Annotated in this window: 33 protein-coding genes; 13 read left to right on the top strand and 20 right to left on the bottom strand. The window is 73.9% G+C overall.

What is annotated here, in order from left to right:
* Positions 1 to 56 precede the first annotated feature (56 nt).
* From ACFWIS_RS31195 to ACFWIS_RS31145, 11 genes are all read right to left on the bottom strand, one after another.
* Positions 57 to 1,406: an NtaA/DmoA family FMN-dependent monooxygenase gene (locus tag ACFWIS_RS31195; RefSeq protein WP_380462719.1), complete on the bottom strand. Its 1,350-nt coding sequence runs from the start codon at positions 1,404 to 1,406 to the stop codon at positions 57 to 59.
* 4 nt (positions 1,407 to 1,410) lie between these two features.
* The gene (locus ACFWIS_RS31190) at positions 1,411 to 2,439 is read right to left on the bottom strand and encodes an LLM class flavin-dependent oxidoreductase (protein ID WP_380462720.1); all 1,029 of its coding nucleotides are present in this window, start codon (positions 2,437 to 2,439) and stop codon (positions 1,411 to 1,413) included.
* On the bottom strand, positions 2,436 to 3,026 hold the full coding sequence (locus ACFWIS_RS31185; protein WP_380462722.1) for a hypothetical protein: 591 nt from the start codon (positions 3,024 to 3,026) through the stop codon (positions 2,436 to 2,438). The genes ACFWIS_RS31190 and ACFWIS_RS31185 overlap by 4 nt, the downstream gene beginning before the upstream one ends.
* A 66-nt stretch (positions 3,027 to 3,092) precedes the next feature.
* Positions 3,093 to 4,364, bottom strand: coding sequence for an adenylosuccinate synthase (locus tag ACFWIS_RS31180; protein ID WP_380462724.1), 1,272 nt, complete (start codon positions 4,362 to 4,364; stop codon positions 3,093 to 3,095).
* Positions 4,365 to 4,399: 35 nt separating this feature from the next.
* Positions 4,400 to 5,401 (bottom strand): NAD(P)-dependent oxidoreductase, encoded by a 1,002-nt coding sequence (locus ACFWIS_RS31175; protein WP_380462726.1) that lies wholly within the window; start codon positions 5,399 to 5,401, stop codon positions 4,400 to 4,402.
* A 44-nt stretch (positions 5,402 to 5,445) separates the two neighbouring features.
* Positions 5,446 to 6,078 carry a sigma-70 family RNA polymerase sigma factor gene (locus ACFWIS_RS31170; RefSeq protein ID WP_380462728.1) on the bottom strand — a complete coding sequence of 211 codons (633 nt, stop codon included), beginning with the start codon at positions 6,076 to 6,078 and terminating at the stop codon, positions 5,446 to 5,448.
* 82 nt (positions 6,079 to 6,160) lie between these two features.
* A complete protein-coding gene (locus tag ACFWIS_RS31165; protein ID WP_380462730.1) occupies positions 6,161 to 7,429 on the bottom strand; it encodes an aspartate aminotransferase family protein in 1,269 nt (422 codons plus the stop codon).
* Between the two features lie 171 nt (positions 7,430 to 7,600).
* Positions 7,601 to 9,625 (bottom strand): class I tRNA ligase family protein, encoded by a 2,025-nt coding sequence (locus ACFWIS_RS31160; RefSeq protein ID WP_380462732.1) that lies wholly within the window; start codon positions 9,623 to 9,625, stop codon positions 7,601 to 7,603.
* A 96-nt stretch (positions 9,626 to 9,721) separates the two neighbouring features.
* Positions 9,722 to 11,053 (bottom strand): lysine N(6)-hydroxylase/L-ornithine N(5)-oxygenase family protein, encoded by a 1,332-nt coding sequence (locus ACFWIS_RS31155; protein WP_380462734.1) that lies wholly within the window; start codon positions 11,051 to 11,053, stop codon positions 9,722 to 9,724.
* Between the two features lie 32 nt (positions 11,054 to 11,085).
* A complete protein-coding gene (locus tag ACFWIS_RS31150) occupies positions 11,086 to 12,240 on the bottom strand; it encodes a saccharopine dehydrogenase C-terminal domain-containing protein (protein ID WP_380462736.1) in 1,155 nt (384 codons plus the stop codon).
* A 34-nt stretch (positions 12,241 to 12,274) separates the two neighbouring features.
* Entirely contained in the window at positions 12,275 to 13,507 is a 1,233-nt protein-coding gene (locus tag ACFWIS_RS31145; protein ID WP_380524067.1) for an ATP-grasp domain-containing protein, read from the bottom strand.
* A gap of 857 nt (positions 13,508 to 14,364) precedes the next feature.
* On the opposite strand from ACFWIS_RS31145, the gene ACFWIS_RS31140 reads away from it, so the two are divergent.
* Positions 14,365 to 16,314 carry an alpha/beta hydrolase family protein gene (locus ACFWIS_RS31140; RefSeq protein WP_380462738.1) on the top strand — a complete coding sequence of 650 codons (1,950 nt, stop codon included), beginning with the start codon at positions 14,365 to 14,367 and terminating at the stop codon, positions 16,312 to 16,314.
* A gap of 68 nt (positions 16,315 to 16,382) precedes the next feature.
* On the opposite strand, the gene ACFWIS_RS31135 is transcribed toward ACFWIS_RS31140, so the two are convergent.
* The 6 genes from ACFWIS_RS31135 to ACFWIS_RS31110 all read right to left on the bottom strand — a co-directional run bounded on the left by ACFWIS_RS31135 (position 16,383) and on the right by ACFWIS_RS31110 (position 23,628).
* Entirely contained in the window at positions 16,383 to 16,946 is a 564-nt protein-coding gene (locus ACFWIS_RS31135; protein WP_380462795.1) for an NUDIX hydrolase, read from the bottom strand.
* Between the two features lie 149 nt (positions 16,947 to 17,095).
* A complete protein-coding gene (locus ACFWIS_RS31130) occupies positions 17,096 to 18,286 on the bottom strand; it encodes an amidohydrolase family protein (protein WP_380462793.1) in 1,191 nt (396 codons plus the stop codon).
* A gap of 25 nt (positions 18,287 to 18,311) precedes the next feature.
* Positions 18,312 to 19,436, bottom strand: a complete 1,125-nt coding sequence (locus ACFWIS_RS31125; protein ID WP_380462791.1) for an NAD(P)/FAD-dependent oxidoreductase — start codon at positions 19,434 to 19,436, stop codon at positions 18,312 to 18,314.
* Positions 19,433 to 21,049, bottom strand: a complete 1,617-nt coding sequence (locus ACFWIS_RS31120) for an FAD-dependent oxidoreductase (protein ID WP_380462789.1) — start codon at positions 21,047 to 21,049, stop codon at positions 19,433 to 19,435. Before ACFWIS_RS31120 ends, ACFWIS_RS31125 begins: the two co-directional genes overlap by 4 nt.
* 46 nt (positions 21,050 to 21,095) lie before the next feature.
* Positions 21,096 to 22,520 (bottom strand): adenylosuccinate lyase, encoded by a 1,425-nt coding sequence (gene purB / locus ACFWIS_RS31115; RefSeq protein ID WP_380462787.1) that lies wholly within the window; start codon positions 22,518 to 22,520, stop codon positions 21,096 to 21,098.
* 82 nt (positions 22,521 to 22,602) lie between these two features.
* Positions 22,603 to 23,628 (bottom strand): beta-ribofuranosylaminobenzene 5'-phosphate synthase family protein, encoded by a 1,026-nt coding sequence (locus ACFWIS_RS31110; protein ID WP_380462785.1) that lies wholly within the window; start codon positions 23,626 to 23,628, stop codon positions 22,603 to 22,605.
* Between the two features lie 322 nt (positions 23,629 to 23,950).
* On the opposite strand from ACFWIS_RS31110, the gene ACFWIS_RS31105 reads away from it, so the two are divergent.
* The 5 genes from ACFWIS_RS31105 (at position 23,951) to ACFWIS_RS31085 (ending at position 30,562) form a co-directional block, all read left to right on the top strand.
* Positions 23,951 to 25,177 carry a Rieske 2Fe-2S domain-containing protein gene (locus ACFWIS_RS31105; RefSeq protein WP_380462783.1) on the top strand — a complete coding sequence of 409 codons (1,227 nt, stop codon included), beginning with the start codon at positions 23,951 to 23,953 and terminating at the stop codon, positions 25,175 to 25,177.
* Between the two features lie 70 nt (positions 25,178 to 25,247).
* Positions 25,248 to 25,805, top strand: coding sequence for an NADPH-dependent FMN reductase (gene ssuE / locus ACFWIS_RS31100; protein WP_380462781.1), 558 nt, complete (start codon positions 25,248 to 25,250; stop codon positions 25,803 to 25,805).
* Between the two features lie 26 nt (positions 25,806 to 25,831).
* Positions 25,832 to 26,833, top strand: coding sequence for a phosphoribosylaminoimidazolesuccinocarboxamide synthase (locus ACFWIS_RS31095; RefSeq protein ID WP_380462779.1), 1,002 nt, complete (start codon positions 25,832 to 25,834; stop codon positions 26,831 to 26,833).
* 10 nt (positions 26,834 to 26,843) lie between these two features.
* Positions 26,844 to 29,654, top strand: a complete 2,811-nt coding sequence (locus ACFWIS_RS31090) for an FAD-binding and (Fe-S)-binding domain-containing protein (protein ID WP_380462777.1) — start codon at positions 26,844 to 26,846, stop codon at positions 29,652 to 29,654.
* Positions 29,651 to 30,562, top strand: a complete 912-nt coding sequence (locus ACFWIS_RS31085; RefSeq protein WP_380462775.1) for a PfkB family carbohydrate kinase — start codon at positions 29,651 to 29,653, stop codon at positions 30,560 to 30,562. The genes ACFWIS_RS31090 and ACFWIS_RS31085 overlap by 4 nt, the downstream gene beginning before the upstream one ends.
* 14 nt (positions 30,563 to 30,576) lie before the next feature.
* Here the strand turns inward: ACFWIS_RS31085 and ACFWIS_RS31080 are convergent, their stop codons facing one another.
* Both ACFWIS_RS31080 and ACFWIS_RS31075 read right to left on the bottom strand, forming a co-directional pair.
* Entirely contained in the window at positions 30,577 to 32,373 is a 1,797-nt protein-coding gene (locus ACFWIS_RS31080; RefSeq protein ID WP_380462773.1) for an acyl-CoA dehydrogenase, read from the bottom strand.
* 153 nt (positions 32,374 to 32,526) lie between these two features.
* Positions 32,527 to 33,873, bottom strand: coding sequence for an MFS transporter (locus ACFWIS_RS31075; RefSeq protein ID WP_380462695.1), 1,347 nt, complete (start codon positions 33,871 to 33,873; stop codon positions 32,527 to 32,529).
* A 903-nt stretch (positions 33,874 to 34,776) separates the two neighbouring features.
* On the opposite strand from ACFWIS_RS31075, the gene ACFWIS_RS31070 reads away from it, so the two are divergent.
* From ACFWIS_RS31070 to ACFWIS_RS31050, 5 genes are all read left to right on the top strand, one after another.
* A complete protein-coding gene (locus tag ACFWIS_RS31070; RefSeq protein WP_380462693.1) occupies positions 34,777 to 40,800 on the top strand; it encodes an acyltransferase domain-containing protein in 6,024 nt (2,007 codons plus the stop codon).
* The gene (locus ACFWIS_RS31065; RefSeq protein ID WP_380462691.1) at positions 40,797 to 42,629 is read left to right on the top strand and encodes an amino acid adenylation domain-containing protein; all 1,833 of its coding nucleotides are present in this window, start codon (positions 40,797 to 40,799) and stop codon (positions 42,627 to 42,629) included. The genes ACFWIS_RS31070 and ACFWIS_RS31065 overlap by 4 nt, the downstream gene beginning before the upstream one ends.
* Positions 42,630 to 42,670: 41 nt before the next feature.
* Positions 42,671 to 44,452 carry a beta-ketoacyl synthase N-terminal-like domain-containing protein gene (locus ACFWIS_RS31060; protein WP_380462689.1) on the top strand — a complete coding sequence of 594 codons (1,782 nt, stop codon included), beginning with the start codon at positions 42,671 to 42,673 and terminating at the stop codon, positions 44,450 to 44,452.
* Between the two features lie 86 nt (positions 44,453 to 44,538).
* Positions 44,539 to 45,747 carry a cytochrome P450 gene (locus tag ACFWIS_RS31055; protein ID WP_380462687.1) on the top strand — a complete coding sequence of 403 codons (1,209 nt, stop codon included), beginning with the start codon at positions 44,539 to 44,541 and terminating at the stop codon, positions 45,745 to 45,747.
* 46 nt (positions 45,748 to 45,793) lie between these two features.
* Positions 45,794 to 46,489 carry a formyltransferase family protein gene (locus ACFWIS_RS31050; protein ID WP_380462685.1) on the top strand — a complete coding sequence of 232 codons (696 nt, stop codon included), beginning with the start codon at positions 45,794 to 45,796 and terminating at the stop codon, positions 46,487 to 46,489.
* A 96-nt stretch (positions 46,490 to 46,585) separates the two neighbouring features.
* Here ACFWIS_RS31050 and ACFWIS_RS31045 read toward each other — a convergent pair whose 3' ends face one another.
* Positions 46,586 to 48,031 (bottom strand): MDR family MFS transporter, encoded by a 1,446-nt coding sequence (locus tag ACFWIS_RS31045; protein WP_380462683.1) that lies wholly within the window; start codon positions 48,029 to 48,031, stop codon positions 46,586 to 46,588.
* Positions 48,032 to 48,126: 95 nt separating this feature from the next.
* Here ACFWIS_RS31045 and ACFWIS_RS31040 point away from each other — a divergent pair, with 95 nt between their 5' ends.
* Together ACFWIS_RS31040 and ACFWIS_RS31035 are read left to right on the top strand one after the other, a co-directional pair.
* The gene (locus ACFWIS_RS31040) at positions 48,127 to 48,696 is read left to right on the top strand and encodes a TetR/AcrR family transcriptional regulator (protein ID WP_380462681.1); all 570 of its coding nucleotides are present in this window, start codon (positions 48,127 to 48,129) and stop codon (positions 48,694 to 48,696) included.
* 161 nt (positions 48,697 to 48,857) lie between these two features.
* On the top strand, positions 48,858 to 49,106 hold the full coding sequence (locus ACFWIS_RS31035; RefSeq protein WP_380462679.1) for a hypothetical protein: 249 nt from the start codon (positions 48,858 to 48,860) through the stop codon (positions 49,104 to 49,106).
* Positions 49,107 to 49,150: the final 44 nt, after the last annotated feature.

Below are 49,150 nucleotides of genomic sequence, written 5' to 3'. Positions count from 1 at the left end.
GCCTCCGGGATTCCGGAGGCCCACCGTCGTTCGTCGGCCGGACAGGGCCTGGCGCCTCAGCGCGTCGGGACGGCCATCCCGAGGTGGTCGCGCAGGGTGCGTCCGCCGTACTCCTTGCGGAACAGCCCGCGCCGCTGGAGCACCGGCACCACCAGCTCGGTGAACGCCGTGACGGCCCCCGGGACGTACGCCGGGTAGATGTTGAAGCCGTCGGCGGCGCCCTCCTCGAACCACTCCTGGATCATGTCGGCCACCTCCTCCGGGTTGCCCACCACGGTGTACGAGAGCTGGGCAGGGGTGGCGTGGACGAGGTCCCCGTAGGTGATCCGGTCCGGCCCGTCGACGGTGCGCCTGGTCAGCCGGGTGATCTCGGCGAGCCGCCGGGCGCCCTCCTCGGAGACCGCCGCCAGGGTGCTCGCCGGGACGGCCGCGGCCAGGTCGTTGCCGCGCACGTCCACCCCGAACACCTCGGAGGCGGAGGTGAGGTTGCGCCGGTGGCCCTCGCCGATGCCGCCCGCGCGCACGATGTCGCCGATCTCCTGCTCCGGGTCGAGCACCAGCAGCGCGTTGAGCCGGTCGTGCAGGGCGACCGCCTCCTCGGTGGTGGGCGCGACGATCGGGGTCAGGCCGGGCAGCACCGCGACGTGGTCGGCGCGGCCGTACCGGGCCGCCCGGGCCTTGATGTCGGCGTAGTACTCCCGGCGCTTGGCCAGCGTCGGCTGCGGGCCGGCGAACACGATGTCCGCGTCGCGGGCGCCGAGTTCGCGGGAGCGGTCCGAGGTGCCGGCGTTGAACACCACCACGTGGCCCTGCGGCGGGCGGGCGACGTCCAGCGGGCCGTCCACCGCGAAGAACTCGCCGCGGTGGTCGATCCGGCGGGCCCCGGTGCCGTCCGGCTCCGGGGCGGAGTCCCACAGCTCGCGGACCACCCGGAGGGTCTCCTCGGCCCAGTCGTAGCGCCGGGAGGTGTCCCAGTGGGCGTCCCGGCCGAAGTTGTGGGCCGCCGCCGGGTCCGCGCCGGTGACCAGGTTCCAGGCCGCGCGGCCGTCGCTGAGGTGGTCCAGTGAGGCCAGCAGCCTGGCGATGGCGTACGGGTCGGAGTAGGTCGGGTTGGCGGTGACCACCACACCGATGTGGCTGGTGGCGGCGGCGATCGCCATGGCCGTGCTGTACGGCTCCAGCCGGGAGATCTGCGCCGGGTTGCTGTGCTGCAGACCCGGGTCGCTGGCCAGCCGGTCGCCCAGGAAGACGAAGTCGAACTTGGCCCGCTCGGCTTCCCGGCTGACCTCCTGGATGAGGCCGATGTCGTACGCGGCGTCGGCGGCCGCGTCGGGGTGGCGCCACCCGGCGGCGTGGGTGCCGGTCGCCCAGAACATCAGCCCGAGGTGCAGTTCTCGCTCGGACACGTCGTCAGCTCCTCTCCGCGCCGGCGGCGGTGAGCCGGGCGACGATCCGGTTGGCGGGCCGGGCCAGCCCCAGCTGCTCGCGCAGGGTGCCCGCCCCGGACGCGCCCGAGTAGCGCCCGGCGGCCCGCAGTTCGGGCAGCACCAGGTCGGTGAACGCCGCCACGCTGCCGGACTGCGGGAGCCGCAGCAGGAAGCCGTCCAGCGGCGTGCCGTCGGCCCAGGCGGCGAGTTGCCCGGCCACCTGCGCCGGGTCGCCGACCAGCACCGCGTGCCCGTCGTCCGACAGCGGGGCGCCCGCGGCCGTGTGCAGTTCGCGGGCCCGCTGCGCCGTCTCCGCGACGAAGGGGGTGACGGTGGCCAGCTGCGGCCGGTCCGCGGCCGCCGCCCGGTCGGGCGCCCCGGCGACCAGCACGTCCGCCTCGGCGGCGAGCAGCGGCTCGCCGGCCGGGGCCAGCACCACCGGGTGGCCCTGCGGCGGGCGGACCAGGTTGAGCGGCCCGCGCACCCGCAGCACCGGGCCCACGTGGTCCAGCACGTGGACGCGGTCCGGGTCGATGAACCGCCCGGTGTCCTTCTCGTGCACGAACGCGCCGTCCTCCCAGGTGTCCCAGAGGTCGCGCAGCAGCGGCGGGAACTCCGCGGTCCGGGCCTCCCGGCCGTCCGCCGGGTCGACGCCGTCCCGGCGGTGGTTGGCGTCCGCCTCCGGGTCGGGGCCGGTCACCACCCGCCAGCCGGCCCGGCCGCCGCTGATGTGGTCCAGCGAGGCGACCATCCGGGCCAGGTTGTACGGCTCGCAGTAGGCCGGCGCGGCGTCCATCACCAGGCCGATCCGCCGGGTGCACACCGCGAGCATCGAGGCGGTGACGATCGCGGCGGGCGGGGCGGCCCGGCCGGGCCGGGCGGCCGGCCGGTCGCCGAGCAGCAGGGCGTGCACCCCGGCCTCCTCGGCCCGCCCGGCCGCCGCGACAATCCCGGCGGCGGGCCCGGCGAGCAGCTCCTCGGGCAGCTGGTAGACCAGCGCCAGTCCGGTCACGACCGGCCCCCGCTCGCCCCGAACAGCTCCGCCACCGAGGCGTCGTACGCGCTGCTGATCCGGAACGCCTTGCCGGCCAGCGCCAGCCGGCGCTCCACCGGGACGGCGGACGGGCTGCCGCCGCCCTGCTCCAGCAGCTTCAGCACCTCGTCGTAGTCGTCCGGGTCGCTGAGCGGGATGACGTGCTCGAAGTTCTTCGCCGCCCCGCGCAGCATCGCGGGCCCGCCGACGTCGACCTTCTCCCGGAAGCCGGCCGGCTCCAGGCCCGGCTGCGGCTCGGGCAGCAGGTAGTAGTTGTTGCAGACCAGGTCGATCCGGGGGATGCCGTACTCCGCCATCTCGCGCAGGTCGGACTCGGTCTCCCGGGCCAGGATGCCGCCCATCACGGAGACGGTCAGGGTCTTGACCCGGCCGCCCAGCAGGGTCGGGACGCCGGCCAGGTCGGCGATGTTCTCGACCTGGTGGCCCGCGTCGCGCAGCAGCCGGTACGTCCCCTCCGTGGCCGCGACCCTCCAGCCGAGCCGGAGCAGTCCGGCGGCCAGCGGCTCGATGTTCCGCTTGTCGCTCACCGCGAGTACGGCCAGCATGTCAGCGATCCTCCTTGAGTGGTCTTGGGTGGTCTCGGGTGGTCTCGGGTGATCCTGAGCGGTCGGCTACTTGATCTCGATCAGCGCGTCCCGGTGGGATCCCACCGACACGTGGCGCACCGGCACCCCGAGCAGTTCCTCGATCGCCTCGACGTACTGCCGGGCGCCGGCCGGGAGTTGCTCGTAGCTGCGGACGCCGGAGATGTCGTCGTCCCAGCCGGGCAGGGTCTCGTACACCGGGGTGCTGGCGTCGAGTTCGGCCGGCCGGGGGCTGAACTCCCGTACCGTGCGGCCGTCCCGCTCGTACGCCACGCACAGGTCCAGCTCGCCGGTGCCGCTGAGCTGGTCCAGGTTGGTGATCGCGACCTCGTCGGCGCCCTGGACGCGCACGCCGTAGCGGGTCGCCACCGCGTCGAAGGCGCCGAGCCGGCGCGGCCGGTTGGTGGTGGAGCCGTACTCGCCCCACTGGCGGCGCAGCCGGTCGGCGCGCTCCTCGTCGAACTCGGTGACGAACGGCCCGGCGCCGACGCACGAGGAGAAGGCCTTGGTCACGCCGACGGTGCGGTCCACCCGCGCCCACGGGACGCCGATGCCCACCGGCGCGTGGCCGGCCAGGCAGGTGGACGAGGTGGTGTACGGGTAGATGCCGTAGTACAGGTCCTTCAGGGCGCCGAGCTGGCCCTCGGCGATGACGGAGGCGCCGTCGTCCAGGGCCTTGCCGAGCAGCTCGGTGGCGTCGACGACGTGCGGCTCCAGCCGCTCGGCGACCTCCAGGGCCCAGCGGGTGACCTCCTCCAGGCGCAGCGGCGCTCCGCCGTAGATCCGCACCAGCCGCTCGTTCGCCCAGTCCAGTACGGCGGCCAGCCGGGCGGGCAGGTTCTCCCGGTCGTAGAGCTCCCGCACCAGCAGGGTCTTCTTCATCACCCGGTCGCCGTAGGCCGGGGAGATGCCGCGCCGGGTGGAGCCGTACCGGCCGTCCGAGAGCCGCTCCTCCTCGGCACCGTCGAGGTCACGGTGGAACGGGAAGCAGATCGAGGCGGCGTCCGCGACCAGCAGCCGGTCGGCCGTCACGCCCTGGTCCCGGATCGCCTCGAACTCGCCGAGGAAGCCCTCGACGTCGACGGTCATGCCGGGGCCCAGCACGCCGGTCACGGTGGGGTGCAGCACGCTACTGGGCAGGCTGTGCAGCTTGAACTTCCCCTGGTCCGTGTGGATCGTGTGACCGGCGTTGCTGCCGCCGTGGTAGCGAACCGTGTAGTCGGCCTCGGCGGAGAGGTTGTCGACCATTCTTCCCTTGCCCTCGTCACCCCAGTTGAGGCCCACGATTGCCTTCAGCACGACGAAACTCCCTCAGCTCGACGTCGGTACGGTGGTCAGGCCAGCAGGGCGCGGCGCCGCTCGGCGGCCTGGCCCCAGACGTCCGGGTTGAGGACGGCCGGCGGCTGCTTGCCCTCCAGCGCGCTCAGCAGCTGGGTGGCGGCGGAGAGGGCCAGGGCCCGCTTGGTCTCCACGGTGAAGTCGGCGATGTGCGCGCTGAGCACCAGGTTCTCGATGTCCAGCAGCTCGCTGTCGGCGGCCAGCGGCTCGTCCTCGTAGACGTCCAGGGCCGCGCCGCCGAGGTGGCCGCTGCGCAGCGCCCGGGCCAGCGCCGCGCCGTCGACGACCCGGCCGCGCGAGGTGTTCATGAAGTACGCGCCGGGCTTCATCTGCGCGAAGGTCTTGTCGTTGAACATCTGCTCGGTCTCGTCGTTGAGCTCCGGGTGGCAGGTGACGAAGTCGGCGCGGGAGAGCAGCTCCTCCAGCGTCTCGACCTTCTCGGCGCCGACCTCGGCCATCTTCTCGGCGGAGACGTAGGGGTCGTAGGCGAGCACCCGCATCAGGAAGCCGCCGTGGGCGCGGCGGGCCATCCAGCCGCCGACGTTGCCCAGGCCGACGATGCCGAGCACCTTGCCGGTCAGCTCGACCCGGTGGGCGGTCAGCCGGGCGTCCCAGGCCTTCTCGATGCCGTCCCGGCTGATCGCGGTGAGGCCGCGGGTGACCATCAGCAGCAGGCCGAGGGCGTGCTCGGAGACCGGCTTGCCGCCGAGACCGGGGTTGTTGGCGACGACGACGCCGGCCGCGGTCGCCGCGTCCAGGTCGATGTTGTCCACGCCGCGGCCGCTGGAGAGGACGGCGACCAGGTTCGGGGCGGCGGCGATCAGCTCGGCGTCGATCCGGGCAGGGTAGCGGGCCACGATGCCGTGCGCCCCGGCGACGGCGGCGAGGACCGCCGGCCGGTCCTGGTCGTCCACCCGGCGGACGTCGGCGTGCTGCTCCAGCAGCTCCTCGGCTTCGGGGGCGTACATCGAGCCGATCAGGACCACGGTGGGTCGCATGGCGGGTCTCCTCAGGCAGGGGGTGGAAGGGTGGTGGGGCCGCGTCACGCGGCCATGGCGGCGGCGAGCAGGTGCTCCAGCGGCTTGAGTTCGCCGCCGCGGCTGGCGGCCAGGAACCGCCGGGTCAGCTCGGTGCGCTCGGTGGGCGCGGGGGTGAAGCGGGAGCGGTCGGCGGCCAGCCGGTCGCAGGCCCGGCCGTACAGCTTGCGGCTGTAGGCCTCGCTGATGCCGAGTGCGGCGGCGATCTCCCGGTGGCTGTAGTCGAAGGCGCGGCGCAGCAGCAGCACGGCGCGTTCGGCCGGGCCGAGGCGTTCCAGCAGCCAGGTCATCCGGCCGCCCAACGCGTCCTCGTCGCCGACCAGTTCGTGCGGTTCGCCGCTGCTCGGCAGGGCCTCCTCTGGCACCAGGGCGCCGACGTAGGAGACCTTCCGGGCGTGCGCGGACTTCAGGTGGTCGGCGCACAGCCGGGTGACCACGGTGGCGAGGAACGCGGCGTGGTTCTCCACGTTCCGCGCGGCGGACCAGCGCAGCCACGCCTCGGAGACGATGTCCTCGGCCTCGGCGACGGATCCGAGCCGCCGGTAGGCGAGCGCCATCAGCCGGGGGCGCTGGCTCTCGAACCGCTCGTCGTGCTGCTCGTCGGGTGCTTGTTCTCGCTCTTGGACGGGGCGGGACAAAGGTGCTGCCTCCCAGGGCTGTTCCGGTGCGGGGCCGCGGTCGCGGACGTGGCCGCGGCCCCGCACCGGACGCAGGCTCGTGTCAGCGGCCCTCGGCCAGGACCTGGCCCAGGCTCTTGGCGAACGCCGCGGAGTACTCGGCGATCTCGCCCTCGCCCATCGGGGTGGAGATGCAGCCGAGGCCGCTGTCACCGAGGTGGATGCCGTTCTCCAGCAGCTTCCAGTACAGGGCCTTCATCGCGGTGGCCGCGCTGTCGTACCCGGCGGGGGCGCTGTTGGCGACCACCCGGAACAGCGAGCCGAGGCCGTTGACCTCCCAGTCCAGGCCGGCCTCGGTGAGGGCGGCGCGCATCCCGGCCCGGGCCTGCTCGCCGAGCAGGCCGATCCGCTCGTGCGCGTCCGGGGTGAGCAGGCGCAGCGCGGCGATGCCGGAGCTCATGCTGACCGGGTTGGCGTTGTACGAGCCCGAGTGCGGCAGGGCCGGCTTGCCCTTGCTCGGGTCGAAGACGCTCATGAAGCGGCGGCGGCCGGCCACCGCGCCGATCGGCATGCCGGCGGCGATGACCTTGCCCATGACGGTGATGTCGGCCTCGGCGCCGAGCAGCTGCATCGCGCCGTGGTAGCCGACCCGGTAGGAGCCGACCTCGTCGGAGATCAGCACCGCGCCGCTGGCGTCACAGAACTCGCGCAGCGCGTCCAGCCACTCCTTGCTGGCGGGCAGCAGGCCGATCCGCCACGGCACCGGGTCGATCAGCACGCAGGCCAGCTCGTCGGCGTGCTTGCGCAGCACCTCCAGCGAGCCCTCCGGGTCGTTGAACGGGATGACCACGGTGTTGCCGACCACGCCCTGGGGGTTGCCGGTGACGGCGTGGCTGATCAGGTTGCCCGAGCCGTCGTTGTTGACCGCGACGGCGTCGTAGGCGCCGTGGTACGCGCCGGCGATCTTGGCGATCTTCGGGCGCTGGGTGAAGGCGCGGGCGGCCTGGACGGCCATCATGACGGCCTCGGTGCCGGAGCTGGTGAAGCGGACGTGCTCGAAGGTCTCGTTGCGGGCCGACAGCGCCTCGGCGTACTCGACCTCCACCGGGGTGGGCATGCCGAAGCTGGTGCCGTGGCCGACCGCCGCCGCGATGGCCTCGACCATCTCGGGGTGGGCGTGGCCGTGGATCAGCGTGGTGCTGTTGTTCAGGAAGTCGATCCGCTCGACACCGTCGACGTCGGTGACCCGGGCTCCGCTGCCGGAACGGACGTAGACGGGGTAGGGCGAGCTGTAGACGGCGGTGCGGCTGTTGCCACCGGGCATGACCTCGACGGCGCGGGCGTACAGGGCGGCGGACTTCTCGGTGTTCACGGGCAACCCTTCGGGACGGGCCTGGACGGCCTTCGGAATCGGGCGGGGCAGAGGCAGGACACGGGGCGGGGCAGGGGTGCGCTCGGCGCGGGGCACGGCGGACCGCCGGCCGGCGCGCCGGGTCTGGTCTGGTCTGGTCTGGTACGGGGGGTCAGGTGCGGCGGGGCCGGGTCAGTGCGCGGGGCCGGTCGGCGCGTCCGCGGAGAAGTACGGCCCGGTCAGGGCGACGGCGCTGCCGGGCGCGACCCACCGCACGGGGGCGTCCCCGGCCGCCGGGGCGCTCTCCCCCAACTGCCGCGTGAGGCGGGCGGCCAGCTCCGGCAGCAGCGGCTCGGCCACCACCGCCAGGGCCCGGACGGCGCTCAGCTCCAGGGCCATGCAGGTCCGCGCGGTGGCCGAGACCGGCTGCACCAGCAGGACGTCCTCGCAGACCTCGGTGAACCGGCGGGCCTCGGCCACGAACTCGCGCAGCTCGCGCGCGGCGGTGCGGGCGGAGAACCGTTCCGGCTCCAGGGCGTTCGCCAGCCGGGCGGCGAAGGCGCGGATCCGGCCGTAGAACTGCTCGGCCTCGCCGTTCCAGCTGCCCGCCTCCGGTGCCACGCCGTCGAAGTGCTTGCGCAGCCGGGCGTCGACCGAGGCCAGCCAGCCCTCCCACTCGCCGAGCAGCTCGGTGCGGACGAACTCCCGGTAGTCCGCGACGACGAAGTCCCGGCGCCGGATGTCCGGGCTGGTGGCGGCCAGGTAGAGCCGCAGCTGGTCGCTGGTCTCCGGGCGGAAGGCGTCCCGGCCCCAGATCGCGTGCTTGCGCCCGGTCGAGAACTTCTGCCCGTCGAGCAGGTAGAACTCGTTGCACACCATGGTGTCGGCGAGCGCCAGCTTGTCGGTGAAGGCCCCCAGGACGGCGGGGAAGACCACCGCGCGCAGGAAGGCGTTGTCGAAGCCGAAGAACAGCACCGTGCGCGGCGCCTCGGCCTCGGCGTACTCCTCCCAGCCGGCCAGGCCCTGCCCGACCGCCAGGTCGTCCACCGCGGTGAGGAAGCGCGCGGCCAGTTCGAAGGCCGAGTACATCCGCTGGCCGTCGGTGGCGCCGGACGGGTCGGCGGGCAGCAGGATGCCGTCCGCGGCGACGGTGCTCACCGGCAGGTCGGGCAGCGGGGCGGCCAGCACCCGGTCCACGTAGGACCGCAGCCGGGCGCTCATCGAGACCGACCGCAGGTAGCCGGTCAGCCGGGCCCGCAGCGGCTCCAACGGCATGTAGTAGCGAGTGAGTTCGCGCTGCTCGGCCGGCGTCCCGCAGGCGCGGCAGCTCGGGTCCAGCAGCTCGTCGTCGGCGAACGGCAGCGCGCAGGCCTCGCACTCGATGCCCGCGGTGTCCCGCGAGCCGCAGTGCGGACAGGCCCCCGCGACGAACGCCTCGAACAGGTACGTCCCGCACGGGGCACAGTAGTTGGCCTGGACGGTCTTGGCCACCACCGTCCCGTCGGCGCGCAGCCGCTCGAACACCTCCAGGGCCACCTGGGGGTAGCGCGGGGAGGACGGTCGGACGAAGACGTCCCACTCGACCCTGGCGGCGGTCAGCGCCTCCTGGATCGCGTCGGTGTTTCGCTCGGCCAGCTGGTAGAACGTCAGCCCCTGCTCCTGGGCGGCGGCCGCGACCTGGCTCTGGTGGCCGACGGTGCCCAGCAGCAGCCGGACCGGGGTGCCCCGCGCGGCCAGGCCGCGGCGCAGCAGGTCGGCGTTGAGGAACGGGCCGGCCAGGTGCCCCAGGTGGAGTTCCCCGTTGGGCGTCGGGAAGGAGGGCAGCAGCAGGACGGGGCGCCCGGCCTGCGCGGTGCGGGCGGCGCGCCGGTCGTGCTCGGCGTCGAACGCGGCCAGGTCCTCCCACCAGAAGGTGAGGAAGGACAGCGGCCGGTCCTCGGCCGGGTTGTGCAGGGTGTGCACGCCCAGCGGCGGGATGCGCAGCGCGTCGCCCGCCGTCACCGGCACGGTCTCGCCGTCCGCGGTGACCTCGCCGCTGCCGTCGAGGATCACCCAGACCTCGATGTCGTGGTGGTTGTGCGGGGCGGTGGTCTCGCCGGGCCGCAGGGTCACCCTGCGGACGTTGACGGGGAGTTCGGGGTTCTGGGCCCAGGCCGGCTGGACGCTGCGGACGAAGTCCGGCAGCCCCATCTCGTTGACGGTGCGTGGAACGGTCACGATGTCCATCGTGTGGTGGGGGTGGACTCGCCCCCGGCTCCTCTCCCGGAGTCGTTGGTGCTCGGTCGGTGCGTGCCGGTACGGACCGGCGGCGGCTCAGTGCCTGGCGTGCAGGGCGAGTTCGACGGGCGCGTCGCCCGCCTCCTGCGGACCGGCGGAGGCCCAGTCCAGGGCCGTACTGACCGATCCGGTGTCGTAGCGCCGGCGGCCGAGCAGGCTGTTGGTGATCATCGCACTGCGCCAGGCGAGCAGGCTGAGGTTGGGGTCCGCGACCCCGTACTCCCGCCGCGCGGCGTTCTGGACGAAGATGCGGTTCTCCGCCGGGCCATCCCACTGGAGGCTGAAGTCCGGCCCCACCACCGGCAGGCCGTCGCTGATCGCGAGCCGGTCCTTGAGGCCGAGCAGCAGGTCGGGCATGGCGTGCTCGTAGCCGGTGGCGCAGATGACGATGTCCACCGCCTCCCGCACCGACTTCCCTCCGCGGGCCGGACGCCAGTCGATGACCAGCCCGTCGTCGGTCTCCTCCAGGTCCTCCAGGGTGTGGTCGAGCAGGATCCGGCAGCTGCGCCCGCGCCCCTCCAGGAGGTCCAGGTCGTAGAGCCGGCGGTAGAGGTCCTCCAGCAGCGGGATGGAGATGCCGTCGCTGGTGAGGCGCAGCCGCTGGACGATCTCCTCGCGCTCCTGCTCCGGCAGGCCGTAGAAGTGGTGGCTGTAGTCCGGCAGGTAGAGCTCGTCGACGAACGGGCTGTCGTCCAGCGGGAGCAGGTTGGTCCGCCGGGTGCCCCAGAGGATCTGCTCGGGGCGGCGGTCCTCGCCGGCCAGCAGGTAGTTGACCACCTCGGCGCCGCTCTGCCCGCCGCCGACCACGGCGACCCGCTTGCCGGCGAAGTCGCGCGGCCGGCGGAGCAGTTGGTCGGTGTGGAAGACCTTCTCCGGGTCGTGGCCGCGCAGGCTGTGCGGCAGTCGCGGCGACAGGCCGGTGCCCACCACCAGGTTGCGGGCCTGGAGCAGGCCGTCGCTGGTGTGGACGACGAAGGCGCCGCCGTCCCACTCGACGTTCTCGGCCCGCACGCCGAAGCGCAGGTTGTCCAGGCCGGCCACCGCCCACTGGCAGTACTGCTCGAACTCCCGGCGCGGCACCTTGGACCGACCGGTCACCAGCAGCCGGTAGAGCCGCTTGGTGTCCACCTGGAAGGCCAGGAAGGAGAACGGATTGGTCGGGTCGACCGGAGTGACCAGGTCCTTCAGGAAGTGGACCTGCATCTCGGCGCCCGGCAGCATCAGGCCGGGGTGCCACTCGAATCGTTCCTTGTGGTCGACGAAGAGGGTCGACAGGCCCGGTTCCCCCGACGTCAGTGCCGCGAGACTCAGATTCGAGGGACCTATGCCGACACCCACCAGATCAAAAGTCTCCGGCATCTCACTCATGCTGTCTCTCCCGTAGTCACTAGGGTGCTGGGTCAGCCGATCTCGTGCGCCGGCAGCCAGGTCACTCCCCGGGCGGTGAGCGACCGCATCAGTCCGTCGAACTGCTCGGCGGACAGGGTGCGGTGCGGTTTGTGCCAGCCCGGGCCGGTGATCGACCGGTCGGCGAGCAGGTCGGTCGCCCCGGCCAGCGCGAACCCGGTGGTGCGGGCCATCGCGGAGAGGCCGGTCGCCTCGTCCGCGGAGTCCAGGAGGGTGCTGCGCAGGCTGGCCGGCGCACCGGCCAGCCGGCCGTGCGCGGTCACTTCCAGGACCACCAGGTCCCGGTCGCCGGCCCGGGCGCGCACCTGCGGGGCCAGTACCCGTTCGACCACTCGCTTGGGCGGCACCTCGACGCCGTCGACGTCCACCGATTCCTCGGCCAGCAGCCCGAGCCGGGCCAGGTCCGAGACGGCCTGGGCGAAGCCGGGCCAGCGCAGGGTCTTCTGGGTGCAGTCGGCCCCTTGGAGCAGCGGGTGCTCGCCGAGCCAGGGGGCCATGCCGTCGTGGTAGGCCTCCAGTCGGCCGACCCCGTCGACCTCCCGCGTCTCGACCCCGGAGAACCGGGCGTGCCGCACCCGCCGGCCACCGCTCAGGGCGAGTGCCTCGCGCTGGGCGATCGGCAGGTGGTGGTCGTTCTCGCCGCCGAAGAAGGCGGTGTAGCCGAGCGGTTCGCGGGGCTGCTCGGGCACGCCGCCGCAGCAGATCTCCAGCGACTCGACCTGGTCCAGGCGCTGGGCCACGTGCACCGCGAGCAGCTCGGTCAGGCCTGGTTCGAGCCCGAGCGGCAGCAGCACGGTGGCTCCGGCCGCCCTGAACCAGGCGTCCAGACCGGGGAGTTCCTCGGTCGGCGGCCGGGTGATGCTGGCCACCGGCACCCTCGGGTCGGTGCGCACCACGGTGCGGATCACCGCCCGGGTCGCCGCCCACGGCAGTGCCGTGGCGACGGCGTCCCGCCCGGCGAGCGCGTCGGCCGGGTCGGTCTCGACCCGGACCGTACGGTCGCCGAACCCGGCCAGCCAGCGGGCCAGTTCCTCGGCCCGCTCGCGGTCCCGGTCGACCAGCGTCAGCTCGGTGGTGTCCGGGCCGGTCGCCAGCGCGTACGCGGCGGCCCGGCCCATCTGCCCGCAACCCACCAGCGCCGCCCTCACGAGCGCCGTCCCCGCGCCAGGGGGGTCACGGCGCCTACTCTCCGTCGGCCGCGGTCACCCGGGCCACCGTCTCGGCGGGCACCCGGTCCAGCAGCGCCTCCAGGCCGGCCCGGTCGACGTGCCGGGCGATCACCGCGGCGACCCGCTGCTGGCCGAAGTTCTCCGGCGGCAGGGCGACTTCGGTGCCGGCCGGGACCTCGTAGAAGACGTGGTCGAAGCCCGCCTGCTCGCAGAGCCCCTGGAGGCCGCCGACCTCCTCGAAGCGGCCGGCCCGCTCGGCGAGCACGAACCGCAGGCCCGCGTTCATCCGCCGGTCGTGCTCCAGCCGCAGCGGGTCCCCGGTGGCGACCCGGATGACGTTCTCGAAGTAGTCGACACCGGTGGCCAGCGGCACCAGGTGCGAGCCGATGTAGTCACCGGCCGGGCGGGCGGCGATCTCGATGAACCGCAGGCCCCGCTCACCCCACTTGGCCTCCAGGTGGAAGGCGCAGTGGTCGAAGCCCAGGCCGGCCACGATGTCCTTGGTGGTCGCGGTGATCTCCGCCCAGGCGTCGGCGGGCAGCGCGCTGGGGACCTGGTGCGACAGCTCCAGGTGGTAGGGGACGCTGGTCACCTTGTCGGTGATGGTGACGACGTGCACCTCGCCGTCCGAGACGAAGCCCTCGACGCTCAGCTCGTCGCCCTCCAGGTACTCCTCGACGATGAACTCCGCGCCGAACTGGCGGAACACCGGGTCGAAGTCCGGCCGGGCGATGCCGGCCAGCCGCGCCATGGCCGGTTCGAGGTCGGCCGGCTCGCGCAGCTCGAAGATGCCCTTGGAGCCGGAGGCCCCGGTGGGCTTGACGACGGCCGGCAGCCCGACCTCGTCCAGGGCGGTGCGCAGTTCGTCCAGGCCGGTGACCCGGGCGAAGCGCGGGAGCACGCCGCCGAGGTGGCGCAGCGCCTCCTTCATCGCGTACTTGTTGCGGGCCCGCAGCGCGGCGGTCTCGGACATGCCGCGCAGGCCGAGGTCGGCGGCGATCGCCGAGACCAGCTGGACGTCGACCTCGGTGAAGTTGGCGACGCCGGCCAGGTCGTAGCTCTTGGCGAGCTCCCGGGCGGCCGCCAGGGAGGCCTCCCGGTCGTAGGTGTCGACCTGGCGGAATTCATCCACGAGCGGCTTCGCGAATTCCGGGACGGAACGGCCGAGAAGCACCACACCATATCCGAGACGACGGGCCGCGAGAAGGGATTCGAGCCCCTCCCGCTGAATCCTCCGCAGGTTCACGAAAAGAACATGGCGCTTCGCCACAGGACCCTCCACTTTGCCTTGCCGGATGAGAAAGCCGAGCAGATCCAACGATGACCCGAGAGGCCTTCGATTGCCTCTCCGGCCTGACCGGTGGTCAAACCTGTGCGGTTACCCGGAATGTGCGGGGACTTCCGCACGGTAACCGATCACAGAAAGTTCCGCGCACGACTTCGCGGGCCGCGTCGGAGTGGCACGCGACCGTTTGCGGAGAAGCACACGGAGGATTGGACGGGAATCCCGAGTCGGCGGCATGGGTACCGCCGCGCTGCCCCGGCCCCGGACCGGGTTTCAGGATTCTCAGTTAACACGGGCACCGTCGACAACGCCGCCCCCGGGTTCACCACCAGCATGATTTGCCCTCAGAGACATGTCAACAGGTCTCTTCCGGTCAGCGCCGTCTCCCCGACGATCATCGGCCACTTCTCCGGCCGCACCCGTGGACACCTGCTGTTCCGCCGTCAAAGGCCATCTGTTGCACGCGAGTTAGCGACATCTCCGATCCCGGGTGGAACACCCGTCGGTTTCGGCCGCCGGACGCCTGCCGCCCTGGTCCGGCCCGCCCTGCGCACCCGCTTGGCCGAAATCCTTCCTTCCGGTAGAAACTTGTCCGGACCTCGGGCGGGACCGGTCCGCCTCTGGCAGGATGATCAGTCCGACCGGGGCGGCCCCGGGTGGACTCCCGCGCCGGCCGTCCGTCTCTTGAACGTCACCGAACCCGCCTGCGGCGCAAGCGACTTCCGCCCTGCCCGCACGCACCCGCCGGCCCCGTCCGTGCCCTCCCGCCCCCCGGTCCCCGTTCCCGACCCGGCCCCCATGACTGCCGAGGAGAACGCATGGCAGACCGCGCCCGAAGCGCGCCGTACGGCACCTGGCCCTCCCCTGTAACCCCCGCCGACGTGGTGCGCAGCGGGGTCCTCGTCGAGTGGGTCGGCTTCCTGGGAGCCGACCCCTGCTGGACGGAGGTGCTCCCGGAGGACGGCGGCCGCAACGCCTTGATGCGGCGCGGCCCGGACGGCGCCGCCGTCCAGGTGCTCCCGCCCGGCTGGGACGTGCGCAGCGGCGTCATCGAGTACGGCGGCCGGCCGTGGACGGCGGTGTCCGACCGGGCCGACGACGGGGTGGTCTTCAGCCACCGCGGCGACCAGCGGCTCTACCGGTGGTCCCCCGGCCGGGAGCCCGTCCCGCTGAGCCCCGAACCGCCGGCCGGCACCCAACTGCGCTACTGCGACTTCGCGGTGCGCGGCTCCGAGGTGTGGTCGCTGCGCGAGACGGTCCTGGACGAGGCCGGCACCGAGGTCCGACGCCACCTGGTGGCCCTGCCGCTGGACGGCGGCGCGGCCGAGGACCCGAAGGCCGTCCGCGAACTGGCCGCCACGCACGCCTTTCTGACCGGACCACGGCTCTCGCCGGACGGCGGCCGGGTCTGCTGGCTGGGCTGGGACCACCCGAACATGCCCTGGGACGGCAGTGAGCTGATGGCCGCCGGCATCCGCCCGGACGGCACGCTCGACGAGCCGGTCCGGCTGCTGGGCGGCGCCCGCGAGGCCGTGGTGCAGGCCGACTGGGCGGCCGACGGCTCGGGGCGGCTGTACGCGGTCTCCGACCCGGCGGGCTGGTGGAACGTCCACGAGCTCGGACCGGCCCTGCACCCGGACGGCGCGGTGCGCGCGCTCCACCCGGCCGAGGAGGAGTTCGGCGAGGCCCCGTGGCGGATCGGCCTGCGCTGGCTGCTGCCGCTGCGCGACGGCACCCTAGCCACCGTCCACGGCACCGGCCGGCGCCGGCTCGGCCTGCTCGCCCCCGACGGCGGGCTGACCGACCTCGACCTCCCGTACACCGAGTGGTCCTCGGTCGCCACCGACGGCCGGCGGATCGCCGCCGTGGTGGCCGGTCCGGAGCACCGCCGCACCGTGGTGCTGGTCGACCCGGCCCGGGGCACCGCCGAGGTGGTCCGGGCACCGCTGCGGGCCCACGAGGAGTACGCCTCCCGCCCGGTGGTGCGGACCTTCCAGGGCCCGGACTCCCCCGTGCACGCCTACGTCCACCCGCCGTACCACCCGGAGTACCGGGGGCCGGCCGGCGAGCTGCCGCCGTACCTGGTGTTCGTCCACGGCGGGCCCAACAGCCGCAGCCAGCCGGTGCGCAACCAGGAGTTCAGCTACTTCACCAGCCGGGGCATCGGCGTGGTGGACGTCCAGTACGGCGGCTCCAGCGGCTTCGGCCGGGCCTACCGGGAGCGGCTGCGCGGCCGCTGGGGGCAGGTGGACGTCCAGGACTGCGCGACGGCGGTGCGCGCCCTGGTCGCCGAGGGCCTGGCGGACCCGGCCCGGATCGCCATCCGCGGCGCCAGCGCCGGCGGCTGGACTGCGATCCTGTCGGCGCTCGCCGAGCCGGAGCTGTACCGGGCGGCCGGCCTCTACTTCCCGGTGCTGGACCCGGTCACCTGGCGCACCGGCGGCACCCATGACTTCGAGTCCCGGTACACGGACGCCCTGATCGGCCCGTGGCCGCAGCAGCGCGCCGCGTACGAGGAGCGCTCGCCGGTCCGGCTGGCCGAGGGCCTGGACGTCCCGGTGGTGCTGTTCCAGGGCGAGCTGGACGGCATCTGCCCGCCCGCCCAGGCGGAGCGGCTGGTGGACCGGCTGGTCCGGGCCGGTCTCCCGCACACCTACCTGCTGTTCCCCGGGGAGCGCCACGGGTTCCGCCGCCGGGACACCGTGGTGCGCTGCCTGGAGGCCGAACTCGACCTCTACGGGCGGACGCTGGGCTTCGACCCGGCGTGACCGGGGTGTGCACGCAAATGAGCCCGCGGACCCCGGACGGGGTCCGCGGGCTCATTTGCCCCAGTGGGTCAGAGGGTGTCGAGCAGCCGGCCGGCCCGGTCGAGGGTCTCGCGGAAGTTCTCCTCGGTGGTCCGCTCGCGCGCCTCGGCCACCGTGAGCCACTCCAGCGGCGACTCCGGGTTCTCCGGCCGGGCGTCCTCCGGCCTGCCGGTGGCCAGCAGGAAGCGCAGGTCCGCGTGCTCGTGCGCGGGCTCGCGGGGCGAGGCCGGCACCGGCACCACGGTGAGGTGCACCAGGGCGGCGTCCGGCCACGGCACCAGGTCGGTCAGGTGGGTCTCCTCCAGTCCCTCCCGCAGCGCGATCTCCAGCGGGAGCGTCTCGCCCGGGTCGCCGTGCCCGCCGACCTGCAGCCAGGCCTGCTGGCGCACGTGCCAGCGCAGCAGCACCCGCTTGGTCTCCGGGTGGACGATCAGGGCGGAGGCCGTGAAGTGCAGCGGGGTCGCGCGGTCCCAGGCGTCGGGCTTGCCGACCAGGCCAAGCAGCCGCTCGTGGTCCGCCGTCTCGGCCGCGCCCTGGGGCCGGTAGCCGCCCAGCAGCTCGGCCAGGCCGGGGGTCTGCGTCCCGCTCGTCATCCTTAGCACTCCTCGTTCCGTCGGGCCGTTCCATCCGGCCGTTCCGCCGGGCCGTCTCATCCGGCCGTTCCGTCGGTCTCACGTCATCGGCCGCGCACCGCAGGGCCGTTGGACCCGTTCGCGTCCCGCGTGGGGCGAACGGGCCCACCCTACCCGGTGATCGCGGCGGAACGCTCGGTGAGCACCGCGGGACGGCTCGCCCGGGGGGTGTTGCGGCTAGCCAGGAAGCGCACCTCGCCCGCCGTCACCACCGCGGAGATGCCGGGCATGTCGCCGATCGCCAGGGCCTCCAGGGCGGTCTCCGCGGCCGAGCCGCGCGGCGCGTCCAGGAGCACGAGGTCCGCCTCGTCACCCGCCCGCAGCCGTCCGGCGGGCAGGCCCCAGACGTCGGCGACGTTGCCGGTGGCGAGCGCCCAGACCCGGGCCGGCTCCACCGGTCCCAGCGCGGACAGCTCCACCACCGTCTTCAGCACCGCCAGCGGGATCACCCCGAAGCCCGAGGGGGTGTCCGAGCCCAGCACGATCCGCTCCAGCGCACCCTCCTCCACGGCCCGCCGGACGATCCGCAGGCCGGCCCGGAGGTTCCCGGCCTGGACGATCTGCAGCGCCATCCGGCTCTCGGCCAGCAGCCGGTCCACGGCGGCGTCGGGCAGCGCGGTGGGGCCGCCGTTGGCGTGTCCGCAGACGTCCGGGTCGAGCGCCAGCAGGTCGTCCGCGCCGAGCGAAGCGGAGCCGGCGGCGCTGGCGCCCCCGGCGTGGCACATCACCTTCAGGCCGTGCGCCTTCGCCCAGCGGATCTGCTCGACGCCGTCCACGGCCTTCTCGTAGGCGCCGAAGCCGAACTTCGCCAGCCACACCCCGCAGCTCGCCAGCTCCGCGAAGTCGGCCTCGTCCAGGGTGGGTTCGAGCAGCACGTTGCCGGCGTGCACCCGCATCCCGCCGGGGCGGAAGTTGTCGTAGGAGGCCCGGGCGGCGACCGCGAGCGCCTTGACCCCGGCCCGGTCGCGCGGACGGCCGGGGACGTGCACCTCCCCGGCCGAGATGGTCCGGGTGATGCCGCCGTGGACGTACCCCTCCAGGTAGTCCACGGCCTTCTGCCGGGGCGAGTAGTCGCCGAAGGCGACGTGCCCGTGCGAGTCGATCAGGCCGGGCGCCACCGTGGCCCCGGCCGCGTCCAGGACCCGGTCGGCGGCGGCCAGGCCGTCCGCCAGGTCGGCGGCCCGGCCCACCGCCGTGATGCGGCCGTCCACGCACAGGACGGTGTCCGCGCCGTCGACCAGCGGAGCGGTGAGATCACCGGAGACCACACACCCGGCCCCCGTGACTGCCAACGTACCCACGTCGTCTTCCTCTCCTCGTCCCGTCTCACACCGCTGCGAAGCGCTCGGGCCGGAACGCCGCCGCCAGTTCGGACGGCTCGCCCAGCACCTCCCGCGCGACGATCTCCCCGAGCACCGGCGCCAGGGTGAGCCCGCTGTGGGTCACCACCACGTACAGCGAAGGGGCCCCGGGCACCCAGCCCAGCACGCTCATGCCGTCCACCGGCATCGGGCGGACCCCCACGAAGGCGTCCTCCACCGTGATGTCCGCCCCGGCGGTGCCGGGCAGCACCTCGGCGAGGCGCCCGAGCACCTTCTCCGCGGCGGCCGGGCCCTGGCTCTCGTCGGTCAGCTCCTCGTCCACGTCGTGGCAGTGCAGCACCAGCCGCCCGCCGCTGTGCGGACGGATGCTCAGGTGCGGCGCGTGCAGCACCCGCTCCACCCGGACGGGCACCGGGGAGGTCCGCACCAGCAGCCCGCGCACGGTGACCCCGGAGTCGTCCCCCGGCTCCACCAGCGGCACGTCCGCGCCGGCGTGGCCGAGCAGCTCCCGGGTGCCGCGCCCGGCGCAGCCGACCACGGCGTCCGCCTCGATCTGCTGCCCGGAGGCCAGCCGGACGCCGCGCACCCGGTCGGTGCCGAGCAGCCCGGTGACGGCGTCCCCGATCCGCAGCCGGACGCCCAGGCTCCGGGCCCGCTCCTGGACGGCCGAGACCAGCCGGTCGCTGACCACGTGGGCGTCGTCCGGGTAGTACCACAGCGGCCCGTGCAGGCCGTCGAGCGCCAGGCCCGGCTGGAGTTCGCGCCGGACCCGCTCGGCGTCCAGCTCCTCGACCGGGTAGCCCTTGGCCCGGTAGCCGTCGGCGATGCCGGCCAGCCGCCGGGCCCCCTCCGCGCCGTCGGCCCAGTGCAGGTTGCCGCGCCGGAAGAACCAGGGCTCGCCACCGGTGGCGGCGGCCAGCCGCTCGTGGGCGCGCAGGGCCTCGGCCGAGAGCCGGTAGTAGGGGTCGAACCCGTTGTCCACCGCGTTGACCCAGCCGAAGCCGTGGGCGGAGAGCCCCTCGGCGGGCTCCCGGGCGTCCACCAGGACGACCTCGGCACCCTGTTCGGCCAGCCGCAGCGCGACGCAGCTGCCGATCGATCCGGCCCCGACGACGACGATCCTGGTCATCGCTGCTCCTCCTTGCCGAGCGCCGTCCCGCACAGGTAGCCGCCGACCAGGGCCGGCCCGAGGGTGCCGCCGGAGCCCGGGTAGCCCGGGCCCATCACCGGCGAGGTGACGTTCCCGCAGGCGTACAGCCCGGGGACGGGCGTGTCGTCGTGCCGCAGCACCCGGCCGCGCTCGTCGGTGACCAGGCCGCCCTTGGTGCCGAGCATGCCCGGCTCGACCCGGACGGCGTGGAACGGCGGCTCCACCAGCGGCGCCAGGCAGGGGTTGGGCTCGTGCAGCGGGTCGCCGTAGTAGCGGTCGTGGCTGGTCCCGCCGCGGCCGAAGGCGGTGTCGACGCCCCGGACGGCGTCCGGGTTGAACACGGCCAGGGTCTCGGTCAGGCCCTGCTCGTCCACCCCGATCAGCCGGGCGAGTTCGGCGGGGGTGTCGGCGCTGGTGTACCAGCCGGGCACCGGGCCGCCCGGCTGCACGCCGGCGATCGGGTAGGTGCGGCGGAACGCCTCGTCGAAGACCAGCCAGGCGGGCAGGTTCGGGCGCTCGTGCCGGGTGGGGTCGAAGGCCAGGAAGGCCTTGGTGACGTCGTTGTAGTTGACGGCCTCGTTGACGAAGCGCCGGCCGTGCCGGTTGACCAGGATCGACCCGGGCAGGCAGCGCTCGCCGACCAGGTGCCGGGACATCGGCACCCCGTCGTACTCCTCGCCCTGGCCGGACACCGCGGGCACCCACCAGGCCTGGGACATGCTGCCGAGCGCCGCCCCGAGGACGGTCGCCATCAGCAGGCCGTCGCCGTGGTTCCACGGCGGGCTGACCGGGCGCGTCCCGGCCAGCCCGAGGTGGGCCCGCTTGAGCCGCTCGTTCCACTCGAAGCCGCCGGTGGCCAGCACCACGCCGGCCCGTGCCCGGTACTCGACCGGGCCGTCCGCGCCCTCGGCCCGGACGCCGACCACCCGGCCGTCCTCGACCAGCAGTTCAGCGGCCCGCACCCCGGTCTCGAAGGCCACCCCGCGGTCGTCGCAGGCCGCCACCAGGCCGGCCACCAGCGCGGCGCCCACCGTGACGACGCCCTCGGCCTTGCGGCGGGCGACCAGCTCGTGGTCGTAGCGGCCGGGGATCTGCCAGCGGTGCCGCTCGTCGTAGGTGACGGCGTCGAAGTGGCTGCCCTTCCTGATCCGCTCCAGCAGGCCGGGGCGATCGGCGGTCGGGAACGGCACGTTGTCGAGGGTGCGGCCGACGTCCCGGGCGCCGGGCCAGTCCGAGTGGTAGTCGGGCCGGTCGATCGGGAACAGCCGGACGGGCGTCTCGGCGTGCAGGTAGTCGACCACCTGCGGCGCCACCTCGACGTACTGCTCCAGCCGCCACCGCTCGACCTCGCCCTCGGTGACGAGTTCCAGGTAGCGCAGCGCGTCCTCGGCGGAGTCGGGCATGCCGTGCTCGCGCATCACGGAGCTGTCGGGCACCCAGATCATGCCGCCGGACACGGCGGTGGTGCCGCCCAGCGCGGGGGTGCGTTCGAGGACCAGCACCCGGTGCCCGGCGTCGGCGGCGCGGCAGGCCGCCAGCAGTCCGGCGCCGCCGGAGCCGATCACCAGGGAGTCGGTTTCAACCTGTCGCACGGCAGTCCAATCCTCAGGGGTCGAGCGGGCTCGGGACGGGGGGTGGTCAGAGCAGCGGGGCGGGCCGGTAGCCGGACGCCTCGGGGTGGCGGGCGGCGAGTTCCTCGATCCGCGCCACCACGGCCGCGACCTGGTCGGTGGCGGCGCCGGTGAAGCCGATCCGGTCGGCCAGCAGGGCGTCCAACTGCGCGCGGTCCAGCGGCAGTCGGTCGTCCGCGGCGAGCCGGGCCAGCATGTGGTTGTCGCCGCCCTCGGAGCGCATGTCCAGGGCTGCGCCGACGGCGTGCTCCTTGATGACCTCGTGCGCGGTCTCCCGGCCGACGCCCGCGCGCACCGCCGCCATCAGGATCTTGGTGGTGCCCAGGAACGGCAGGTAGCGCTCCAGCTCGGCGCCGACCATCGACGGGAAGACGCCGAACTCGTCCAGCACGGTCAGCAGCGTCTCCAGCATGCCGTCGAAGGCGAAGAACGCGTCCGGCAGCGCGACCCGGCGCACCACCGAGCAGGACACGTCGCCCTCGTTCCACTGGTCGCCGGACAGCTCGGCGGCCATCGAGGCGAACCCGCGCAGCACGATCATCAGGCCGTTGATCCGCTCGCAGGAGCGGGAGTTCATCTTGTGCGGCATCGCCGAGGAGCCGACCTGGCCCTCCGCGAAGCCCTCGGTCACCAGCTCGTCGCCGGCCATCAGCCGGATCGACTTGGCCAGCGAGGACGGGCCGGCCGCCAGCTGCACCAGCAGGCTCAGCACCTCGTAGTCGAGCGAGCGCGGGTAGACCTGCCCGACGCTGGTGAGGCGGTGGGCGAACCCGAGGTGGCCGGCCACCCGGTCCTCCAGCTCGGTGAGCTTCCCGGTGTCGCCGCCGAGCAGGTCCAGCATGTCCTGGGCCGTCCCCATCGGGCCCTTGATGCCGCGCATCGGGTAGCGCTCGACCAGCTCCTCCAGCCGCACCAGGCCGGCCAGCACCTCGTCCGCCACGGTCGCGAAGCGCTTGCCCAGCGTGGTGGCCTGGGCGGCCACGTTGTGCGAGCGGCCGGCCATCACCAGCTCGGCGTGCTCGGCGGCCAGCGCCCCCAGCCTGGTCAGCAGCGCGACGCAGCGGCCGCGCACCAGCAGCAGGCTCTCCCGGATCTGCAGCTGCTCGACGTTCTCGGTGAGGTCCCGGGAGGTCATCCCCTTGTGGATGTGCTCGTGCCCGGCCAGGGCGTTGAACTCCTCGATCCGGGCCTTCACATCGTGCCGGGTGACCCTCTCGCGCGCCTCGATGGAGGCGTGGTCGATCCGGTCCAGGACCTTCTCGTAGTCGGCCACCACGCCGTCCGGGACGGCTATGCCGAGGTCGCGCTGGGCGCTCAGCACGGCCAGCCACAGCCGGCGCTCCAGCACGATCTTGTGCTCGGCCGACCAGAGTTCGACCAGCTGGGGCGAGGCGTAGCGGGCGGCCAGGACGTCGGGGATGTCGGTCTTCATTGCTCTGCTTTCGGGTGGGGTGTCGTCCGCGCGGTCTTCCGCACGGCGTCTTCCGGGGCCTCCGGTGCGGTGTGGCTCCGGGTCAGGAGACCTCGGTGGTGGTCAGGCCCTGGTTGTTGGCCCGGGTGAACCAGAAGTCCCGGATCAGGCCGCGGTTCTTCAGCTCCCAGGCCCACCGCTCGGCGTCCTGCGGGCGCCGCGTGAAGGCGAAGCAGGCCGGGCCGGTGACGCTGAGCGCGATCGCGTCCACCGACGGGGCCGCCCGGCCGGCCTCCAGCACGCTCTGCACCGCCTCGCCCTGGAAGGCGATCTGCGCCTGCTTGAAGTGGCCGGTGAAGGTGATCTCGTTGACCGCCGCGCAGAACGCGTCGAAGTCCTGCTCCAGGACAGCCGGGGCGAGCCCCATGAAGACCAGGTGGGAGGTGCGCCAGGACTCCTCGGCCGGGATCGGCGTGACCGAGTGGAACCAGTCCAGCTCCTCCTGGCCGCCCAGGTGGCGGCCGTGGGTGAGCAGCACCAGGATCGGCCAGTCCGGGAAGTCCAGCCGGACCACCGGCTTCGGCGGCGCCACCTGCTGGGCGAAGCGGCTCGGCCGCAGGTACTTCTGCGGCTGCTCGGCGAAGTCCGGCGGGTTGACGTGGCCGCCGTCGACCAGGAAGCCGCCGTACGCGGACAGCCCGGTGCTGGCGCCCGAGGTCCGGCCGCGGCCGAGGACGCGGGCCAGTTCCCGCTGGTCCGGCTCCAGCCCGCACAGCCGGCCGTAGGCCTGGCCGACGGCCAGCAGCGTGCTGGTCTTGGAGCCGAAACCGCTGTGCTGGGGCAGCGCTTCGAGGACGTCGACCCGGGCGGCCGGGCCGTCCCACAGCTTGCGCAGGGTCTCCACGGCGGCGGTCAGTTCGCGCGCCGTCTCCTCGGCGGTGCCGGTCACCGCGACGATCCCGTCCGCGGCCTCCCGCACCTCGGCGGTCAGGCCGGGCCGGTCGACGGCCATCGCGGCGATGCCGTTGCGGCGCTGCGAGCTGCCGTCGAGGCTGATCAGGGTGAAGCTCAGTCGGGCCGGAGCGGACACCCGGACGGCACCGCTTCGGTCGGGTCGGTCAAGTGCCATGGTGGGAACTCCGGTTGATCGTCGATCACGGTCACGGGCGCGCCGGTCCGCACGCGGAACACGGGGTCCGGGGGGTCGCTGGATTCGGGAGTGGACGGCCGGGCGTCGGCACGTCATGCCTAGGTCCTGTCCGGGCAACCGGAAGCGGCTGCGGGGCCCGCGGCAATGCAATCTTGGACCGGTTCCGGACGCACCGTCAATCACCGCATTCCGTCGGACCGCTCCTCACCTGGGGTGTCACATCCGCGATCGCCGATTCGTCTCAGGAGTGGAAGCCGATCATCGCGATCGCAGGTCGCGACCACCGAAACGGAGGCCACCAGTGGCTACGCGGAAGGTCAACGAATCCCTGACCCGGGTCGGACCGGGCACGCCCATGGGCCGGATGCTCCGCGAGTACTGGCTTCCGGTGATGCGCAGCGAGCGGCTGGCCGAGCCCGGCGGCGCGCCCGTCCCGGTCGAGCTGCTCGGCGAGAAGTACGTGCTGTTCCGCGGCGCGGACGGCCGGGTCGGCTGCTTCGACGAGGCCTGCCCGCACCGCGGCGCCTCGCTGGCGCTGGCCCGGAACGAGGACTGCGCGCTGCGCTGCGTCTACCACGGCTGGAAGTTCGACGTCTCCGGCAAGGTGCTGGACACCCCGTCGGAGCCCGAGGACGGCGGCCGGTTCGCCTCCCGGGTGTCGCTCAAGCACCACCCGGTGGTGGAGGCCGGCGGCGTCATCTGGGTGTGGCTCGGCGGCACCGGCCGGGAGCCCAACCCCTTCCCGGCGTTCCCCTTCACCAAGCTCCCGGCCGAGCAGGTCTTCGCCACCGTCGCGCTGGTGGACTGCAACTGGTTCCAGGGCGTCGAGGCGGACATCGACTCGGCGCACGTCTCCCTGCTGCACGAGACCGAGGCCCGCAACGGCCCGCTGCGCGACCTGCTGGACGACACCGCCCCGCGCGACGAGATCGACGAGCAGCCGTACGGGCTGCGCTACGCCGCGATCCGCTCGCTGTCCTCCGGTGACTCACTGGTGCGGATCAAGCCGTTCGCCATGCCCTGGTACACCGTGGTGCCCGAACTGCCCACCGGTGACCGGCTCTGGCACGCCTGGGTGCCCGTCAACGACCACCAGACCATCATGTGGTACCTGTGGTGGAACGACGACAAGCCCGTCGACCCGAAGTACTTCGCCGAGCAGTTCGGCCTCGACCTCGACCGGCTGAACCCCGACAACATCCGCGAGGGCTACACCCGCGAGAACCTCTGGGGCCAGGACCGCGCCGCGATGGCCGACGGCCGCAGCTTCTCCGGCATCCGCGGCCTGGTGCTCCAGGACGTCGCCGTGCAGGAGAGCATGGGCCCGATCGTCGACCGGACCATCGAGAACCCGGGCAAGAGCGACCGCGGCATCGTCCGCGCCCGCCGCTACATGCTGGACGCCCTCGACACCCACGCCAACGGCGGGACCCCGCCCGGACTCGGGGCCGACGCCGACTACGGCAAGGCGACCTCCGCCAACATGGTCGTCCCGGAGGGCACCGACTGGCGCGGCCTGGTCTCCTGAGCCCGGCCCGTCCGACCCGCCCAACCCGCCCAGTCACTTCGCCGCCACGCCACTCGGAGGAGGATCTGCCATGGCCCACGTGCTGTCCATCTCGGGAAGTCCGTCCGCGACGTCCCGCACCACCGCCCTGCTGCGCCACCTCGGCACCCGTCTCACCGCCCACGGCCACCGGGTGACACCGCTGGAGGTCCGGTCGCTGCCGGCCGAGGCGCTGCTCGGCGCCGACCCCCGGCACCCCGCCATCGCGGCGGTGGCCGGCCTCGTCGAGTCGGCCGACGGGATCGTGGTCGGCACGCCCGTCTACAAGGCCGCCTACTCCGGTCTGCTGAAGTCCCTGCTCGACCTGCTGCCGCAGTACGCCCTCGCCGGGAAGGTGGTGCTGCCGCTGGCCACCGGCGGCAGCACCGCGCACGTCCTGGCGATCGACTACGCGCTGCGCCCGGTGCTCACCTCGATGGGCCCCGCGCAGGTCACCCCCGGCTGGTTCACCCTCGACCGCGAGATCACCGTGCGGGAGGACGGCACGGTGGCGGTCGCCGAGCCGACCGCCGACGCCCTGGCCCAGGTCACCGACCAGTTCTCCGTCGCCCTCGGCGGCCGCGCCGCGCTGTCCGCGGCCTCCGCCTGAGCCCGCCCCTATCTGTTGGAGTCCCTGTGAAGCGCTGGTCCACCAAGGACTTGGAAATCCTCCGCCCGCCGGCCGACGGCCGCCCCGGTGACGGCATCCTCACCTTCACCGACCGCTACTCGGTGTACGACTTCGGCGTGATGCCGGACGAGATCCCCGGCAAGGGCATCGCCTCCGCCACCATGGCCGTGCACTCCTTCGGGCTGCTGGAGGCGGCCGGCATCGCGACCCACTTCGTGGAGCAGGTCGACGAGCGCTCGCTGCGCATCCGGCTGCTGGACATCGACCTCGCGGGCCGCAACGCCGCCACCGGCCCGGCCGGGATGATCCCGCTCCAGGTGGTCTACCGCAACGCGTTGCCGCGCGAGTCGTCCGTGCACCGCCGCACCGCCGCCGGCACCCTGGACCGGGCCCTGGTGCCCCCGTACGGCGCCGACGGCGCGCCCTGGCTGGCCGCCCCGATGGTGGAGTTCACCACCAAGTTCGAGGAGACCGACCGCTTCGTCACCGCCGAGGAGGCGGCCCTGGTCGGCCGGGTCACCCCCGGCGACCTGGCCGGGATCGCCGAGCTGACCCGCACCGTCGCCGGGGTGCTGACCACCCACGCGGACGCGGTCGGACTGCGGCTCGCGGACGGCAAGGCCGAGTACGGCTTCGACGAGCACCGCCGTCCGCTGCTGATCGACCACGTCGGCACCCCGGACGAGAACCGCTTCTACTTCCACGGGACCCCGGTCTGCAAGGAGCTGCTGCGGCTGCTCCACCCCGGACTGCGCGACCAGGTCCAGGCGGCCGTGCGCAACGGCACGCCGCGCTCCCAGTGGCCGCGTCCCGAGCGGCTGAGCGCCCGGCTGGTGACCGCCACCGCCGAGGTCTACCAGGCGCTCACCGCGCTGTGGCTCGGCGGGCGCCCGGACACCCCGAAGCCCGAGCAGCGGCTCACCGCGGCCGTCGAGGAGTTCCACGCCGCACTGCCCGTACCGCAGTTGCTGGAACGGGTCGGGCTGGTCGGGGCTTCGAACAACTAAGTTATAGAACATGGGGGTTGGGGACGTGATCGAGCCGGGCGAGGTGACCGCCGCGCTCCGCCGCGCCGGGGTCGGGGCCGACGGCTCCACCCGGCGCAGGGCGGAGTACTCCAGTGACGCCTCGCTCTACCGGATCGTCCCGGCCGCCGTCGCGTTCCCGCGCGACGCCGGGGAGGTGGTGGCGGCGCTGGAGGTCTGCCGCTCGCTCGGCGTTCCGCTGACGGCCCGGGGCGCCGGCACGTCGATCGCCGGGAACGCGGTCGGCCCCGGCGTCGTCCTGGACTTCTCCCGCCACCTGAACCGGGTGCACTCGATCGACCCGGAGGCCCGAACGGCGGTGGTGGACCCGGGAGTCGTCCTGGACGACCTGCAACGGGCCGCCGCCCCCCACGGGCTGCGCTTCGGCCCCGACCCGTCCACCCACAGCCGCTGCACCATCGGCGGGATGATCGGCAACAACGCCTGCGGCTCCCGCGCGCTCGGCTACGGGCGCACCGCCGACAACGTGGCCGAACTGGACGTGGTCACCGGCGCCGGCGAACGCCTCACCGCCCGCAAGGGCGCGGACCCGGCCGGCTCGCCGACCCTCACCGCGCTCTCCGGCGTGGTGCGGGAGCGGCTGGCCGTCATCCGCACCGAACTCGGCCGGTTCGGGCGGCAGGTGTCCGGCTACTCCCTCGAACACCTGCTGCCGGAACGGGGTTTCGACCTCCCGGCCGCCCTCACCGGCTCCGAGGGCACCCTCGGCGTCCTGCTCGGGGCCCGGGTACGGCTCACCGCCGTCCCGGCCGCCACCGCGCTGACGGTGCTGGGCTACCCCGACATGGCGGACGCCGCCGACGACGTCCCCCGGTTGCTGCCCTGCGCACCGGTCGCCGTCGAGGGCCTGGACCGGCGCATCGTCGACATCGTCCGCGGACTGCGCGGCGCCGCCGCCCTGCCCCGACTGCCGCGCGGCGGCGGCTGGTTGCTGGTCGAGGTGCCCGGCGACACGGCGGCCGAGGCCCGGGCCGGCGCGGCCCGGGTGATCGCCGCCGCCGGGGCCCTGGACTCCCGGCTGATCACCGACCCGGCGGAGGCCGCGGCGCTCTGGCGGATCCGCGAGGACGGCGCCGGCCTGGTCGCCCGCACCGGCCGCGCCCACCCCGGCTGGGAGGACGCCGCCGTCCCGCCCGACCGACTCGGCGCCTACCTCCGGGAGTTCGAGGCGCTGCTGACCGAGCACGGCCTCACCGGCATCCCGTACGGGCACTTCGGCGACGGCTGCGTCCACGTCCGGCTCGACTTCCCGCTCGAACGGCCGGGCGGCCCGGCCGTGTTCCGCTCCTTCCTGGAGCAGGCCGCGCAACTGGTCGGCCGGCACGGCGGTTCGATGTCCGGCGAGCACGGCGACGGCCGCGCCCGCGGCGAACTCCTCCCGCACATGTACTCCCCCGCCGCGCTGGAGGCCTTCGGCGCGGTCAAGGCCGTCTTCGACCCCGACGGCCTGCTCAACCCCGGCGTCCTGGTGCACCCGGCCCCGCTCGACGCCGACCTGCGGATCCCCGCCGCCGCACCGCTGCGCACCGGCCTCGCCCTCGCCCACCACCGCGACGGCGGCGACTTCACCCGGGCCGTCCACCGCTGCACCGGCGTCGGCAAGTGCCGCGCCCCCAGCCCCGCCCCGGACTCCGTGATGTGCCCCAGCTACCTGGCCACCCGGGACGAGAAGGACTCCACCCGGGGCCGCGCCCGGGTGCTCCAGGAGATGGTCAACGGCACCCTGGTGCAGGGCTGGCAGGCCCCCGAACTCGCCGAGGCCCTGGACCTCTGCCTGGCCTGCAAGGGCTGCTCCTCCGACTGCCCCAGCGGCGTCGACATGGCCGCCTACAAGGCCGAGTACCTCCACCAGCGCTACCGGGGCCGGCTGCGCCCCGCCTCCCACTACTCGCTCGGCCTGCTCCCGTACTGGGCCCGGCTCGCCGCCCTCGCCCCGGGGCTCACCAACCGCGCCCTGGCCGGGCCGCTCGGCCGGCTGGGCCGGCGGGCCGCCGGGGTGGACCCGCGCCGGGGCCTCCCGCGCTTCGCCCCCCGGACCTTCCGCCAGTGGTTCGCCGCCCGCCCCCGGCCGGCCGCCACCGGCGAGCCGGTGCTGCTCTGGGTCGACACCTTCACCAACCACTTCGCCCCGCAGGTCGGCCAGGCGGCCGTACGGGTCCTCGAAGGGGCCGGCTACCGGGTGCGGATCCCGGAGCGGCAGCTCTGCTGCGGCCTCACCACCATCAGCACCGGACAGCTGGACCTCGCCCGCCGCACCCTCGGCCGCAGCGTCGCCGCCCTCGCCCCGCACGCCGAGGCCGGCGTCCCGGTCGTCGGGCTGGAGCCGTCCTGCACCGCCGTCTTCCGCGGCGACGCCGCCGAACTCCTGGGCGCCACCCCGGCCGTGGCCGCCGTCGCCCGGGCCACCCGCACCCTGGCCGAACTGCTCACCGACACTCCCGGCTGGACGCCCCCGCCGCTCACCGGCACCCAGGTCCTCGCCCAGCCGCACTGCCACCACCGCGCCGTCCTCGGCTGGGCCGCCGACCGCGAGCTGCTCACCCGGGCCGGCGCCACCGTCCGGGCGGTGGACGGCTGTTGCGGGCTGGCCGGGAACTTCGGCGCCGAACGGGGCCACTACGAGACCAGCGTGCAGGTCGCCGAAACCTCGCTGCTGCCCGCCGTACGCGCCGCCGGAGCGGACACCGACCTGCTCGCCGACGGCTTCTCCTGCCGCACCCAGCTCGACCAGCTCGCCCACCGCGAGAGCCTCCACCTCGCCGAACTACTGGACCGCCGATGACCACCAAGCGCCCCCTGCTGATAGGCACCGTCACCCTCGACTACCTCCACGAGGGGCCGGTCGGCCGTGCCCTGCCGCCCGCGGCCCTGCGCTGGGGCGGCGTCATCCACAACGTCGCCTGTGCGATGGCCGCCCGCGGCAGCGACCCGCTGTTCCTCACCGCCGACTACACCGGTGACCTCGCCCCCGCCGTGGCCGCACACCTCGCCGCCCACGGCGTCGACCGGATCGCCCTGCCCGTCCCGACCCCGCTGCCGCTGTTCGAGGCCCAGCTGGTGGACGGCTCGGTCGTCGACAAGCACTTCGTCGGGCAAGAGGCGCTCGACCTGCTCACCCCCGAACTGCTCGGCACCCGGCCCGAGTTGTTCGACCGGGCGTCGGTCATCGTCTCCGGCACCGACGGCCACCCCGCCACCCTGGCCTGGCTGGCCGCCACCGCCCGCGAGCGCGGCGTCCCGTTCTGGCTGCTCTCCGCCGACCCGACCGAGGTCCACAAGCTGGTCCCCGACGGCGAGCAGGCCGCCTTCGTCTCGCTCAACGCCCGCGAACTCTCGCTCTGGGCCGGCACCGAGCTGCCCGGACTGCCCGAGCCGTCCGGCCTGGCCGGGCTGGCCGAGCACGGGGCGATCGCCGCCGCCCGCAAGCTCGTCACCGCCGACGGCCACGCCCTCGTCACCCTGGGCGCCCAGGGCTCCGTGCTCGTCCCCGGGGACGGCGGCGACCTGCTCCACCAGCCCGCCCCCACCATCAACGGGCAGCCGCTCACCGTCGGCGCCGGCGACATCCTGTTCGCCTGCCTGCTCGCCGCCCGGCTCGCACCCGCGCCCTGGGCCGAGGCCCTCCGGGAGGCCGCCGCCCTCACCACGGCGTACCTCACCACCTCGACGTACGCCGCGCTGCGGCCCTAGGGACGGCGGACGGCTCAGAACGCGTCGTCGGGGATCTCCACGGCGGTCCGGTCCAGGCTCTCCAGGAGCCGGAACTGCGCCTCCGTCCTGGGCAGTTCATGGCGGAAGAAGAACCGGCAGGCGTGCCGCTTGCCCTCGTAGAAGGGGCCGCTGCCACCCTCGGCGGCGAGCAACTGCTCCAACCACAGCCAGGCCACCACGGTGTGGCCGACCGCCTCCAGGTAGACGGTGGCATTGGCCAGGGCGGTCTCCGGGTCGCCCGTCGCCCACAGCCGTTCGGTGACCTCGACGACGCGCCGGACGGCCGCGTCCAGCCGCGCCGCGTACTCACCGGCCTCCCCGCCGAGGGCCTCGGCCCGGGCGACCGTCGCCGCGACCGTCCCGGCCAGCAGTCGCAGCCCCGCCCCACCGTCCATCACCACCTTGCGGCCGAGCAGGTCGAGCCCGTGGATGCCGTGGGTGCCCTCGTGGATCGGGTTGAGCCGGTTGTCCCGGTAGAACTGCTCCACGGCGTACTCGCGGGTGTAGCCGTAGCCGCCGTGCACCTGGATGGCGAGGCTGTTGGCCTCCAGGCACCACTGGGAGGGCCAGCTCTTGACCACCGGCGTGAGGACGTCCAGCAGCAGCTTGGCGCGGGCCCGGTCCTCCGGCGTCGCGCCGGTGCGCTCCTCGTCCAGCAGCCGGCCGGCGTACAGCACCAGCGCCAACGCCCCCTCGGCGTAGCACTTCTGGGCCAGCAGCATCCGGCGGACGTCGGCGTGGGCGATGATCGGCACCTGCGGCGCGTCCGGGTCCTTGGCGCCGACCGGACGGCCCTGGGGGCGGCTGCGGGCGTACTCCAGGGCGTGCAGGTAGCCGGTGTAGCCGAGGGCGGCGGCGCCCAGCCCGACGCCGATCCGGGCCTCGTTCATCATGTGGAACATCTGCGCCAGCCCGTGGTGCGGTTCGCCGACCAGGTGCCCGACGGCGCCCGGCTCGCCGCCCGGCCGGTGCACGCCCTCACCGAAGTTGAGCAGGGTGTTGGTCGTCCCCCGGAAGCCCATCTTGTGGTTCAGCCCGGCCAGCACCACGTCATTGCGCTCCCCGGGCGTACCGTCCGCGCCGACCAGCACCTTGGGCACGATGAACAGCGACAGCCCCTTCACCCCGGGCGGCCCGCCGGGGATCCTGGCCAGCACCAGGTGGACGATGTTCTCGGACAGCTCGTGGTCGCCGCCGGAGATCCACATCTTGTTGCCGAACAGCCGGTAGGTGCCGTCCGGCCGCGGCTCGGCCCGGGTACGCAGGTCGGCCAGCGAGGAGCCGGCCTGCGGCTCGGACAGGCACATGGTGCCGAAGAACCGGCCCTCCAGCATCGGCCGCACATACGTGTCGATCTGGTCCCGACTGCCGTGCGCCAGCAGCAGGTTGGCATTGCCGGCGGTGAGGAACGGGTACCCGGACGTCGCCGGGTTCGCGGCCTGGAACCAGGCGAAACAGGCGTTGGCGACGACGGAGGGCAACTGGGCGCCGCCCACCTCGTGGTCCATCGCGCTGCCCAGCAGCCCGGTCCCGGCGAAGACCGTCAGCGCCTCCTTCACCTCCGGGATGAGGTGCACCCGCTCCCCGTCGAACCGCGGCTCCTCCGCGTCGTTCCTCCGGTTGTGCGGCGCGAAGTGCCGGGTGGCGACCTGCTCGCTCAGCTCCAGCGCGGCGTCGAAGGTCTCCCGGGAGTGCTCGGCGTACCGCTGCCGCCCGGTGAGGGCGGCCACGTCCAGCCACTCGTACAGCAGGAAGTCGAGGTCACGGCGGGACAGCAGCAGGGACGTCATCGGGCGCGCCTTTCGGGTCGTGGGAGCGGACCGCGGTCGGACTCCTTCTTACCCGTCGAAGATCCGGAAGGGAACCGCCTCCGGCTCCGGGGAGCCCGACGGGCTCCCCGGAGCCGGCGGCGGGCCCGGCGCGGGTTCACGCCCGGCGCGGGTTCAGGCCCGGCGGCGGGTGGCGATGACGACGGCGCCGAGGACGCAGGCGCCGGCGGCGGTGGCGTAGGCGAGGTGGTAGCCGGTGAGCTGGTCGGTGCTGGTCGCGGCGACCAGGACCATCACCGCCGTGCCGACGCCGGCGCCGATCTGCTGGGTGACGACGTTCACCGCGCCGGCGACGGCGTGCTGTTCGGCTGGGACGCCGGTGAGGCCGGCCGAGGTCATCGACGGGAAGTTGAGGCCCTGGCCGATGCCGCTGATCACCAGGCCGGGCATCACGTGCAGGAGGTAGTTGCCCTCGTGCGGGGTGGTGAGCCAGAGTCCGGCGCCGACGCCGATCAGCACCAGGCCGACGGCCATCAGCGTGCGCGGGGTGTAGCGGGCCAGCAGGCGGCCGGTGGCGAAGTTGGCGGTGAGGAAGACGGCGGCGGACATCGGGACCAGCGCCAGGCCGGACTCCGAGGGCGAGTAGTGCAGCATGCCCTGGAGGTACAGCGGCGCGAAGAACAGCAGTCCGACCGAGCCCATGTACTGGAGGAAGGCCGCCAGGCTGGCGGAGCGCACCGAGGCGAGCCGGAAGAGGCCGAGCGGCAGCACCGGGTCGGCGGTGCGGCTCTCCCACACCACGAACAGCACCAGGCAGAGCACCGCGGCGCCGAGCACCGCCCAGGCGGTGGCGCCGTCGGTGCTGACGCCGACCACGAGCAGGGTGAGGCCGAGGGTGCCGGACACCGCGCCGGGCAGGTCGAGCCGACCGCTGTGGCCGGTGCCGTCGGGCAGTCCGATCCGGGTCACGGCGAGCACCGCGACCCCGAGCAGCACCGAGAACCCCAGCACCGAGCGCCAGCCGAGGAACTGGGTCAGCACACCGCCCAGCAGCACGCCCCCGCTGAAGCTGGCGGCGCCGACCGCCGCGTACACGCCGAGGGCCCGGTTGCGGGCCGGGCCGGCCGGGAAGGTCTCGGTGAGCAGGGCCAGCGCGGCGGGCCCCGAGAGGGCGGCGCCGATGCCCTGGACGGCACGGGCGCCCAGCAGCACCCCGATGTTCGGTGCGACCGCCCCGATCAGTGCGGAGGCGGTGAACAGGGCGATGCCGACCTCGAACACCCGCCGCCGACCGAGCACGTCGGCGAGTCGGCCGCCGACCAGCAGGAAGCCGGCGAAGGTGACGGCGTAGGCGGTCATCACCCACTGGAGGGTGCTGTCGTGCAGTTGGAAGCGCTCTCCGACGGAGGGCAGGGCGGCGTTGAGCACCCCGAGACCGCTCACGTCCAGGGCGAGTGCGCCGGCGAGCACTCCGAGGGCGAGTCCTGGTCGGCGCAGCGGCGCGACCGCGGTGTCGGTCATGCCGCTCCGCCCTCTCCGCGTCGGCCGTGCTGACCGTGCTGACCGTGCTGACCGGTACGGGCATCGCGGGGGGTGGACTCCGGGTGGTGCGGGGGGCGTTCGGCTAAGGATCGGCCGGGCCGGGCTGACGCCGTCTCAATATTCTCAACTGCCATGCTGATCAGATTGCAGTGGTCACTCAACTGCTGTCCACCCCACCCGGGCCCGAACTGCCACTCGTTCCACCTCCGTTGGGGCGCGGACGGTCTGCCGCCGGCCGACCGTCCGCTGACGGATGGCTGACATCCGACTGACGGCGGGCTCCGGATGACAGGTCGTGGGCGGCTGGTTCGCTACGGTGCGCGTGAACCTGTCAGCCGTTATCCTCCGCGACCCGCCCTCCGCCGCCCGCCCGAGCCCCGGGGGTGCTGCTGACCTGGGCGGCCGACGCCGGCGGGCGGCCGGGCGCGGCGGCTCGGGCCGAGCGGGAGGGTGGCCCGGCTTGGCCGAGGATGCCTGGTTTGGCCGGGTGATCCGAAAGATTCCGAAGGATTCTGCGCATTTTTCGCGCCCAAAGAGAATGATTCAGACACGTTCGAGGTCAGAACACGCCACTGCCTCAGCTGGCCCTCAAAGTGCGCTTGTCTCACCATTCACAGGGTGGCACTCTGATGTGTGCAGATCAGGTAAGCATCAGGCAATCCGGCCCCATTTAATCCGCATACTCGTTGCCCTCACCTCAGCGACCATGCGTTCCCGCCCGGTTCCACGGCGGATGAAGCGACCAGCGCCACGGATTCCCGCGCCCCAGCCGCCCCCGGCCCGCCCGCGCTCTCATTCGATCCTGAACGCCACAACGGCCATTGACCACGCGCACCCCCACCCCTGACCGCCCATTCCACCCGGCCCGCCGAGGGAGTCGCCATGCCCGAACAACGCGCCGCGCGAGACCTGTCCGCCGTCACGGACTTCCTGCTATCCCGCGCCGCCGAGCTGCTGGCCGTGGCCCCGACCGCCCTGGACCGCCGGGCGCCGCTGCACCGCTACGGACTGGACTCCGGACGGTCGGTGGCCCTGGCCGCCGCACTGTCCGAGTTCCTCGGCCGGCAGGTGCCCGCCACCTGGCTCTGGCAGTACCCGACCGTGGACGAGCTGGCCCGCGCCCTGGTCGCGGGCCCGCGCGCGGCCGAAGCCGCCCCCGGCGACGAGCGCCGCCGGCCCGCCCAGGAGCCGGTGGCGATCGTGGGCATCGGCTGCCGGTTCCCCGGCGGGCCGGACCCGTCCGCGTTCTGGCGGCTGCTGGTCGAGGGCGGCGACGCGGTCGGCCCGGTGCCCGCCGCCCGCCGCGAGCTGATGAACGACGCGGTGCGCTGGGGCGGGTTCATCGACGGCATCGACCGCTTCGACCCGCTGTTCTTCGGCATATCGCCCCGCGAGGCCGTCCAGATGGACCCGCAGCAGCGGCTGGTCCTGGAACTGTGCTGGGAGGCCCTGGAGGACGCGGGCATCGCCCCCCACACCCTGCTCGGCAGCGACACCGGCGTGTTCATGGCCTCCTGCTGGGGCGACTACGCGGCGCTGGCACACTACCGCGGCCCGGACGCCCAGATCACCCCGCACACCGCGACCGGCATGCACGACGGGATCATCGCCAACCGGGTCTCCTACGTCCTCGGCCTCCAGGGCCCCAGCATGGCCATCGACGCGGCCTGCGCCGGCTCGCTGGTCTCGGTGCACGTGGGCTGCCAGTCCATCCAGCTCGGCGAGAGCGACCTCGTGCTGGCCGGCGGGGTGAACCTGAGCTTCGTCTCCGACTACTACACCGCCATGGACGCGATGGGCGCGCTCGCCCCGGACGGCCGCTGCAAGTCCTTCGACGCCCGCGCGAACGGCTACGTCCGGGGCGAGGGCGCCGGGGTGGTGGTGCTCGCCCCGCTGAGCGTCGCCCTCGAACGCGACCTGCCGGTGTACTGCCTGATCAAGGGCAGCTCCTCCAACAACGACGGCCTGAGCAACGGCATGACGGCGCCCAACCCGCTGGCGCAGGAGAAGATGCTGCGCACCGCGTACCGGCGGGCCGGCATCGCCCCGCACCTGGTGGACTACATCGAGTGCCACGGCTCCGCGACGCCGCTCGGCGACCCGATCGAGGCCAACGCCATCGGCGCCGTCCTCGGCGGCGACCGCACCGAACCGCTGCGGCTGGGCTCGGTCAAGTCCAACGTCGGGCACCTGGAGGCGGCGGCCGGCATCGTCGGGCTGGTCAAGCTGGCGATGTCGATGCGCAACGGCGTGCTGCCGCCCAGCCTGCACTTCAGCGCGCCCAACCCGCAGATCATGTTCGACGAGTACAACCTGACCGTCCAGGACCGACTGACGCCCTGGCCGCGGCGCTCGGACGCCCGCCGGGGCGGCGTCAGCTCCTTCGGCTTCGGCGGCGCGATCTGCCACGTCGCCGTGGAGGAACTGCCGCGCCCGGAGAGCTCCCTGCTGCTGCTGGCCGCCGACTCCCCGGAGCAGCTGGCCGAACGGGCCCACGCGCTGCGCGACGCCACCGACCTGCGCGCGCTCTGCCGCCGCACCCCCGGCGAGGGTCCGTTCCGGCTCGCGGCAGCCGCCCACGACCTGGCCGAACTCCGCTCCCAGCTGGACGCCTTCGGCAGCGGTGCGAAGGCCGACGGACTGAGCGTCGGGGAGGCCGTCGGGCGCCGGCCGCGGGTGGCGTTCCTGTTCTCCGGCAACGGCTCGCAGTGGGTCGGCATGGGCCGCCAACTGCTGGCCGGACTCCCGGTGTTCCGCCGCTCGATGATGCGCTCCGACCGGCGGATGCGGGAGCTGCTGGGCTTCTCGGTGGTCGACCAGCTGCTGTCGCCCGACGGCCGGCTGGACGACATGGACGTCTTCCAGCCGCTGCTGTTCTCGCTCCAGGTCGCGCTGGCCGAGGCCTGGCGCGCGCTGGGAGTGGAGCCGGACGTCGTGGTCGGGCAGAGCGTCGGCGAGTTCGCCGCCGCCCACGTCGCCGGGGCGCTGGACTTCGCGGACGCCTCCCGGCTGGCCGCCCACCACGGCCGGCTGCTCCAGCAGTTGGCGGTCGGGCGGGGCGAGGGCATCGTGGTGATGACCGCCGCCGAGGAGGTCGAGCCGTACCTGACCGGCGGGCTCACACTGTCCGGCCGCAACGGGCTGCGCTCCACCCTGGTCACCGGCACCCCGCCGGAGATCGACGGCCTGGTCCGGCGGCTGACCGACCTGGGCGTCACCAACCACCGGGTGCGGATGGGCCACGCCCCGCACTCCCCGCTGGTCGACCACGTCCTCGCCCCGCTGAAGGCCGAACTCGACGGCATCCGGCCCCGGACGGCCCGCATCCCGATGATCTCCACGGTCACCGGCGAGGCCGTCGACGGCGCCGAACTCGGCCCGGACTACTGGGCGGACAACCTTCGCCGGGAGATCCGGGTGGTCGACGCCCTGACCGGGCTGCGCGACCACGACGTGGACGCGGTGGTCGAGCTCAGCCCGCACCCGCTGCTGCTCAAGTCGGTCTCGGAGATCCTCCCCGCGACCACCCTGCCCTCCATGCGCCGCGGCGCCGACGAGGCCGCCACCCTGCTCGGCTCGCTCGGCGCCCTGTACACCGCCGGACTTCCCGTCCCCGCCCACCCGTTCCTGGCCGGCGACCGGGGCCGGCACACCCCGCCGGTCCCCGGCGACCGCGCCCCCGACGAGCAGCTGCACCTGGTGCCGGTCACCGCCCGTACGGCCGACGCGCTGGCCGACACCTGCCGCGAGCTGTCCAACCACGTGGAGCGCGACCCGGGCCTGCGGGTCTCCGACCTCGCCTACACCCTGGCCGCCAGGCGCACCCACCACGGCCACCGGGTCGCACTGTTCGCCCGCAACCGGCAGGACGTCCTGGACGGCCTGGCCCGGGTCGCGGCCGGCCGCCCGCACCCCGACGTGGTCACCGGCAGCGTCTCCGGCAACGCCGACCGCCGGGTGGCGCTGGTGTTCTCCGGCGGCGGCACCCAGTGGGTCGGCATGGGCCGCGAACTGCTGCGCTCCCACGCCGGGTTCCGGAGCCGGATGCGGGCCTGCGACGCCGCCGTGCGCGCGGCCGGCGGCTGCTCGGTGCTGGAGCAGCTGGCCGCGCCGGCCGAGGAGGCCCGGTACGAGGAGATGGACTTCCAGCAGCCGGTGCTGTTCGCCCTCCAGGTCTCGCTGGCGCAGGTCTGGCTCGACCTGGGCATCGAGCCGACCGCCGTGGTCGGGCACAGCCTGGGCGAGGTCGCGGCCGCCTGCGTGGCCGGCGCGCTGTCGCTGGAGGACGCCGCCCGCGTCGTGGTCACCCGCTCGCACCTGCTCGAACGCAAGGCCGCCGCGGGCGCGATGATCTCGGTCGACCTGCCGGAGGCGGAGCTGCTGCCCCGGCTCACCCGGTACGCCGCGCACGCGGCCGTCGCCGTGGTCAACAGCCCCACCAGCGCGGCCGTCTCGGGCTCGCCGGAGGCCGTCGACGCCCTGGCGGCCGAGCTGGAGCGGGACGGCGTCTCGGTCCGCCGGATCCGGGTGGAGCGCCCGGTGCACAGCCCCGGGATGGACCCGCTGCTCCCGCCGCTGCGGGAGGGCATCGAGGGCATCACCGCGCTGCCGCCGGTCATCGACTTCCACTCCACGGCGCTGGCCGACACCGTCAACCCGGCCACCGACGTGGAGTACTGGGTGCACAACCTGCGCAACCAGGTCCGGTTCGCCGAGACCGTCGGGGCGCTGGTGGACCGGGGTGTCGACACCTTCATCGAGATCGGCCCGCACGAGACGCTGCGCGGCGCGGTGGAGGAGATCGCCCTGGCCCGGGGCGCCCGGGTACACGCCGTGAACTCGCTGCGGCGCGAGGAGAGCGACCTGCGCTGCCTGCTGGGTGCCGCCGCCTCGCTGTACGTCCGGGGCCTGCCGCTGACCTTCGACCCGCTGTTCGGCGACGACGTCGAGCTGGTGGAGACCCCGCTGGTGCAGTGGCAGAAGGAGCGCCACTGGATCGACACCGAGCCGACGGCGCCGCGGGCGCCGGCCCCGGCCGCCGAGCCGCCCGCCGCGACGACGACGGTGGCGACGGTGGCGCCCGAGGCCCGGCCGGTCGAACGGGAGGCGAGCCGGCCGGTGGCCGAGATCGTCCTCGCCGAACTCGCCGATGCCCTGGGCGTTCCGGTGAGCGGCTTCGACACCGAGGCCTGCCTGCGGGACTTCGGCCTCGACTCGATGCTGGGGATCCGGTTGGTCAACCGGATGCAGTCGCTGTTCGGGCACCGGGTGTCGCCGGTGGTGTTCCTGGACGGCCGGTCGATCTCCGACGTGGTCGGCCACTTCGTCGAGCTCACCTCCGGCGCGCCCGCCACCGCCCCCGCCCCCGCCCCGGCCCCGTCCCCGGCCGCCACTCCCGCTCCCCCGCCGCGGGCCGAACCGGACCACGCCTTCCTCACCGAGCTGTCCGAGCTGGACGCCGAGGAACTGCTCGACGAACTGGACGCCCGCGGCCTGCTGGAAGCCGACGACTCCCCCGCCCTGGAGCAGCTGCGCGCCGACGGCCTCGGCCTGGAGCTGGCACCGGCCTCGCACGGCCAGGCCTCGCTGTGGTTCATGCAGATGGTCTCGCCGGACGCCGTGCCCTACAACTTCATGGTCACCGCCCGGATCCGCACGGCCGTCGACGACGAGGCCCTGGAGCGCGCCGTCCGGGCCGTGCTGACCCGCCACCCGGCGCTGCGCACCCTGTTCGTGGAGGCCGGCGGCCGGCCGTACCAGGTCGTGCTGGACGAGCCGGTGTACGAGTACCTGGTGGTGGACGGCTCCGGACTGGACGACGAGCAGGCCCGCGAGGAGCTGGCCCGGCACGGGCACCGGCCGCTGGACCTGGACAACGGGCCGCTGGTGCGGGTCGTCCTGCTGAACCGCGGGCCGGCCGACCACTACCTGCTGGTGCTGGTCCACCACATCGCCTCGGACGCGGCCTCGGCCGATGTGATGATCCGCGAACTCCAGGAGTACTACCAGGGCGCCGGCCCGGCCGCCGACGCGCCCGCCGCCCCCTACACCGAGTTCGTCGCCTGGGAGCGGCAGTGGCTGGCCGGGCCGGCCGCCGAAGCGGCGCTGGACTGGTGGTCGGAGAAGCTGGCCGACCCGCCCGCCCACCTCGACCTGTCCGCCAAGGAGCGGCCGCCGGGCGTCACCTACGAGGGCCGCGACCTCGCGTTCCGCTGGAGCGCCGAGGAGACCCGCCTGCTGCGGGAGTTCGCGGTGCGCGAGGGCGTGTCGATCAGCACCGTCGTCCTGGCCGGGTTCTTCGCCACCCTCAACCGCGCGGTCGGCACCGAGGACGCCGTCCTGGCCACCGCGATCGCCCAACGCTCCGAACCCGGCTGGGAGTCGGCGATCGGCTACTACCTCAACACCGTGCTGGTCCGGGCCAACCCGGCCGCCGACCGCAGCTTCCGCGAGCTGCTGCGCGAGGTCCACGCCTTCTCGCTCGGCCTGCTGGAGCACATGAACTACCCCCTGGACCTGCTGGCCTCCCAGCTGAAGCCGCCGCGGGCCGAGGGCCGCTCCCCGTGGTTCGACGTGGTGGTGAACTGGCTGTCCTCGGAGGCCTTCCCCCGCTCCGTCAAGCTCTTCCACGGCGTCGGCGAGACCCTCACCCCGGACGGCCCGCTGCCCCTCGAACCGCTCCAGGTGCGCCGGCACCTCGCCAAGTTCGACCTGGAGATCTCGATGGCCGACATCGACGGCGAGGTGGCCGGCCACGTCCAGTTCAAACCGAGCTACCTGGAAAGGCAGACCGTGACCGCACTGCTCGCGCTGTACCGCAGCGTGCTCTTCGACTCGATCACCCGACCCGACCTGGCCCTGGGCGCCGTCGCGCCGGCCGGCCTGCCCGAGGAGACCGACCGGTGACCGACACCCTGCACTCCGCCTTCGTCGAACTGGCCGCCAAGAGCCCCGACGCGACCGCCGTGTACGCCGAGACCGGCGTCCTCAGCTACGGCGAACTCGACCAGCGCTCAAGTGAGTTGGCCGAACGGCTGACCGCCGCCGGTGCCGGTCCGGGCGTCCCGGTCGGCATCTGCGTCGAGCGCACCCCGGACCTGCTGGTCGGCATCCTGGCCGCCCTGCGCAGCGGCTCCTGCTACCTGCCGCTGGACCCGAACTACCCCGCCGACCGGCTGACCTTCATGGTCCAGGACAGCGGCACCCGGCTGCTGCTCACCACGCCCGTCTCCCGGGCCAGTTGCCCGCCCGGCCCGACCGTCCTGGTACTCGACGGCGGCGGGAGCGGCGGGACCGTCGAACCCGGCGCGAAGCCCGTTCCGGTCGTGCCCGAGGACACCGCGTACGTCATCTACACCTCGGGCTCCACCGGCCGCCCCAAGGGCGTGGCGGTGCGGCACGGCGGCGCCGTGGCGATGCTCGCCGCGATGGACCGCGTCCTGGAGGGCTGCGACCTGAGCGGGGTCGCGGCGGCCAGCTCGGTCTGCTTCGACATGTCGGTGATGGAGATCTTCAACGCGCTCTGCCGGGGCGGTGCCGTGGTGCTGGTGGAGAGCGCCGTACACCTGCCGGAGAGCCGGTACGCCGACCGGATCACCCACCTCAACGTCGTCCCCTCGGTGATGAACGGCCTGCTCGACGCCGGGGCCCTGCCGCCCGGGCTCCGTTCGGTGGTCTTCGGCGGCGAGGCGCTGCGCCGCAAGCTGGTCGACCGCACCTACCGGGAGACCGGCGCCACCCGGGTGTTCAACGCCTACGGCCCCACCGAGGGCACCGTGTTCTGCTCCTTCGGGCCTGTCCCCGAGGACTCCACCGAGGAGCCGACACTCGGCCCGCCCACCGAGGGCGCCCGGCTGCACGTGCTGGACGAGCAGCTGCGGCCGCTCCCGGCCGGCACGCCCGGCGAGCTGTACCTCGGCGGCGCCGGCCTGGCCCACGGCTACGTCAACCGGCCGCGCACCACCGCCGAGCGCTTCGTCCCGGACCCGTTCACGCCCGGCGAGCGGCTGTACCGCACCGGCGACCTGGTCGAGTTCACCGACGACGGCGAACTGCGCTTCCACGGCCGCAGCGACCACCAGGTCAAGCTGCGCGGCTACCGGATCGAGCTGGAGGAGGTCGAGGCCCGGCTGACCGGCTGCCCCGAGGTCCGGGAGGCCGCCGCCGTCGTCCGGGGCAGCCGGCTGGTCGGCTACCTGGTGCCGGCCGGCGACGGCCCCGCCCCCGACGGCCCCCGGCTGGACGCCGCCCTGCAGAGCGCCGTCACCGCCCGGCTCGCCGTCGAACTGCCCGACTACATGGTCCCCGCGACCCTGGTGGTCCTGCCCGCCCTGCCGCTCGGCCCGGGCGGCAAGCTCGACCGCAACGCGCTCCCCGAGCCGCCGGCCGCCGACACCGGCGGGCCGCTGAGCGCCCCGAGCACGCCCACCGAGATCGCGCTCGCCGAGATCTGGGGCCAGCTGCTCGACCTCGATCCGGCCGGCATCGACGTCCAGTCCGCCTTCTACGACCTCGGCGGCGACTCGCTGCTGCTGATCCGGCTGGCCCGGCTGATGACCCGGCGCTTCGACCGGCGGGTCCGGGTGCCCGACCTCTTCAGCTTCCGTGACATCGCCTCGCTGGCCCGGTGGCTCGACGACGACAGCGGCGCCACCCCCGAGGTGGTCCAGTCCGCCCGCCGGCGCGCCGGCGCCCGCCGCGCCGCGCTGCGCGGCCGCTCCGCCGACGACCGCTGAGCCGCCCCCACCCCCGACGAAGAACGAGGCAGGAGCCCCTCATGACCGACCGCCCCGAGCAGGACTACGACCCGGGCGACGTGGCCGTCATCGGCATGTCGCTGCGGGCCCCCGGCGCCCGTACCAAGGAGCAGTTCTGGGACAACCTCGTCCACGGCCGGGAGTCCGTCAGCTTCCTGGCCAAGGACGACATCCACGTCGACGAGACCCTGATCCACAGCCCGTTCTACGTCCGGGCCTGCGGCGTGCTGGACACCTACGACAAGTTCGACCCCTCGGTGTTCGGCATCAGCGACCGGATGGCCGCCGCGATGACCCCGGAGAACCGGCTGTTCCTGGAGAGCGCCTGGGAGTCGCTGGAGGACGGCGGCTACGACCCGGACCGCCTCCAGGCCGAGATCGGCATGTACGGCGCCAACAACCCGCAGACCGCCGCGCTCTACGGCTCCCCGCCGGACCGGGTGTCGGTCGGCCCCGAGGCGATCGAGGCCAGCCTGGCGTGGTCCCCGGACACCATGACCTCCAACGCCCTGTACTACATGGGGCTCACCGGCGAGGCCGTCACGGTGGCCGCGGTCTGCGCGGGCTTCCACTACTCGGTGCACCTGGCCTGCCAGTCGCTGCTGCTCGGCCAGACCGACCTGGCCATCGCCGGTGGTGCGATGGTGCGCCTGCCGCACCCGCGCGGCCACCTGTGGGAGGAGAACCGGATCCTGTCGAAGGACGGCCACTGCCGCCCGTTCGACGCCAACGGCACCGGCACCGCGCTGTCCAGCGGCGTCGTCACCGTGCTGCTGAAGCCGCTCAGCCACGCCGTCGCCGACCGCGACCACATCTACGCCGTGGTCAAGGGCTCGGCCGTCAACAACAACGGCGTCAGCGCGATGGCCTACGGCCTGGCCCAGCCCGAGCGGCTGAGCGCCTGCATCGCCGCCGCCATGGAGGTCGGCGGGGTCACCCCCGACACGGTGGGCATGTACGAGGCCAACGGCCTGGGCCTGCCGGTGACCGACGAACTGGAGGTGCACGCCGCGACCATGGCCTTCGGCAAGCAGACCGCCACCACCTCGATCGGCGGCGTCAAGGGCAACGTGGGCCACGGCGGCGTGGTCTCCGGCGGCTTCGGGGCGATCAAGGCGGCGCTGGCGCTGTACCACAAGCAGCTCCCGGCGACGATCAACCTCACCGAGGTCAACCCCGACCTCGATCTCCCCGGCACCCCCTTCGTGCCGCAGCTCGAAGGCGCGGACTGGGAGCCGGAGTCCGGCATCCGCCGCGCGGGCATCACCTCGATCGGCGGCGGCGGCTACAACGCCCACCTGCTGCTGGAGGAGCCGCCCGCCCCCGCCGGGCGGGCCCCCGAGGAGGCGGGCCGGCCCCGGCTGGCCACTCTGTCCGCGCTGGACGACGAGGCGCTGGCCCGTCAGCGCGTCCGGCTCCGCGAGCGCCTGGAGGCCGACCCCGGCCTGCGGCTGGACGACGTCTGCTACAGCCTCAACCTCGGCCGCAAGGTGATGCCCCGGCGCTGGGCGGCCGTGGTCCGCAGCCGCGCCGAGCTGATCGCCGCGCTGTCCGAGGAGGCGGGCGGCCCGGCCGCCACGACCACCACCGCCACGACCGTCGACCCCGGCGCCTTCACCCGCACCGACCAGGGGCTGGTGCCGGCCGGCCGGGACGCCCGGGCGCTGACCGACCTGGCCGCCGCCTGGGTGACCGGCCAGCAGGTGGACTTCGCCGCCCTGCACCGCGGCGAGACCAGCCACCGGGTGCCGCTGCCCACCTACCCGTTCCGGCCGCGCCGGTTCTGGCGCACGGACTGGTGACCATGAACGCACCGGCCCCGACACCGGCCCCGACACCCGCTCCGGCACCGACACCGACACCGACACCGACACCGACACCGGCCACCGTGGACCTGGGCGACCCGGCCACCTTCACCGGCCGTGACCTCGACGACTTCTGGCGCACCCTGCGGGACACCGCGCCGCTGCACTGGAACCCCCCGGTGGACGGCCGCCGCGGCTTCTGGGTGCTCACCCGGCACGAGGACATCATGGCCACCTACCGGGACGACGCGAACTTCACCTCCGAGCGCGGCAACGTGCTGGTCACCCTGCTGGAGGGCGGCGACGCCGGGGCCGGCCGGATGCTCGCCGTCACCGACGGCCACCGCCACCACGAACTCCGCAAGATCCTCCAACGGGTGCTCTCCCCAAGGGTGTTGGACGAGGTCGCGAAGACCGTCCGGGCCAACACCCGGCGGTGGATCCGCGAGGCCGTGGAGTCCGGCGGCTGCGACTTCGCCGAACGGATCGCCGCCCGGATCCCGATGACCACCATCTCCAACCTGCTCGGCGTCCCCGAACAGGACCAGGACTACCTGCTCGGCCTCACCAAGGCGGCGCTCTCCGCGGACCACGAGTCCATCGACGAGGTCGACTCCGAGATGGCCCGCAACGAGATCCTGATGTACTTCATGGACCTCGTCGAGGAGCGCCGCGAGGCCCCCGGCGAGGACGTCATCAGCATGCTGATCGCCAGCTCCGTCGACGGCGTGCCGCTGACCGACGAGGACGTGGTGCTCAACTGCTACAGCCTGATCATCGGCGGCGACGAGACCAGCCGGCTCACGATGATCGACTGCGTCCACACCCTCGCCGCCCGCCCCGAGCAGTGGCAGCGGCTCAAGCGGCGCGAGGTCGCGGTGGAGACCGCCGTGGACGAGGTGCTGCGCTGGGCATCGCCCACCATGCACTTCGGGCGCAGCGTCCGCCGGGAGACCGAACTGCACGGCGTGCGGCTGCGGCCGGGCGAGATCGTCACGCTCTGGCACGCCTCCGGCAACCGCGACGAGCGGGTCTTCGCCCGGCCCGGGGAGTTCGACCTCGGCCGCACTCCCAACAAGCACCTGGCCTTCGGCTACGGCCCGCACTTCTGCGTCGGCTCCTACCTGGCCAAGGTGGAGATTGCCGAACTGCTCACCGCCCTGCGGGACTTCACCACCGGCTTCGAACAGACCGAACCGGCCCGGCGGATCCGCTCCAACTTCCTGACCGGGTTCTCCACCATGCCGGTGCGGTTCGAGCCCGACCGCGCCGGGCTGGAAGGAGCCGGGTGACGACCTGACACCGACCGAGACCCGACCAGCCAGCGCAGGAGTACGGATGAACATCTACCTATCGGGACAAGGGGCGTTCGCGGTGCAGGTCGCGGAAGCCCTGCTGGACAGCGGACACAAGATCGTCGGCGCGGCCGCCCCCCGGCTTCGCAAGGGGCAGTCCGACGAGGCCAACGCGATGTGCTGGGACCGGCTGCGCTCCTGGGCGTACCCCCGGGACATCCCCTGGACCGACTCGGCCGAACTGCGCGCCCGGCACGTGCCCGACGGGGTGGACATCATCCTCGCCGCGCACTCCCACGCCTTCCTCGGCCGGGAGACCCGCGCCCGGGCCGCCGTCGCCACCATCGGCTACCACCCCAGCCTGCTGCCGCTGCACCGCGGCCGGGACGCCATCCGGTGGACGGTGCGCGACGGCGACAAGGTGACCGGCGGCAGCGTGTACCACCTCACCGAACGCACCGACGCCGGCCCGATCGCCGCGCAGCAGCACCTGTTCGTCCCGCCGGGCTCCACCGCCCAGAGCCTGTGGCGCGACCACCTGGCGCCGCTCGGGGTGCGACTGCTCCTCAAGGTGGTCACCGACCTCGCCGCGGACCGGCGGATCGAAGTCCCCCAGGACGAGTCGCTGGCGACCTGGGAGCCCGCGATGGGCGCGCCCCCGCTGTTCAAGCCCGAACTCATCGCCCTGCCCGGCACGGCCCGGGTCGACGGCAGCAAGTGGGCCCTCCACGAGCACTGAGCGCCGCCGCCCCGCGTCCTCCCGGTGGATCCCCCGGGAGGACGCGGGGCCCCGGCGTGCCCGGGCGCCGTCGCCGGGCGCCGTCACGGGGCACCGTCACCTGGCGGCCGACGGGCGACCGGGCAGCAGCAGGCAGAACGGGACGGCGACCGCGGTGAGCGCCACCGACCACCCGAAGGCCTGGTCGAAGCCCGCCGTCAGAGCGGCCGGGGTGCGGGCGTCGCCGGTGCCGTGCTGGAGGAGGACGGCGAGCACCGCGATGCCCACCGAGCCGCCGATCTGCTGGGCGACCCGGGTGATGATGCTGGCGTCCGGGATCTGTGCCCGCTCCAACCCGACGTAGGCCGCGCCGGCCGGCGCGATCATGGCCGCGCCCAGCGCGAGCCCGCGCACGAACAGCGCCGCCAGCAGCGGCACCGCACCGGTGTCGGCAGTGACGAAGGCGAACGGCACGGTGGACGCGGCGACCAGCGCGAAGGCCCCGAGGGCGACCCAGCGCGGCCCGATCCGGTCGGTGTACCGGCCCGCCAGCCCGCGGGCGAACAGCGCCCCGACGCCCTGCGGGACGAGCAGCAGCCCGGCGCCGAGCGCGTCCGCCCCGCGCACCAGCTGGAAGTACAGCGGCAGCAGCATCATCGGCCCGTAGAGGGCGACGCCGCCCAGGAACAGCAGGGTGGCCGAGGAGGCCACCGCGCGGTGCCGGAACAGCCGGACGTCGATCAGGGCGCCCTCCCGGCGGCTCAGCGCCCGGACGGTGAAGCCGGCCAGCAGGGCGAGCCCGCCGAGCAGCGGGGCGAGCACCCCGGCGCCGCCGAAGCCGGTGCGGCCGTCGATCCGGGAGAGGCCGTAGATGAGCAGGGCACAGCCCGGGGGGAGCAGCAGCAGCCCGACGGCGTCCAGCGGGGCGCGGGGCTCACCGGGCGCGGGCCGGTCCTCGGGCAGGCTCCGCCCGGCGAGCCAGAGGCCGGCCAGGCAGAACGGGATGTTGACCAGGAACAGCCAGCGCCAGTCGGCCAGGTGGAGGATGGCACCGCCGAGGACCGGCCCGAGGATCGGGCCGAGCGCGGTGGGCACGGTGATGACCGCCATCACCTTGCCGATCGCCCGCCCCCCGGCGGCCTGCATCAGCAGGGTGGCCAGCAGCGGCATCAGGATGCCGCCGGCCAGGCCCTGGAGGACCCGGAAGACGATCAGGCTGGTGGCGTCCCAGGCCAGTCCGCTGAGCACCGAGCCGAGCAGGAACCCGGCCAGGCCCGCCAGCCACAACCGCCGGCCGCCGAACCGGCCCTGCGCCCAGCCGGCGATCGGAACGGCGACGAAGACCGCCAGCAGGAAGCCGGTTCCCACCCACTGGACGGTGGCCAGTGGGGCGTCCAGCCGGGTGGCCAGGTCGTCGAGCGCGACGCTGACGATCGTGGTGTCGAAGACGACGGCGAGGGCGCCGACGACCAGGGTGACGGCCAGCCGCCGGACGGCGGGGTCCAGCCGGTCCGGGGCGGAGGGGGCCTCGGGGGCGGGGCCGGTCCGCTGGGAGGTGCTCATGGGCAATGACCTTTAGATAGAGACGTCTTTCTTACGGCGGTCACAGTAGGGCGCTAGGATAAGAAAGGCAACTCTTTCTAACGGGAGGTCCCCAGATGACCGAGCGGCGCCGCGGGGCGGCACTGGAGAAGGCACTCCTCGACGCGGCCTGGGAGGAACTCGCCGAACACGGCTACACCCGGTTCACCGTGGACGCCGTCGTCAAACGCGCCGGCACCAGCCCGCCCGTCCTCTACCGCCGCTGGTCCAACCGCGACGAACTGGTCCGCGCCGCCCTCGTCCACGCCCTCCGCCAGGCCCGCCTCGACACCCCCGACACCGGCAGCCTGCGCGGGGACGTGCTCACCCTGATGCGGGAGATCAACTCCACCCGGGCGCAGTTCATCACCATGATGAACCTGCACCTCGCCGACCACCACCAGCAGACCGGCACCGCCCCCGGCGAGCTGCGCGACCCCCTCGTCACCGGCCGCGCGGAAGCCCTCGACACCCTCTACGCCCGCGCCGCCGCCCGCGGCGAGGTCGACCCGGACCGCCTCACCGCCCGCCTCAAGTCCCTCCCCTTCGACCTGCTGCGCCACGAGATCCTCGCCACCTACGCCCCGGTGCCCGACGCCGTCCTGGAGGAGATCGTGGACACCCTCTTCCTCCCGCTGCTGAGCTGAGGTCCTCCCGCCGCCGCGCCGAGGTCCTCCCGCCGCTGAGCCGAGGCGCCAGGGCGGCCCGGGCACCCCGGTCGTCGGCCCGTTCCAGCTGATTCGGCACCGGACTTTCCGGGCACCCGCTTGGTCGTCCATCCGCAGCCGCCTCGGAAGGGGAGCGAACCATGACCACGCGTGACCACCACGAGACCCAGCCGGACGAACCGGCGCAGGAGCGGTCCGCCGAGGAGCGCTCGATCACATCGCCCACCCCGGCCGACGTCCGGGAGAAGGCGGAGGGGCCGGTCGGGGACCGGGAGCGGTCCGCCGAGGAGCGCTCGATCACCGCCCCCACCCCGGCGGACGTCCGGCGCCGGGCCGAGACCCACGACGACGAGCCGGAGCCGCCCGGAGCGGACGCGGTGGCGCCCTGACGGCAGTCCGGCGCACTCGGGTCGGGCCGGCCAGGAGGATCTCC

It is taken from the genome of Kitasatospora sp. NPDC127060, assembly GCF_042724935.1.
Lineage (GTDB): Bacteria > Actinomycetota > Actinomycetes > Streptomycetales > Streptomycetaceae > Kitasatospora.
Note: the sequence above shows the minus strand (reverse complement) of the source record. Positions and strands in the feature narration are given on the sequence as shown.

Coding starts and splice junctions, on each gene's coding strand:
- ACFWIS_RS31040 (WP_380462681.1), top strand. CDS start 48,127: ATGACCGAGCGGCGCCGCGGGGCGGCACTGGAGAAGGCACTCCTCGAC.
- ACFWIS_RS31075 (WP_380462695.1), bottom strand. CDS start 33,873: ATGACCGACACCGCGGTCGCGCCGCTGCGCCGACCAGGACTCGCCCTC.
- ACFWIS_RS31090 (WP_380462777.1), top strand. CDS start 26,844: ATGGGGGTTGGGGACGTGATCGAGCCGGGCGAGGTGACCGCCGCGCTC.
- ACFWIS_RS31155 (WP_380462734.1), bottom strand. CDS start 11,053: ATGAGTGAGATGCCGGAGACTTTTGATCTGGTGGGTGTCGGCATAGGT.
- ACFWIS_RS31110 (WP_380462785.1), bottom strand. CDS start 23,628: ATGGCACTTGACCGACCCGACCGAAGCGGTGCCGTCCGGGTGTCCGCT.
- ACFWIS_RS31175 (WP_380462726.1), bottom strand. CDS start 5,401: ATGCGACCCACCGTGGTCCTGATCGGCTCGATGTACGCCCCCGAAGCC.
- ACFWIS_RS31135 (WP_380462795.1), bottom strand. CDS start 16,946: ATGACGAGCGGGACGCAGACCCCCGGCCTGGCCGAGCTGCTGGGCGGC.
- ACFWIS_RS31185 (WP_380462722.1), bottom strand. CDS start 3,026: ATGCTGGCCGTACTCGCGGTGAGCGACAAGCGGAACATCGAGCCGCTG.
- ACFWIS_RS31060 (WP_380462689.1), top strand. CDS start 42,671: ATGACCGACCGCCCCGAGCAGGACTACGACCCGGGCGACGTGGCCGTC.
- ACFWIS_RS31070 (WP_380462693.1), top strand. CDS start 34,777: ATGCCCGAACAACGCGCCGCGCGAGACCTGTCCGCCGTCACGGACTTC.
- ACFWIS_RS31140 (WP_380462738.1), top strand. CDS start 14,365: ATGGCAGACCGCGCCCGAAGCGCGCCGTACGGCACCTGGCCCTCCCCT.
- ACFWIS_RS31050 (WP_380462685.1), top strand. CDS start 45,794: ATGAACATCTACCTATCGGGACAAGGGGCGTTCGCGGTGCAGGTCGCG.
- ACFWIS_RS31035 (WP_380462679.1), top strand. CDS start 48,858: ATGACCACGCGTGACCACCACGAGACCCAGCCGGACGAACCGGCGCAG.
- ACFWIS_RS31125 (WP_380462791.1), bottom strand. CDS start 19,436: ATGACCAGGATCGTCGTCGTCGGGGCCGGATCGATCGGCAGCTGCGTC.
- purB (WP_380462787.1), bottom strand. CDS start 22,520: ATGAAGACCGACATCCCCGACGTCCTGGCCGCCCGCTACGCCTCGCCC.
- ACFWIS_RS31085 (WP_380462775.1), top strand. CDS start 29,651: ATGACCACCAAGCGCCCCCTGCTGATAGGCACCGTCACCCTCGACTAC.
- ssuE (WP_380462781.1), top strand. CDS start 25,248: ATGGCCCACGTGCTGTCCATCTCGGGAAGTCCGTCCGCGACGTCCCGC.
- ACFWIS_RS31045 (WP_380462683.1), bottom strand. CDS start 48,031: ATGAGCACCTCCCAGCGGACCGGCCCCGCCCCCGAGGCCCCCTCCGCC.
- ACFWIS_RS31080 (WP_380462773.1), bottom strand. CDS start 32,373: ATGACGTCCCTGCTGCTGTCCCGCCGTGACCTCGACTTCCTGCTGTAC.